Annotated in this window: 51 protein-coding genes and 3 tRNA genes (1 of these 54 cut by a window edge); 34 read left to right on the forward strand and 20 right to left on the reverse strand. The window is 67.6% G+C overall.

Annotation, left to right across the window (positions count from 1 at the left end; translation table 11 throughout):
- Positions 1–279 precede the first annotated feature (279 nt).
- Positions 280–1,083 carry a TIGR02391 family protein gene (locus J3S89_RS18495; protein ID WP_217929401.1) on the forward strand — a complete coding sequence of 268 codons (804 nt, stop codon included), beginning with the start codon at positions 280–282 and terminating at the stop codon, positions 1,081–1,083.
- A gap of 125 nt (positions 1,084–1,208) precedes the next feature.
- Here J3S89_RS18495 and J3S89_RS18500 read toward each other — a convergent pair.
- Positions 1,209–1,300 (reverse strand) — tRNA-Ser (locus tag J3S89_RS18500).
- A 469-nt stretch (positions 1,301–1,769) separates the two neighbouring features.
- On the opposite strand from J3S89_RS18500, the gene J3S89_RS18505 reads away from it, so the two are divergent.
- The gene (locus J3S89_RS18505) at positions 1,770–2,399 is read left to right on the forward strand and encodes a CAP domain-containing protein (protein ID WP_217929403.1); all 630 of its coding nucleotides are present in this window, start codon (positions 1,770–1,772) and stop codon (positions 2,397–2,399) included.
- A 105-nt stretch (positions 2,400–2,504) separates the two neighbouring features.
- Here the strand turns inward: J3S89_RS18505 and J3S89_RS18510 are convergent, their stop codons facing one another.
- Positions 2,505–4,109: a DEAD/DEAH box helicase gene (locus J3S89_RS18510; protein ID WP_217929404.1), complete on the reverse strand. Its 1,605-nt coding sequence runs from the start codon at positions 4,107–4,109 to the stop codon at positions 2,505–2,507.
- 370 nt (positions 4,110–4,479) lie between these two features.
- On the opposite strand from J3S89_RS18510, the gene J3S89_RS18515 reads away from it, so the two are divergent.
- Together J3S89_RS18515 and J3S89_RS18520 are read left to right on the forward strand one after the other, a co-directional pair.
- Positions 4,480–5,604 (forward strand): pyridoxal phosphate-dependent aminotransferase, encoded by a 1,125-nt coding sequence (locus J3S89_RS18515; protein WP_217929406.1) that lies wholly within the window; start codon positions 4,480–4,482, stop codon positions 5,602–5,604.
- Between the two features lie 624 nt (positions 5,605–6,228).
- The gene (locus J3S89_RS18520; protein WP_217929408.1) at positions 6,229–7,677 is read left to right on the forward strand and encodes an MDR family MFS transporter; all 1,449 of its coding nucleotides are present in this window, start codon (positions 6,229–6,231) and stop codon (positions 7,675–7,677) included.
- A gap of 10 nt (positions 7,678–7,687) precedes the next feature.
- Here J3S89_RS18520 and J3S89_RS18525 read toward each other — a convergent pair whose 3' ends face one another.
- Positions 7,688–8,323 carry a hypothetical protein gene (locus J3S89_RS18525; RefSeq protein ID WP_217929409.1) on the reverse strand — a complete coding sequence of 212 codons (636 nt, stop codon included), beginning with the start codon at positions 8,321–8,323 and terminating at the stop codon, positions 7,688–7,690.
- A 196-nt stretch (positions 8,324–8,519) separates the two neighbouring features.
- Between J3S89_RS18525 and J3S89_RS18530 the strand changes: the two genes are divergently transcribed.
- The 10 genes from J3S89_RS18530 (at position 8,520) to J3S89_RS18575 (ending at position 21,125) form a co-directional block, all read left to right on the forward strand.
- Positions 8,520–9,482 (forward strand): hypothetical protein, encoded by a 963-nt coding sequence (locus J3S89_RS18530; protein ID WP_217929410.1) that lies wholly within the window; start codon positions 8,520–8,522, stop codon positions 9,480–9,482.
- Between the two features lie 24 nt (positions 9,483–9,506).
- A complete protein-coding gene (locus tag J3S89_RS18535) occupies positions 9,507–11,954 on the forward strand; it encodes a sensor histidine kinase (RefSeq protein ID WP_230488904.1) in 2,448 nt (815 codons plus the stop codon).
- Complete coding sequence (locus tag J3S89_RS18540) at positions 11,936–13,714, forward strand: ATP-binding response regulator (RefSeq protein ID WP_217929411.1); 1,779 nt, start codon at positions 11,936–11,938, stop codon at positions 13,712–13,714. Before J3S89_RS18535 ends, J3S89_RS18540 begins: the two co-directional genes overlap by 19 nt.
- Positions 13,711–14,436 carry a response regulator gene (locus J3S89_RS18545; RefSeq protein ID WP_420801287.1) on the forward strand — a complete coding sequence of 242 codons (726 nt, stop codon included), beginning with the start codon at positions 13,711–13,713 and terminating at the stop codon, positions 14,434–14,436. Before J3S89_RS18540 ends, J3S89_RS18545 begins: the two co-directional genes overlap by 4 nt.
- Positions 14,437–14,717: 281 nt before the next feature.
- Positions 14,718–15,140: a nucleoside-diphosphate kinase gene (gene ndk, locus J3S89_RS18550; RefSeq protein WP_217929412.1), complete on the forward strand. Its 423-nt coding sequence runs from the start codon at positions 14,718–14,720 to the stop codon at positions 15,138–15,140.
- A 141-nt stretch (positions 15,141–15,281) separates the two neighbouring features.
- Complete coding sequence (locus J3S89_RS18555; protein WP_217929413.1) at positions 15,282–15,551, forward strand: hypothetical protein; 270 nt, start codon at positions 15,282–15,284, stop codon at positions 15,549–15,551.
- A 471-nt stretch (positions 15,552–16,022) separates the two neighbouring features.
- Complete coding sequence (locus J3S89_RS23425) at positions 16,023–17,600, forward strand: lipoyl protein ligase domain-containing protein (RefSeq protein WP_217929414.1); 1,578 nt, start codon at positions 16,023–16,025, stop codon at positions 17,598–17,600.
- Positions 17,601–17,767: 167 nt separating this feature from the next.
- Positions 17,768–19,090: a proline--tRNA ligase gene (gene proS, locus J3S89_RS18565; protein WP_217929415.1), complete on the forward strand. Its 1,323-nt coding sequence runs from the start codon at positions 17,768–17,770 to the stop codon at positions 19,088–19,090.
- 20 nt (positions 19,091–19,110) lie between these two features.
- Positions 19,111–20,397 (forward strand): lipoprotein-releasing ABC transporter permease subunit, encoded by a 1,287-nt coding sequence (locus J3S89_RS18570; RefSeq protein WP_230488903.1) that lies wholly within the window; start codon positions 19,111–19,113, stop codon positions 20,395–20,397.
- Positions 20,397–21,125 carry an ABC transporter ATP-binding protein gene (locus J3S89_RS18575; RefSeq protein WP_217929493.1) on the forward strand — a complete coding sequence of 243 codons (729 nt, stop codon included), beginning with the start codon at positions 20,397–20,399 and terminating at the stop codon, positions 21,123–21,125. The genes J3S89_RS18570 and J3S89_RS18575 overlap by 1 nt, the downstream gene beginning before the upstream one ends.
- A 15-nt stretch (positions 21,126–21,140) precedes the next feature.
- On the opposite strand, the gene J3S89_RS18580 is transcribed toward J3S89_RS18575, so the two are convergent.
- The gene (locus J3S89_RS18580; RefSeq protein WP_217929416.1) at positions 21,141–22,082 is read right to left on the reverse strand and encodes a bifunctional helix-turn-helix transcriptional regulator/GNAT family N-acetyltransferase; all 942 of its coding nucleotides are present in this window, start codon (positions 22,080–22,082) and stop codon (positions 21,141–21,143) included.
- A 65-nt stretch (positions 22,083–22,147) separates the two neighbouring features.
- The gene (locus J3S89_RS18585) at positions 22,148–22,606 is read right to left on the reverse strand and encodes a VOC family protein (RefSeq protein WP_217929418.1); all 459 of its coding nucleotides are present in this window, start codon (positions 22,604–22,606) and stop codon (positions 22,148–22,150) included.
- A gap of 36 nt (positions 22,607–22,642) precedes the next feature.
- On the opposite strand from J3S89_RS18585, the gene J3S89_RS18590 reads away from it, so the two are divergent.
- The 8 genes from J3S89_RS18590 (at position 22,643) to J3S89_RS18625 (ending at position 26,949) form a co-directional block, all read left to right on the forward strand.
- Positions 22,643–23,395: an SIR2 family NAD-dependent protein deacylase gene (locus J3S89_RS18590; protein ID WP_217929420.1), complete on the forward strand. Its 753-nt coding sequence runs from the start codon at positions 22,643–22,645 to the stop codon at positions 23,393–23,395.
- Positions 23,396–23,610: 215 nt separating this feature from the next.
- The gene (locus J3S89_RS18595) at positions 23,611–24,210 is read left to right on the forward strand and encodes a cold-shock protein (RefSeq protein WP_217929421.1); all 600 of its coding nucleotides are present in this window, start codon (positions 23,611–23,613) and stop codon (positions 24,208–24,210) included.
- 83 nt (positions 24,211–24,293) lie between these two features.
- Positions 24,294–24,812, forward strand: a complete 519-nt coding sequence (locus tag J3S89_RS18600) for a DUF192 domain-containing protein (protein ID WP_230488902.1) — start codon at positions 24,294–24,296, stop codon at positions 24,810–24,812.
- A gap of 97 nt (positions 24,813–24,909) precedes the next feature.
- Positions 24,910–24,986 (forward strand) — tRNA-Pro (locus J3S89_RS18605).
- A gap of 77 nt (positions 24,987–25,063) precedes the next feature.
- On the forward strand, positions 25,064–25,369 hold the full coding sequence (locus J3S89_RS18610; protein ID WP_217929422.1) for an ETC complex I subunit: 306 nt from the start codon (positions 25,064–25,066) through the stop codon (positions 25,367–25,369).
- 90 nt (positions 25,370–25,459) lie between these two features.
- Positions 25,460–25,535: transfer RNA gene (locus J3S89_RS18615), tRNA-Arg, on the forward strand.
- 759 nt (positions 25,536–26,294) lie between these two features.
- Positions 26,295–26,549 (forward strand): type II toxin-antitoxin system RelE family toxin, encoded by a 255-nt coding sequence (locus J3S89_RS18620; protein ID WP_217929495.1) that lies wholly within the window; start codon positions 26,295–26,297, stop codon positions 26,547–26,549.
- A 10-nt stretch (positions 26,550–26,559) separates the two neighbouring features.
- Positions 26,560–26,949, forward strand: coding sequence for a helix-turn-helix domain-containing protein (locus tag J3S89_RS18625; protein WP_217929423.1), 390 nt, complete (start codon positions 26,560–26,562; stop codon positions 26,947–26,949).
- Positions 26,950–27,043: 94 nt separating this feature from the next.
- Here the strand turns inward: J3S89_RS18625 and J3S89_RS18630 are convergent, their stop codons facing one another.
- Entirely contained in the window at positions 27,044–27,664 is a 621-nt protein-coding gene (locus J3S89_RS18630) for a recombinase family protein (RefSeq protein WP_217929424.1), read from the reverse strand.
- 638 nt (positions 27,665–28,302) lie between these two features.
- Between J3S89_RS18630 and J3S89_RS18635 the strand changes: the two genes are divergently transcribed.
- Complete coding sequence (locus J3S89_RS18635) at positions 28,303–29,346, forward strand: hypothetical protein (protein WP_217929425.1); 1,044 nt, start codon at positions 28,303–28,305, stop codon at positions 29,344–29,346.
- A 139-nt stretch (positions 29,347–29,485) separates the two neighbouring features.
- Here J3S89_RS18635 and J3S89_RS18640 read toward each other — a convergent pair whose 3' ends face one another.
- The 4 genes from J3S89_RS18640 to J3S89_RS18655 form a co-directional block, all read right to left on the reverse strand.
- Positions 29,486–31,867, reverse strand: a complete 2,382-nt coding sequence (locus J3S89_RS18640; protein WP_217929430.1) for a hypothetical protein — start codon at positions 31,865–31,867, stop codon at positions 29,486–29,488.
- Positions 31,868–31,885: 18 nt separating this feature from the next.
- Entirely contained in the window at positions 31,886–32,365 is a 480-nt protein-coding gene (locus tag J3S89_RS18645) for a helix-turn-helix transcriptional regulator (RefSeq protein ID WP_217929432.1), read from the reverse strand.
- 231 nt (positions 32,366–32,596) lie between these two features.
- Positions 32,597–32,986, reverse strand: a complete 390-nt coding sequence (locus J3S89_RS18650) for a hypothetical protein (RefSeq protein ID WP_217929433.1) — start codon at positions 32,984–32,986, stop codon at positions 32,597–32,599.
- The gene (locus J3S89_RS18655) at positions 32,983–33,297 is read right to left on the reverse strand and encodes a hypothetical protein (protein WP_217929434.1); all 315 of its coding nucleotides are present in this window, start codon (positions 33,295–33,297) and stop codon (positions 32,983–32,985) included. The genes J3S89_RS18650 and J3S89_RS18655 overlap by 4 nt, the downstream gene beginning before the upstream one ends.
- 86 nt (positions 33,298–33,383) lie before the next feature.
- Between J3S89_RS18655 and J3S89_RS18660 the strand changes: the two genes are divergently transcribed.
- Both J3S89_RS18660 and J3S89_RS18665 read left to right on the forward strand, forming a co-directional pair.
- Positions 33,384–33,617: a helix-turn-helix transcriptional regulator gene (locus J3S89_RS18660; RefSeq protein WP_230488900.1), complete on the forward strand. Its 234-nt coding sequence runs from the start codon at positions 33,384–33,386 to the stop codon at positions 33,615–33,617.
- Between the two features lie 23 nt (positions 33,618–33,640).
- Positions 33,641–34,183, forward strand: coding sequence for a hypothetical protein (locus J3S89_RS18665; protein WP_217929436.1), 543 nt, complete (start codon positions 33,641–33,643; stop codon positions 34,181–34,183).
- A 622-nt stretch (positions 34,184–34,805) separates the two neighbouring features.
- Here J3S89_RS18665 and J3S89_RS18670 read toward each other — a convergent pair.
- A complete protein-coding gene (locus J3S89_RS18670; RefSeq protein WP_217929444.1) occupies positions 34,806–36,098 on the reverse strand; it encodes a tyrosine-type recombinase/integrase in 1,293 nt (430 codons plus the stop codon).
- 578 nt (positions 36,099–36,676) lie between these two features.
- On the opposite strand from J3S89_RS18670, the gene J3S89_RS18675 reads away from it, so the two are divergent.
- Positions 36,677–37,918: an MFS transporter gene (locus J3S89_RS18675; protein WP_217929446.1), complete on the forward strand. Its 1,242-nt coding sequence runs from the start codon at positions 36,677–36,679 to the stop codon at positions 37,916–37,918.
- Between the two features lie 115 nt (positions 37,919–38,033).
- Here J3S89_RS18675 and pstB read toward each other — a convergent pair whose 3' ends face one another.
- From pstB to purM, 6 genes are all read right to left on the reverse strand, one after another.
- On the reverse strand, positions 38,034–38,849 hold the full coding sequence (pstB, locus tag J3S89_RS18680; protein WP_230488906.1) for a phosphate ABC transporter ATP-binding protein PstB: 816 nt from the start codon (positions 38,847–38,849) through the stop codon (positions 38,034–38,036).
- Between the two features lie 20 nt (positions 38,850–38,869).
- Complete coding sequence (gene pstA / locus J3S89_RS18685) at positions 38,870–39,709, reverse strand: phosphate ABC transporter permease PstA (protein WP_217929450.1); 840 nt, start codon at positions 39,707–39,709, stop codon at positions 38,870–38,872.
- Between the two features lie 4 nt (positions 39,710–39,713).
- Complete coding sequence (pstC, locus tag J3S89_RS18690; protein WP_230488899.1) at positions 39,714–40,703, reverse strand: phosphate ABC transporter permease subunit PstC; 990 nt, start codon at positions 40,701–40,703, stop codon at positions 39,714–39,716.
- Between the two features lie 72 nt (positions 40,704–40,775).
- The gene (gene pstS, locus J3S89_RS18695; RefSeq protein WP_420801286.1) at positions 40,776–41,834 is read right to left on the reverse strand and encodes a phosphate ABC transporter substrate-binding protein PstS; all 1,059 of its coding nucleotides are present in this window, start codon (positions 41,832–41,834) and stop codon (positions 40,776–40,778) included.
- 394 nt (positions 41,835–42,228) lie between these two features.
- A complete protein-coding gene (gene purN, locus J3S89_RS18700; RefSeq protein WP_338019765.1) occupies positions 42,229–42,900 on the reverse strand; it encodes a phosphoribosylglycinamide formyltransferase in 672 nt (223 codons plus the stop codon).
- Positions 42,897–44,003, reverse strand: a complete 1,107-nt coding sequence (gene purM, locus J3S89_RS18705) for a phosphoribosylformylglycinamidine cyclo-ligase (protein WP_217929451.1) — start codon at positions 44,001–44,003, stop codon at positions 42,897–42,899. Before purM ends, purN begins: the two co-directional genes overlap by 4 nt.
- Before the next feature lie 179 nt (positions 44,004–44,182).
- On the opposite strand from purM, the gene J3S89_RS18710 reads away from it, so the two are divergent.
- The 6 genes from J3S89_RS18710 (at position 44,183) to J3S89_RS18735 (ending at position 51,410) form a co-directional block, all read left to right on the forward strand.
- On the forward strand, positions 44,183–44,776 hold the full coding sequence (locus J3S89_RS18710; RefSeq protein ID WP_217929452.1) for a CDP-alcohol phosphatidyltransferase family protein: 594 nt from the start codon (positions 44,183–44,185) through the stop codon (positions 44,774–44,776).
- A complete protein-coding gene (locus J3S89_RS18715) occupies positions 44,773–45,864 on the forward strand; it encodes an AI-2E family transporter (protein WP_217929454.1) in 1,092 nt (363 codons plus the stop codon). The genes J3S89_RS18710 and J3S89_RS18715 overlap by 4 nt, the downstream gene beginning before the upstream one ends.
- On the forward strand, positions 45,857–46,570 hold the full coding sequence (locus J3S89_RS18720) for a P-loop NTPase family protein (protein WP_217929455.1): 714 nt from the start codon (positions 45,857–45,859) through the stop codon (positions 46,568–46,570). Before J3S89_RS18715 ends, J3S89_RS18720 begins: the two co-directional genes overlap by 8 nt.
- Positions 46,571–46,715: 145 nt before the next feature.
- Positions 46,716–48,833 (forward strand): RNA degradosome polyphosphate kinase, encoded by a 2,118-nt coding sequence (locus J3S89_RS18725; RefSeq protein WP_230488905.1) that lies wholly within the window; start codon positions 46,716–46,718, stop codon positions 48,831–48,833.
- Entirely contained in the window at positions 48,775–50,361 is a 1,587-nt protein-coding gene (locus J3S89_RS18730) for a Ppx/GppA family phosphatase (RefSeq protein WP_338019764.1), read from the forward strand. Before J3S89_RS18725 ends, J3S89_RS18730 begins: the two co-directional genes overlap by 59 nt.
- Positions 50,358–51,410, forward strand: coding sequence for a lysine-2,3-aminomutase-like protein (locus J3S89_RS18735; RefSeq protein WP_217929456.1), 1,053 nt, complete (start codon positions 50,358–50,360; stop codon positions 51,408–51,410). The genes J3S89_RS18730 and J3S89_RS18735 overlap by 4 nt, the downstream gene beginning before the upstream one ends.
- A 16-nt stretch (positions 51,411–51,426) precedes the next feature.
- On the opposite strand, the gene J3S89_RS18740 is transcribed toward J3S89_RS18735, so the two are convergent.
- Both J3S89_RS18740 and rnd read right to left on the reverse strand, forming a co-directional pair.
- Positions 51,427–52,515, reverse strand: a complete 1,089-nt coding sequence (locus J3S89_RS18740; RefSeq protein WP_217929457.1) for a YeeE/YedE family protein — start codon at positions 52,513–52,515, stop codon at positions 51,427–51,429.
- Between the two features lie 297 nt (positions 52,516–52,812).
- Entirely contained in the window at positions 52,813–53,994 is a 1,182-nt protein-coding gene (rnd, locus tag J3S89_RS18745; protein ID WP_217929463.1) for a ribonuclease D, read from the reverse strand.
- Positions 53,995–54,181: 187 nt separating this feature from the next.
- Here rnd and bfr point away from each other — a divergent pair, with 187 nt between their 5' ends.
- Positions 54,182–54,661 carry a bacterioferritin gene (gene bfr / locus J3S89_RS18750; RefSeq protein ID WP_217929465.1) on the forward strand — a complete coding sequence of 160 codons (480 nt, stop codon included), beginning with the start codon at positions 54,182–54,184 and terminating at the stop codon, positions 54,659–54,661.
- Between the two features lie 85 nt (positions 54,662–54,746).
- On the opposite strand, the gene J3S89_RS18755 is transcribed toward bfr, so the two are convergent.
- Positions 54,747–54,977: a (2Fe-2S)-binding protein gene (locus tag J3S89_RS18755; protein WP_217929471.1), complete on the reverse strand. Its 231-nt coding sequence runs from the start codon at positions 54,975–54,977 to the stop codon at positions 54,747–54,749.
- Positions 54,978–55,413: 436 nt separating this feature from the next.
- Between J3S89_RS18755 and aspS the strand changes: the two genes are divergently transcribed.
- Positions 55,414–56,539, forward strand: the 5' portion of a protein-coding gene (gene aspS, locus J3S89_RS18760) for an aspartate--tRNA ligase (protein WP_217929473.1). Its footprint extends 794 nt past the window's final position; the window shows 1,126 of its 1,920 coding nt (coding positions 1–1,126); the start codon lies at positions 55,414–55,416; the stop codon falls past the right edge of the window.

Consider the following 56,539-nt stretch of genomic DNA (forward strand, 5'->3'; position numbering starts at 1 on the left):
CATGCCGGCCTCGTGCTCCCTCAACACGCCGATGATCTGCTCTTCACTGAAACGGCTGCGCCGCATGGTCCTGCTCCTGGTGAAGGACCAAACTTATCCGTGGCCGGAATGACGGGGAGCACGTCACCTGTCTTGGCCGTGGCGGTGGATCGTATGCGCTCCGATCCACCGCCTTTTTTTCAATCAGGGATATTGAAGCCGTGCCGCATCTACTGGCGAAGTCGTCGCAGTTGGCTACATTGAAAAAGCAAAGCGATTCGTCAAAGGTTAGGCTACGCAATGGCAATGTTCACTCGGGAACAGATTCAAGCAATTGCGGACGCCCTTGGTGATACCGACGAAGGCTTGGCCGGCTCTGAAATTGGGGATTTACTGGCGTCCATTCGTGTGAATGACCCCTCTGCGACACTCGCCAAGCGTCATCGGCTCTTCAATGCCTTTGTTGAGCGGCAGAACAATGACCAAAACCGAACAGAGATTCTCGCATTCATACGTAAAGCGATGAAGCCAGAGCGTTTCTTACGCGATTCATACCGGTACGAACCACTTCGAACCCGACTTAATGGGGCGCTTAGTTTTGTTGGCTTGGCGGTCAAAGCAGATGGCAACTTAGAAACGGCGGAATCTGCATCAACTTTGACCGAGGCACAGCGCCGGGCCGATGAATTGCGTGCGGATCTTGTTACCCGCCGTGTACATCCAGATGTTTTACTGTTTTGTAAAGCAGAGCTAATCGCTGACGACTATTTTCACGCTGTTTTAGAGGCCGCCAAGAGTGCCGCGGATAAGCTAAGAGCGAGAACTGGCGTTGATAGAGACGGTAGCGAACTTGTCGACTTTGTTCTTCTCGGAAAGACGCCATTGTTGATCGTCAATCCATATAACACGACAACAGAGCAAAGTGAGCAGAAGGGGTTCGCAATGCTTATAAAGGGCGTGTTCAGTATGTTTAGGAACCCAACCGCTCACGAACCTCGAATTCATAGGACAGTCACACGTGATGAAGCCGAGGATTTTCTCACCATCGTTTCGCAAATTCACCGACGACTGGATGCAGCGGTGATGCCTCCAAGGACGCCATAGCCAATATAGAGATGCGCGTGGCGCACCTGACGCCCGCATGAGCCCATCAGCACCACCCGAATTCCGGCAGTAGACCGTTAGTAGATTTTCGGAAATATAAATTTCCTAATTAAATCAATGGGAAGTGGCGGAGACGGAGGGATTCGAACCCTCGGTACCCTTTTGGGGGTACGCTCATTTAGCAAACGAGTGCCTTCAGCCTCTCGGCCACGTCTCCGGCGCGCTCTCTATGCCCGAGGCGCGGGCCGATTTCAAGGCGTTCGCGTCGTCCGCCGGGGGATTGCCGGTTTCCCCGCCCGACAAACCCGCCGACGACCCGTCTCCGACACCCGCGACCGGCGCGAACGCCGCCTCACCACCGGCCGAGCGCCCGTCGCGGCAGAGGCGGGGAGGGCGCTCGGCGAATCGGCGCCCACGTCCAATTCGAAACTCCGGCCCTGGTCTCGCGTCTCGGCGCGCGGCTTGAGCGGAGCCCATCGCGAGCATGGCAGCGGGCGTTCCAGCCGCCCGATCTCGCGCTCGCCCGGAAAAAGTCGTCTTCCCGCGACAAAGCCTTGCATCGACACACCCGACGCCACGACGATGTCACCCGGCCGGCGCCGCGCTCCGCCCGAGCGACCGCCGCCGCAGCGCTGTTTTCGACACCACGACGCCGGCACCGACCGGCCGCACGCAAGGACGCCCCGATGTTCCCTTCGTCTCGCGAGACGGCGTCTTCGCCCTCGCGCCGCGCCGTTCTCGCTCTCATCCTTCCGGCGGCGCTCGCGGCCTGCGCGCGCGGGCCCATGCACCAGGAGATGATCGACGACGTCCGCTACGTCCCGGTCGATCCGGCGCTTGCCCTGCGCCTCATCAACGAATACCGCGCGCAGAACGGCGTCGCTCCGCTCGCCCTCGACGGCGAATTGACCCGGCTCGCCCGCGACTATGCCGGCAAACTCGCCGAGGCCGGGCGCATGTCGCACGAGCTGGAACCCTGGGGCGGCTTGGAAAAGCGCTTGAAGGCCGGCGGATATGCCTATGAGACCGCAGGTGAAAACCTCGGTCAGGGCTACCGCACGATCCAACAGACCATCCAGGGCTGGAAGAACTCGCCCGCCCATGATCGCGGCCTCAAGGACGCCGACATGACCCGCATGGGCATCGCCTCGGCGGAAAACCCCAGGAAGCCCGGCGACGTCTATTGGTGCCTGATCTTCGCCCGGCCGCGCCGCGAGCCCGCCGTGACGGTGGCTCCGGCCAATCGGTGGGGGCCGGAGCCGCCGGCGGCGGTGTGGCGGGTGCCGGTCAAGCTGCCGTTCCTCTCCGGACGCTGACGGCGCCGGCCGCTCCTCGTCCGACGTCGAAGGCATCGTTCGAAACGAAGACGGCCCCGGATCGCTCCGGGGCCGTCTTCGATTCGTGAAGGAAAAGGCGCTCGATCAGCCGTCGCGACGCGGACCGCGCCCACGACCCGGGCCTCCGGGACCGCGCGGACCACGGCCGGGGCCGCCTTCGCCTCGAGCCGGACCGCCCTGGACGGCGCGCGAACGCGGCGCCTCGGAGCCGCGGTCGAAGCGGGGATCCTCGCCGCGCGGGGCGTGATTGCGCGGCGCGGTCTCGTCGCGGACCGGACGTCCACCGACCCGCTCACCGTGACGGGTATCGCGCATCGGCTTGGCGGCCGCAGACGGGGCAGGGGCAGGGGCCTCGTCGCGGGCGCGGAACTCCTCGCGCGGACCGCGATTGCCGCGCGGGCCCTGGGCGCGCGGCTGGTTCTTCTCGCCATAGCCGTGCTTCTCGCCGCCACGACGTCCGTCGTTGGGACGGCCGGCGTGATGGCGCGGCTCGCGATCGCGGATGATGTCGTCGTTCGATTCCTTGGAGATCTTGGCGATCTCGTCGGCGCGGGTATGGATCGACTTCGGCACCGCGATCTGCGGGATCGTGCGGCGGGTCAGCCGTTCGATGGCCTTGAGATAGGCCTGCTCCTCGCGATTGCAGAACGAGACGGCCGAGCCGTCGGCGCCGGCGCGCGCGGTGCGGCCGATGCGGTGAACGTAGCTCTCCGGCACGTTCGGCAGCTCGAAATTGACGACGTGGGAGACGCCGTCGATGTCGATGCCGCGCGCCGCGATGTCGGTGGCGACGAGCACGCCGATCTGACCGTCACGGAAGGCGGCCAGCGCCCGCTCGCGCTGCGGCTGGCTCTTGTTGCCGTGGATCGCCGCCGAGACGATGCCGGCGCGGTCGAGGTTCTTCACGACGCGGTCGGCGCCGTGCTTGGTGCGGGTGAAGACGATCACGCGATCGAACTTCGGGTCGGCGAGAAGATGCTCGAGCAGGGCCTGCTTGAGCCGCGTCTCGCAATGCATGACGTGCTGGGTGACGCGGTCGGCGGTGGCGGCGACCGGCGCGACCGCGACCTTGATCGGGTCGGTCAGATAGCCGTCGGCGAGCGTCGCGATCGTCTTCGGCATGGTCGCCGAAAAGAACAGCGTGTGGCGCTTGGCCGGAACCAACTTGGCGATGCGCTTCAGCGCGTGGATGAAGCCGAGGTCGAGCATCTGGTCGGCCTCGTCGAGCACCAGCGCCTCGACCATGTCGAGCCGGCACGAGCCGCGATCGATCAGATCGAGCAGACGGCCGGGGGTGGCGACGAGGACGTCGACGCCACGGAACAGCGCGCGCTCCTGGCGGCCGATCGGCACGCCGCCGAAGACGACCTGGACGTTGAGTTGGAGGTCGCCCGAATAGGTGACGAAGCTCTCGGCGATCTGCGAGGCGAGCTCGCGGGTCGGCGCCAGCACCAGCGTCCGGCACGAATGCGGGGCGGGGCGCTTGCGGTCGGTGGTGAGGCGGTGGATCAGCGGCAGCGCGAAGGCGGCCGTCTTGCCGGTGCCGGTCTGGGCGATGCCGAGAAGATCGCGGCCCTGCATCAGATGCGGGATCGCCTGCGCCTGGATCGGCGTCGGCGTGGTGTAGCCCGCGCGGTCGAGCGCCTTCATGATCGGATCGGCGAGACCGAAGTCGGAGAATTGGGTCAAAGGGTATTCTTTCGTGTGCGAACGGAACCCTGCCGCACGCCCTCTGTGAAGAGGACGGGCCTGCGTCGGGATCGAATGACGATCCCCGCGTGAATGGGTCCTGTCGGGTGAGAAGCGATCGAACGGATCGAAGGGAACGCGGAATGCGCGAGCCGAAGAGAGCTATGGCTCCCGGTTCGGTTCTCGTGCGTGCGTTCGTCACGCGTCTTCGAAACCTCCGCCCGAAAAGCTCATCGGCCTTTCGCAGTGCGGCGTCGCAGGCCTCTCTATGAGCGATCTTCGTGTTCGGATCAAGGCATTTGCGCCGATCCTCTCGACAGACACCCGTCACGATCGATAGATGACGAAGACGTCTCGAGGATTTCCGCTCATGTCGCAGCCCACATCGATCGCTCCCCGCTTCACGCCGCTGATGGCTTCGCTCCCCTCGACGGTGCCCTTCGTCGGCGCCGAAACGATCGAGCGACGGCGCGGGCGGCTCTTCCGCGCGCGGATCGGCGCCAACGAGAGCGTGTTCGGGCCCTCGCCGAAGGCGATCGAGGCGATGGGGCGCGCCGCGAGCGATGCCTGGCTCTACGGCGATCCCGAGCTCCACGACATGAAGGCCGCGCTCGCCGCCCACCACGGCGTGCGGCCGGAGAACATCGTCGTCGGCGAGGGCATCGACGATCTGCTCGGCATGACGGTGCGCCTCTTCGTCGAAGAGGGCACCCCGGTCGTGACCTCGCTCGGCGGCTACCCGACCTTCGATTATCACGTCGCCGGTTTCGGCGGCCGCTTCGTTCGGGTGCCCTATGTGGACGACCGCGAGAACTTGCCCGGCCTGATCGAGGCGACCATCCGCGAGAACGCGCCACTGGTCTATGTCGCCAATCCGGACAACCCGATGGCCTCGTGGTGGGGCGCCGCCGACGTCGAGGCGGCGATCGCCCGCGTGCCGGAGGGGTCTCTCATGATCCTCGACGAGGCCTATGGCGAGTTCGCCCCCGCCGGCGTGCTGCCGACGGTCGACCCGAACGATCCGCGCTGCTTGCGCTTCCGCACCTTCTCCAAGGCGCATGGGCTCGCCGGCATCCGCGTCGCCTACGGCATCGGCGCGCCCGAGATCACCTCCGCCTTCGACAAGATCCGCAACCATTTCGGCGTCGGCATCGTCGCCCAGGCCGGGGCACTGGCGGCGCTCGCCGATCAGGAATGGCTCGCCGGCGTGGTGGAGAAGGTGAACCGCTCCAAGGCGCGCATGGCCGCGATCGCCGCCGACAACGGCCTCGTCGCACTGCCCTCGGCCACGAATTTCCTCACCATCGACTGCGGCCGCGACGTCGTCTTCGCCAAGGCGGTGCTCGACGGTCTGATCGAGCGCGATCTCTTCGTGCGCAAGCCCTGGCAGGCGCCGATGGATCGCTGCATCCGCGTCTCCGCCGGCGCCGACGCCGATCTCGACCTCTTCGCCGAGGCGCTGCCCGGCGCCCTCGCCGACGCCCGGCGCGGCTGAGGCACGGGGGAGGCGCCCGGAGGCGCCCTCTTCCTTCTCCCCTCGCGGGAGAAGGTGGCCCGCAGGGCCGGATGAGGGAGCGCGCGAAGCGCAAATACGGCGGAAGACGTCTCGTCGGAATTCCAGAGCCGCACTCTGTTCGAATGATGCAGAGCCGCCTCGCGGGAAGCAGGGGCGCGCGCCTCGCCGCGTCGTCGCCCGTGACCGTCGCGTCTCGTCCGATTGCCTCGCTCGCCGACTTGCGACGACTGACGAATTATGGCATTCATCAGCGATCACGAACCGGAGGCTCCGGTTCGGTGGGCGCTGGGACTGTGCTCTCGCTCTCGGCGTCGCACGGATGGGGGATCGGGCGCGCTCGATCCCCCGCTTCCCGTCCCGCCCGGGGCTCGCCCGTCGGCGCTTGGGGAGGATGGCGGCGCACGGCGCCGGAAACGCATGCCTTCCCCGCTCTCGCGTCCGTAGGAATACGATCTGGTCTGACGTAAGCTGACGTTTCGACGTCGTCCGGCCCCGATCCGGGCCGCGTCGCTCCCGCTCGCCGTCGTCTCCCCCTCCGCCCTCCCGCGCTCTCGCCGCCCGCTCGTCGCGGACGCCGGCGAGACCCTCGTCCGGATCGTATCGATGCAACCCAACGCCCTGCTCGCCGAGAGCGAACGTCTCGCCGTCGTCGTCGGTGCCCTGATGGTGCTGCTGCTGGCGGCGCTCGATCAGACCATCGTCTCGCCGGCGCTGCCGACCATCGGCGCGGCGCTCGGCGACGTCGATTGGCTGGCCTGGGTGGTTTCGGCCTATTTCCTCACCTCCACGGCGGTGACGCCGCTCTACGGCAAGCTCGCCGATCTCCAGGGGCGCCGCCCGACCCTCTACGGCGCGGTGGCGATCTTCACCCTCGGCTCGGTGATCTGCGCCCTCGCGCCGTCGATGCCGATCCTGATCCTCGGCCGCGCCGTCCAGGGGCTCGGCGGCGGCGGACTGGTCAGCCTGGTCCAGACCATCATCGGGGACGTGGTGCCGCCGCAGGAGCGGGCCAAATACATGGTCTACATCTCCACCGTCTGGGCGGTCGCCTCGATCGGCGGCCCGCTCGCCGGTGGCGTCTTCGCCGAGCACATGCACTGGTCGATGATCTTCTGGATCAACCTGCCGCTCGCCGCGATCGCCTTCGTGATGATCCACCGCTCGCTGCGCCGCATTCCCGACGTCACCCGTCCCGCCCGGCTCGACCTCGTCGGCGCGGTGTCGATCGTCGCCGCCACCATCGCCTTCATGCTGGCGCTGACCTGGGGCGGCAATCGCTTCGCCTGGGGCTCGGCCGAGATCCTCGGCCTCTTCGCGCTGTCGCTGGCGCTCGGGCTCTTCTTCGCCCGCCACATCGCCCGCACCGAGGAGGCGCTGGTCCCGCTCGAGATCCTGCGCAATCCGGTGATCTCGGTGGTGGTCTCGGCGCTGTTCTTCTCGATGGGCGCCTATGTCGGCCTCTCGGTCTACATGCCGCTGTGGTTCGAACTCGTCGCGGGCCTGCATCCCGCCTCGGCCGGTTTCGGCCTCCTGGCGCTGACCCTCGGCACCGTCACCGGCGCCAATCTCGCCGGCCGCGCCATGGCGCACATCGTCCACTACCGCCGCTTCGTCCTGGGCGGCTCGGGGCTGGCGATCGTCGCGACGGTCGTGCTGGCCGTCTTCGCCGCCGATCTCGGCTTCTGGGGCGTCGAGGCGGTCCTCGCCGTCGTCGGCCTCGGCACCGGCACGGTCTTCCCGATCGGGACCGTGGCGGTGCAGAACGCCGTGCTCCGCCGCGATCTCGGCACCGCCATGGGCACGCTCGCCTTCATGCGCTCGCTCGGCTCGGTCGTGTCGGTCACCGTGCTCGGCGCGGTTCTCGCGGCCGGCGGGATCGCCGGCGTCGGCGAGGGGATGAGCCACCCCGGCCATGTCGATCCGACCGCCGCGGGCGCCTTCCGTTGGCTGTTCCTGGCGGTCGTCGCCGGTCAGGTCGTCGGCTTCGTGCTGCTGTGCTTCCTCGAGGAGCGCCCCTTGCGCGGCCACGAGCCGACCGCGCCGGTGGAGTGATCCGGCCGACTCATGTCCGCCGCCGAAGCCGCGCGCCGAGCCGTAGGATCCAGGGGCGGACGGCCCCGATGCGCCGCCGCGCCCACACGAACACGGCCGAGCCGCGCGCCCGCTCGATCGCCGCGCGCAGTCCGGCGCGGATCGCGCGAAGCGCTCGTTCCGCTCGCCGCCACGCCTCGGTCGCCCTCAGCCGGCCGAGCGACCAGTCGTAGAGCCGCATCACCCGGACGTAGCCCCAGGCGAACCAGGGGATCGTCAGGAGCTTGTCGCGGGTGGCGTGAAACAGCCGTTCCACCAGCACGATCGACAGAATGTGCGCCACCGCGAGCGTGATCAGGCCGGGGGTGAAGCGGCCGGTCGCCATCAGCCACAGGCCGACGATCTTGAACGGCTCCAGCACCGCGAACGGCACCAGGAACAGCACCAGCGTCGGGTAGGGCGGCAGCCGCCTGAGAAAGACGGCGAAGCGCAGGAAGAGGCGTAGCCCCGAGGCCCAGGCGACGAGCGGCCGGAACGCCGCCAGAACGACGTCGTCGATCAGGAAGTAGATCGCCACCAGAACCAGGGCCGGCAGGCGCAGCGCCGCACGCAATCCGCGTCGCCAGAGCGTCGGTCGGGGCGGGGGCAGGGGTGCGGTGTCGCTCACGATCGCTCTCGTCGCTCGGCGGGGAAGTGGCATGGCATGTGGTCATTCCGCGCCGCGCGTCAAGCCGGCTCGGGGCCGCGACGAGACGCGCTCCGCCATCCTCTTGCCGCGAGCGTGTACGACGGCTACCACCGAACCGAAGAACCGCCGCCCACATGGGGCCGGCGCCTTCTCATTTCTCGGGAGACGCAATCGCATGTTCCTCGACCGCTTCGGCGCCCGCGCCGCTCTCGCCGCCACGGCCCTTCTCGCGACGATCGGCCTCGCCCCGGCCGTCGCCGAGCCGATCGCGGTCGACGTCCACAACAAGTCCTACGTCACCAAATGCGCCGAGGAGGACAACGTCTATTACACGTTGACCTCGCCGAAGGTCGCCGCCTTCACCATCACCGCCGAGACCCCGGCCTATGTCGACACGATCGTGCGCGATCGTCACGCGCCCGACTTCTCCGGCTGCACCTTCGGCCATTCCGGCGGTGCCGACGGCGCCCACTACACGCCCCCGACCGCGGTTCTGTGGGAAGACGACGAATACGTCCTGAAGGGCGTCGTCTATCCCGACTTCTGGCGCCCGACGGTGGTCCCGGTGACCGTCGGCAAACTCACGCAGAACTTCCTCCACCTCGTCCAGCTGTGGCGCAAGACCCCGGCCGGCCCGGTCGAGTTCCTGGTCTTCTACCCGCAGGACGGCTATTGGCGCCTGAAGGCGCTGCCGCCCTTCCGCATGCGCGAGGTCGCCTACGGCTCGTCCTTCCTGTTCGGCCCGGTCGAGGAGAGCACCCGGCCCTTCGTCGCCTACAAGGCGGTCTCCTTCGACCCCGAGACGGTCACCTTCACCATCGACTTCGCCAAGGGCGGCAAGGCGACGGTGGCGCTGAAGACCATCGACGTCGGCAAAGCCGCCGTCGACGTCGCCTTCGACGGGGTCGATCTCTCGAAGCTGCCCTTCGCGGCCCTGCGCTCGATGTATGTCGCGCCCGGCAACGCCGACACCGCCGAGATCGTGGTCCGCCCGACCCCCGGCGCCGCCCCGACCTCCTCGGTGGTGGTCGATTGGAAGGACGGCAAGGCCGCCGACGTCGCCTTCACCCGGACCGTGCCGTCGACCCACAACACCTCCGCCCCCGACATCGGCTTCCGCGCCTTCCGCGATCGCTGAGGCGGCTGACCGGGAGAGGGCGGCATGAGCGAGCGCGAACCGGCCTGGAACGATGCGCCGCAGGCGGGCAGCGAGCGCCCGCCCGGCGTCTCGCGCCTCGACCTGCGCCGCCTGAAGGTCGCGGTCCGCGTCGGCCTCCCGGTGATCGCCTCCTCGCTCGGGGCTTTGGTGCTGATCGGGCTCCTGTGGGCGAGCGGCGGCGAATTGCGCTCGTCCTGGGCCGACATGCGCCGGGTCAACGATCGCCGCGATCAGCTGGTGGCGCTGGAACTGGCGACCTCGCGCCTCAATCGCGAGGTCAAGTCGTTCCTCGACAGCCCCGACGAGACCCGCCGCGCCGAAGTGGAGACGATGAAGTCGTCCTTCACCGGCGAGTTGTGGCGGGTGCGCGACGGCGCCGAACCCTCCGATTCGGAGGACGTGGAGGACTTCTCCTCGGCCGCGCGCCGCTACCTGATCGGCTTCGACGACCTGCGCGGTCTCGAGATCGACGTCGCCCTGCTCTACGACGGCGACTTCGCCGATCTGATCGCCGCGATCCGCCGCCGGCTCGACGCGCTCGATCTGGCGATCCGCCCCGGCGACGTCGAGCTGCGCCCGCTGGTCGCGCGCGCCTACGACCGCTTCGCCGCGCTGCAGATCCACCTCGGCGCCTATCGCCGTGACCGCAACGTCGACCAGATCGGCGAGGCGCGGCAGGCCCGCGACGACTTCGAGGCCGCCATCGTCGCCATCGGCCGCAGCCCCGCACCCGACAGCCGCGGCTACGCGGTCGAGATGTTCGCGCCCCATCTCGCCGCCCTCGACGAGCTCCTCCAACGACTGGTGGCGATCTCCTGGCGCAAGTCGTTGTGGCTCTCCGGCTACGTCGACGGCAATCGCGACACCATGACCGAGGCGCTGACCCGCCTGCTCGATCGCCAGCGCGGTCGCGAGAAGGCCGCGCTCGATCATTTCGAGGCCCTGCTGGTCGGCCTCACGTGGCGCCTCGTCGCCGTCGTCGCCCTGTCGCTGGCGTTCGCGCTCTGGGTCGTCGGCCGGGTCGCCCGTTCGATCTCCTGCCCACTCGCCGAGCAGACGGTCGCGCTGCGCGCCGTCGTCGGCGGGCTCCACGATCGTCCGGTGCCCTCGCTCGACGCGCCCGACGAGATCGGCGATGCCGCCCGCGCGCTCGAGGTCTTCCGGCGCGAGGTCGCCGACCGCCGCCGCCGCGAGGAGGATCACGACATTCAGGAACGGCGGTGGCTGTCGATCCTCGAGACCAGCCCGATCGCCATCGCCATCCTCTCCGCCGAGACCGGGCGGCTGATCTTCGCCAATCGGCGCTGGCGCGACCTGCTGCCGGCGGCGCGCGACGACGCCGTGGAGACCGGCAACGATCTCGCCGACCGCTTCGTCGACCCCGCCCAAGCCGGCACGCTGGCGGCCGCGGTCGCCCGTCGCGACGGAGTCACCGCCTGGGCGGCCGAACTGCGCCGCCCCGACGGCGCCTCCTGGTGGGCGCTGATCGAGATCCGCCCGATCGACTTCGCCGGCCGCCCCGCCCACATCCTGTGGCTCTACGACGACACCGAGGGCCGCCGCGCCGAAGAGGCGGTCGGCGAGGCGCGCGACCGCGCCGAGGCGGCGCTCGTCCGCCTCGCCCGCGCCCAGGACGAATTGGTCGAGGCGGAGAAGCTCGCCGCCATCGGCGGGCTGGTGGCCGGCGTCGCCCACGAGGTCAACAACCCCGTCGGCATCGGCCTGACCGTCGCCTCGACGCTGGACGCCCGCGCCCGCGCCTTCGCCGCCGAGGTCGCCGCCGGCGGTCTGCGCCGCTCGCGGCTCGACGACTTCGTCGCCGGCGTCGCCGACGCCTCCAAGCAACTGGTCGCCAATCTGACCCGCGCCGCCGATCTCGTGCTCGCCTTCAAACAGGTGGCGGTCGATCGGACCCACCCCGACCGGCGCGGTTTCGACCTCGCCGAGGCGACCGAACAGATCGTCGCGAGCCTGCGTCCGGGCCTCCGGGCGACGCCGCATCGGCTCGACGTCGCGGTGCCCGAGGGGCTGGCGATGGAGGGCTACCCCGGAGCGTGGGGGCAGATCCTCACCAATCTCTTCGTCAATGCTCTGACACATGCCTTTACGGAGGGTCGATCCGGTGGCATGACCATCGAGGCACGAGCCCTGGGAGAGGATCGTGTCGTGGTCACCTTCGCCGACGACGGCGTGGGGATGGACGCGGAGACGGCGCGACGCGCCTTCGAGCCGTTCTTCACCACGCGGCGCGGACGCGGGGGGAGTGGTCTGGGCCTGCACATCGTGCGGACGCTGGTGGTCAATCGGATGGGTGGGCGCATCCGAATCGTCACCGCGCCGGGCGAAGGTTGCCGCTTCGAGATGACGATGCCGCGCGTGGCACCGGACGATCCGGTCGCGCCGCGCGACGAGGGGGAGGGGTACGACGCCCGATGGTCGACGACGACCTGATCGTCTTCGCGGAGGAACCGAGCGAAGAGATCGAAAGCGAACGCCGCCGCTGGAAGATCGCCGTGATCGACGACGACGAGGCGGTTCACGACGGCACCCGTTTTGCTCTCGCCGACTATACGCTCAACGGGCAAGGGCTCGACATCGTCGCCGCGCGGTCGGCCGCCGAGGGCCGGGACCTTCTGCGCGCCCATCCGGACGTGGCGGTCATTCTGCTCGACGTCGTCATGGAGACCGAGACCGCCGGGCTCGATCTGGTCGAGTTCATCCGCAAGGATCTCGGCAACGAGCTGGTCCGCATCATCCTGCGCACGGGCCAGCCCGGTCAGGCGCCCGAGCGCCGCGTCATCGTCGAATACGACATCAACGACTACAAGGCGAAGACCGAACTCACCGCCGACAAGCTCTTCACGGCGCTGACGGCGGCGCTGCGCGCCCATGTCCAACTGGCGCGACTCGAGGAGAGCCGGCGCGGTCTCGAGATGATCATCGACGCCGCCACCGCTCTGTTCGACACCCGCTCGATGCGCCGTTTCGCCGAGGGCGTCCTGGTCCAGGTCGCCTCGCTGCTCGAGGTCGAATGCGCCGGCATGCTGGTGGTGCGCGACACCTCAGGCGCCGCCCGCGAGGAGGATCTGGCGGTGCTCGCCGGCTCCGGTGTCTATTCGACCGTGACCGACGCCGCCATCGCCCGCCGCGACCTCGACGAGGAGACCCGCCGTCTGATCGACGTCGCCTTCGCCGAGAAGCGCCACTGCTTCTTCGATCGCCGATCGGTCCTCTACATCCACACCGCCAGCGGTCGCGAGATCGCCGTCGTCCTCGACGTCGCCAAACATCTCTCCGCGACCGACCGTGCGCTGGTCGAGGTCTTCTGCGGCAAACTCTCCGTGGCCTTCGAAAACGTTCTTCTCTACGAGAAACTCCAAGGGCTGAACGTCGAACTGGAGCATCGCGTCGTCGAGCGCACCGAGGAGTTGACGGACGCGAATCGCCGTCTGTCGGATCAGCGGGAAATTCTGCGACGGGCGAATGCCTTCAAGATCGAACTGCTCGGCATGATCGCGCACGACCTGAAGAATCCCCTCGCCGCGATCCTCGGACGGGCCGAGATCATCTCCGAACTGATCCAGCGTGGAACGACCCCTGCGGTAACCCTCGAGGAACAACTGCGGAAGCTGGTCGCGCCCGCGAAGGTCATGACCCGCATGATCGGCGACCTCGTCGGTCAGGCCACCGCCGACGCGCTCGACATCACCATCCGCCCGACCGTGCTCGATTTCGCCGCCCTGGTGCACGACGTCCTCGACCACATGAAGCCGATCGCCGAGCGCAAGGATCAGACCGTCACCTTTACCGCCGACGAGACGGTTCCGGCCTGGGCCGACCCGGACCGCATGCGCGAGGCGGTCGAGAACGTCGTCTCCAACGCCCTGAAATACGGTCCCCCGGGCGGCGCGGTCGGCGTCTCGGTGCGCGCGCTCGGCGAGCGGGCCGTCCTCGAGGTGAGCGATCAGGGGCCGGGCCTGGCGCCTGAGGATTTCGACCGGCTGTTCGGCAAGTTCCAGCGCCTCTCGGCGCAGCCGACCGGCGGCGAGCATTCGACCGGCCTCGGCCTGTCGATCGCCAAGCAGATCGTCGAGATGCACGACGGCCACATCGGCGCCCTCAACGCCGATCCCGGCCCCGGCACGGTCTTCCAGATCGTCCTGCTCGCGGAAGCGCCGACCGGCTCGGCCGACGAGGGAGGCCGCGCATGATGGAAGGCACCCGTATCGCCGTCGTCGACGACGACCTCCACACCCGCGAGACCGTCGCGGACTATCTCGAACTCCATGCCTTCGAGGTGCTGCGGCTCGACGGCGCCGTCGCGCTGCGCGCCTCGCTGACGCGCGCGACGCCGGATCTCGTCGTGCTCGATCTGCACATGCCCGGCGAGGACGGCCTGTCGCTGATCCGCTTCCTGAAGGAGCATCACCCCCACGTCCCCGTGATCATGCTGACCTCGACGGCGAGCGCCATCGACCGCGTCGTCGGCCTGGAACTCGGTGCCGACGACTATCTCGCCAAGCCGGCCGAACTGCGCGAACTCGTCGCCCGCATTCGCTCGGTGCTGCGCCGCGCCCGGCTCTCCGCCTCGATCGCCCCGGCGCCGGTGCCGGTCGTGCGCACGGTCCGCTTCGGCCGCCGCCTGCTCGATCTCGAGACGCGGCGCCTGAAGGACGAGGAGACCGGCGAGGAGGGCCTGCTCCAGACCTCCGAATTCGCGCTCCTCAAGGCCTTCGTCGATCATCCCGGCCGGATTCTGTCGCGCGAGCAGCTGCTCGACCTCGCCAATGCCCGTGATCCCGAGGCCTACGACCGCGCCATCGACGTGCGCATCGCCCGCATCCGCAAGAAGATCGAGGTCAATCCGAGCGAGCCGACCTTCATCCGCACGGTGCGCGGCGCCGGCTACGTCTACGAACCCGAGCGCGGCTGATACCATCGGGCGTCGAAGAGGACCGATGGTATTCCCGACGCGAATTTCTCATGCCTCCGATGCACATGAGAAATTCGCGTTTCTTCAGAGGCCGGGTGCGCCGGCACCTCCGGCCTTTGGTATGAAGTGCCCGCGACCTCCGGTCGCCCGGGCTGGCGAGGGGCGCGGCCGACTTTCGTCGCCGTTCGCCTTGGCGAGCGCCGTCCATGGTGCTAGAAGCCGCCGCAACGGCCGGTTCTTCGGCCGCTCCGTTCCGTATTCCGACGAGAGGAAGCCCCGAGATGGCGATCGAACGCACCTTTTCGATGATCAAGCCCGACGCGACCAAGCGCAACCTCACCGGCCAGATCGTGGCCCGCTTCGAGGCCGCCGGTCTGCGCGTGGTCGCCTCGAAGCGCATGTGGTTGTCGCTGCGTCAGGCCGAGGCCTTCTACGCCGTCCACAAGGAGCGTCCCTTCTTCGGCGAGCTCTGCGAGTTCATGTCCTCCGGCCCGATCGTCGCGCAGGTTCTGGAAGGCGAGGGCGCCATCCTCAAGAACCGCGAAGTGATGGGCGCCACCAACCCGGCCAACGCCGCCGAGGGCACCATCCGCAAGGACTTCGCCCTGTCGATCGGCGAGAACTCGGTGCACGGCTCCGACGCTCCCGAGACCGCGGCCGAGGAGATCGCCTTCTTCTTCTCCGGTCTCGAGATCGTCGGCTGAGCCGACACCTTCACGACGGCATGATTTCGCCCGGCGGTCTCACGACCGCCGGGCTTTTCGTATCCGTTCAATCGGGTGGTATTTTCAATCGATATGATCGGAAGAAGAACTGTCTCGTGGTGTGAAACCGGGAGGCGTGTCATGCCCGGACGGTCCATGTCCGTCTGGAAATCGGGACCCGTGATCGCCGCCGAAGGCGGCGTGGCTCGGCTCGCCACCATCCCGTTCGCCCGCGACGGCGCCGGCTGGATCGGGCCGGACGGTGGGTGCAGTTCCGCCGGCGCCTGCGCCGAACGCGCGGCGACCTTCATCGCCCTGGTGAAGGCGAGGGGATACCAGGAATATTCCTTCTGGCACTGGGGCGGCGCCCCGTTGGCGCTCTGGGAGGTTCTGAACACCACCGCGCCGTGACGGCGGCGGAGGCGCGCGCCCGGTTCGGCCATAAAAAAAGCAAGGCTCCTCGGAGCCTTGCTTCTTTTGCAGTTTCGCGCGGACCTCTTGTTTCCGTCCCCACCCCCGATGGCGGGTGACGGTCGGCTGCTCCGGCGGTTGCGACCGCATCGGGCGCCCGAGGTCTTCCTCCCGAGACTCAGACCGCGATTGGTAGTGGGGCTTCGAGCACGCCGTTCCGGTCTTTGCTCGCCCTCTTTTGATGCAACGAAACATAGTCGAGCTAAATCGGTTTGTCACCTTTCGAGGCAGGGGCTGCCCATTTCGTGATCTTTCGGCATAATTGTTACATTTCAATCGGTTGTCGCAACAATTGAAGACATGGAATAGTATCTAATACGAATGGCTTAGGGGGCACCCCCGAAAGGACCGGATGGACGGCGGGGCCATCCTCCGCGAAGCTCGATCGCCGAATGCGCGAGGGACGAAGCGATGACCGAGCGACACCAGACGACGCCCGCGACGGCGCCGGGCGAGCCGGGAAAGGCGGGCGATCCCGTGGCCGTCGACCTCGCCGCCGTCTTCGCCTGGAGCCGGGCCGTCGTGCTCGACGGCGGGCCGATCGCGGCGCTGTTTCGCCCCCGGCCGGTGGTGGCGGTGGGGCGGGATCAGGCGATCGCCCGCGAAGTCCGTCTCTCCTGGTGCCGGGAGCGGGCCATCCCGATTCTGCGTCGTCCGACCGGCGGTGGCGCGCTCTGGATCGATCCCGGCCAATGGGCGCTCATCCTCGTCATGCCTGCCGAGAGGCTCGGCCCCGATCCCGCCGCCCGCCTCGCCGAGGGCGGGGCGGTCCTCGCCGCAGCACTCGCCCGGCTCGGTGTCGAGGCCCGATTCGTCGCGCCGAACGATCTCCAGGTGTCGGGCGGCGCCAAGATCGCCTCGGTCTTCCTCGCCGAGGAGGAGGGGCGGGCGATCCTCTTCGCCACGCTGCTCGAGACCTTCGACGTCACCGCCGCGCTCTCCGCCCTGCTGGTGCCGACCGAGAAGCTGACCGTGACCGGCCTCGAACATGCCCGCGAACGGGTCGCGACGCTGACGGAACGGCTGTCGCCGCCGCCCGCCGCCGATGCCGTCGCCGGTGCCCTCAGTGCCGCCGTCGCGGCCCGATGGCCCGAGGCGAGATGGGCGGATCCCTCGCGCTTCGCGCCGCCCGTCGGCTCCGCCCCGACCGACCCCGATCCTTGGGAGGCAGTGCTTTCGACCGGCCTCGAGGTCGCCGATCGCACCGCCCGCGCCACTCTGCGCCTGCGCCTCGAGACCGCCGCCTCCGGCCGGGTCGCGACCGCGCGTTTCGCCACCGACGCCGCCTTCGTGCCTGCCGACCTCGCCGCACGGGTCCAAGAGGTGCTCAGGGGGCAGGCGATGACGGATCTGCCTGTCGCGATGGCCCGGGCGCTGCGTCCCGACGACGTCTTCGTCGGCTTCGGCGCGGTCGATCTGGTGCGTCTCGCCGCCCGCGCGAGCGAGAAGGCGCGCCTCGCCGGGACGATCGGCCTCGATGCCGCGGCCGCCTCCGGCGTGATGCTCGCCGGCCCCGGCGGCGACGCGCTGGAAGCCCTCGAGGGCGCGAGTGTGATGCTGGTGCCCTATTGCGCCAAGCCCGCATGGTGCGCCCTGCGCCCGACCCCGGACTGCATCGACTGCGGCCATTGCGCCGTCGGCGACGCCTATCGGATGGCGCGCGAACGCGGTCTCGAGGTGACGACCATCCTCGATTTCGAGCATCTCGCGCAGACGCTCGCCGAGATGCGGGCGCGCGGCGTCACTTCCTATCTCGGCATGTGCTGCTCGGATTTCTTCCTCAAACGTCACGCCGCCTTCCGTGAGGCCGGCATGGACGCGGTGCTGATGGATATCGTCGGAGCCACCTGTTACGAGCTGAAGGAGGAGCATCTCGCCTATGCCGGCGCCTTCAAGGCGGAGGCCGCGCTCGATCTCGACACGCTCGAGAAGGTGATGACGCTGGTGCCGGGTCCCGGTCGCGGACCCGCCGGCGAACCGGAGGCCTGAGGGGAAGACCTGCCCCGCCGCCGGAGCGAACCAGTCTCGCCCTTGTCTTTTTCCCCCGCCTCGTCCACCAAGTGCGCTACGAGATCTTCATTTCGCCGGGATTCTCGGGCGAGGTCGATCGACGACCCCGCGACCGATTCCCGCGCCTTCCACGAGGCCCTCTCCCCATGCGTCTTTCGCGTTACTTCCTGCCGATCCTCAAGGAGACCCCCGCCGAGGCGGAAATCGTCTCCCACCGTCTGATGCTGCGCGCCGGCATGATCCGCCAGCAGGCCGCCGGCATCTACACCTGGCTGCCGCTGGGCCTGCGGGTGCTCGACAAGATCGGCAAGATCGTCCGCGAGGAGCAGAATCGCGCCGGCGCCATCGAGATCCTGATGCCGACCGTCCAGCAGGCGGCGCTGTGGAAGGAGAGCGGGCGCTACGAGGACTACGGCCAGGAGATGCTGCGCATCACCGACCGCCTCGATCGCGAGATGCTCTACGGGCCGACGGCGGAGGAGGTCGTCACCGACGTCTTCCGCTCCTACGTCCGCTCCTACAAGGATCTGCCGCTCAACCTCTACAACATCCAGTGGAAGTTCCGCGACGAGCGGCGTCCGCGCTTCGGCGTGATGCGTGGTCGCGAGTTCCTGATGAAGGACGCCTATTCCTTCGATCTCGACTACGAGCGCGCCACCGAGGCCTATCGCCGCATGTTCGTCGCCTACCTGCGCACCTACGCGCGGATGGGCCTGACGGCGATCCCGATGAAGGCCGATTCGGGCCCGATCGGCGGCGACATGACCCACGAGTTCATCGTTCTCGCCTCCACCGGCGAGAGCCAGGTCTTCTGCCACAAGGACCTGCTCGATCTGCCGATCCCCGGCGCCGACACCGACTTCCAGGGTGACCTGAAGCCGATCATCGATCAGTGGACGAGCCTCTACGCCGCCACCGAGGAGATGCACGACGAGGCCGCCTTCGCCGCCGTCCCCGCCGACAAGCAGGTGACCGCGCGCGGCATCGAGGTCGGCCACATCTTCTATTTCGGCACGAAATATTCCGAGCCGATGGGCGCCAAGGTCGCCGGCCCCGACGGCGTCGAGCGTCCGGTGCACATGGGCTCCTACGGCGTCGGCGTATCGCGCCTCGCCGCCGCCGTGATCGAGGCGAGCCACGACGACGCCGGCATCGTCTGGCCGGAGGCGATCGCCCCCTTCCAGGTCGGACTGATCAACATGAAGCCGGGCGACGCCGCCTGCGACGCGACCTGCGCCGAACTCTACGCGACGCTCGGCAAGGCCGGGGTCGAGGTGCTCTACGACGACACCGACACCCGCGCCGGCGCCAAATTCGCCACCATGGACCTGATCGGCCTGCCCTGGCAGCTGATCTGCGGCCCGAAGTCGCTGGCCGAGGGCAAGGTCGAGCTGAAGCGCCGCGCCACCGGCGAGCGTGAGGTTCTGTCGATCGCCGACGCGCTCGTGCGCCTCGGCGTCACGGCGTGAACAAGGGACGGACGCGCGGCATGGCCAAGGGCAGCGAACTCGACGAACCCACCGGCACGGCGCCCTTCGCCGCGTTCGAATGGATGATCGCCTGGCGCTATCTGCGCTCGCGCCGGCGCGAGGCCTTCATCTCGGTCATCGCCGCCTTCTCCTTCCTGGGCATCATGCTGGGGGTCGCGACGCTGATCACCGTCATGGCGGTGATGAACGGCTTCCGCACCGAGTTGGTGGGCAAGTTCCTCGGCCTCAACGGCCACATGCTGGTGCAGGCGACCGCCTCCCAGTTCACCGACTACGAGGAGGTGACGAAGCGCCTCTCGGCGGTGAAGGGCGTGAAGTTCGCCTTCCCCTTCATCGAGGGGCAGGCGCTCGGTTCCGGCCCGGCCGGCGCCGTCGGCACGCTGGTGCGCGGCATCGAGCGCAACGACCTCGAGAAGATGACGCTGGTCTCCGGCAACATCAAACTCGGCAATCTCGACGATTTCGGCGCCGGCAAGGGCATCGCCATCGGCACCCGCCTCGCCCAGAACCTCGGCGTCGGCCTCGGCGACACCGTCACCATCGTCACCCCGCGCGGCAACGTCACCCCGATGGGCGTGACCCCGCGCGTCAAGGCCTTCCCTGTGGTGGCGATCTTCTCGGTCGGTCAGTCGGAGTTCGACGCGAGCTTCGTCTTCATGCCGTTCGAGGTGGCGCAGGGCTATTTCAACCTCGACGGCCGCGCCAGCGCCATCGAGATCTTCACCGACGATCCCGACAAGGTCGGCGAGATGCGCCGCCCGATCGAGGAGGCCGCCCAGCGCTCGGTCTACGTCACCGACTGGCGCCACCGCAACGTCACGTTCTTCGCGTCGCTCGAGATGGAGCGCAACGTGATGTTCATCATCCTGACCCTGATCGTCATCGTCGCGGCGCTGAACATCGTCTCCGGCATGACCATGCTGGTGAAGGACAAGTCGCGCGACGTGGCGATTCTCAGGACCATGGGCGCGACGCGCGGCACGATCCTGCGCATCTTCTTCATCACCGGCGCCACCATCGGCACGGTCGGCACCTTCGCCGGCTTCCTGCTCGGCCTCTTCCTGTGCGGCCACATCGAGGAGGTCCGCACCGGCCTGTCGTGGCTGCTCGGCACCGAACTCTATCCGCCCGACGTCTACTTCCTCGCCAAGATGAAGGCCGACATCCGCGTCGGCGAGACGGTGTCGGTGGTGGTGATGGCGCTCGGCCTGTCGCTGCTCGCCACCATCTTCCCGGCCCGCAAGGCGGCGCGTCTCGATCCGGTCGAAGCTCTGAGGTACGAATGATGACGGCGATCGATCTCGACGACACCCGGGCCGCCGCCGCGCTGGTCGAGGAGCCGGTCCTGCGCCTCTCGCGGGTCGAGCGGCGCTATTCGGAAGGCGATCGCTTCCTGGAGGTGCTGAAGGCCGCCGATCTGGAGATCCGCGCCGGCGAGACGGTGGCGCTGGTCGCCCCCTCCGGCGCCGGCAAGTCGACGCTCCTCCATCTCGCCGGTCTCCTCGAGGCGCCGGACGGCGGCGAGGTCTATCTCGGCGGCGTCGCCACCGGCGCGCTCTCCGACGCCGAGCGCACGCGCATGCGCCGGCTCGAGATCGGCTTCGTCTACCAGTTCCATCACCTTCTGCCCGAGTTCACCGCGCTCGAGAACGTGATGCTGCCGCAGATGATCCGCGGCCTCGGCCGCAAGGAGGCGATCAAGCGCGCCGAGCAGCTGCTCGCCTACATGCGGCTCGAGGAGCGCATGCAGCATCTGCCCTCGGAAATGTCGGGCGGCGAGCAGCAGCGTGTGGCGATCGCCCGGGCGGTGGCCAACGTGCCGCGCCTGATCCTCGCCGACGAGCCGACCGGCAACCTCGATCCCAAGACCGCCCACTACGTCTTCGACGCGCTCCAGGCGTTGGTGCGCTCGTCCGGGCTCGCGGCCCTGATCGCCACCCACAACATGGAGCTCGCCGACCGCATGGATCGGCGCATCACGCTGATCGACGGCAAGATCGTCGAATCCGCGTGAATGGGGGAGGGCGCCTCACAACGCCCGCTCCCAGGTCTCGCCCACCATCGGTGGGCCGAACATCGTGTGCGGCTCGCTTTCGATCCGGTGGAACCCGCGCCGCTCATAGAGGCGGCGCGCCTCCACCAACACCGCGTTGGTCCACAGCCGCATCGTGCGATAGCCGCGATCCCGCGCGAAACCGAGCGCCGCGTCGACCAGCCGCGCGCCGATCCCCCGGCCACGCATCTCCGTCTCCACGTGCAGCACGCGCAGCTTCGCCGTGGTCGGGTCGGCCCGGGTGACCAGCACCGAGCCGACCATGCGCCCCTCGACCTCGGCGATGAAGGACGCGTCGGAGGCGGGATCGAACCGGCGCAGAAAATCGGAGGCGATCTCGGCGAGCAGCGCCTCGAACCGTTCGTCGAACCGATGCTCGACCGCGTACCACCGGCTCTGCCGCGCCACCATCTCGGCGAGGTCGCCGACCCGGTGCGGTCGCAACACGACCTCCATCGCCACGTCCGGCGTCGCCAGCAGGCGGTGGACGTCGGCCATGGCGCCGGTCAGCCGGCCGAGCGCCTCGCCGTCGAGGCCGACGAGGCTCGCCGCCACCCGCGCCTTCTGCTCCGCCTCGATCGGCGCGAACCACGCCCGGCCGGCCTCGGTCATCGATACGGCGAGACGGCGGGCGTCCCCCTCGGCGGTCGCCCTAGCGACCCACCCCTCGGCGACGAAGCGCTTCATGATCCGGCTCATCCGGCCCGGATCGATGCCGAGATCACGCGCGAGCTCCGCCGCCGTGAGCGGCGAGCGCCGCGACAGCTCCCACAGGATCCGAATTTCGCCGAGCGAATGCTCGCTCGCCAGAAAGTCACCGTCGAGCAGGTCGAGCCGGCGGGTGTAGAAGCGATTGAACCGCCGCACCCGCTCGACCGAGGCATCGAGCAGCGAGGAGAAATGGGGATCGTCCGACATGGGGCCTCCTATTCATTGACAATGTCAATGGATAGGTTGACCAAGTCAATCGATAGAGTCGCTTCTCACCACACGCCGGTGTTCGGCATCGACGCCCACGGCTCCGCCGGAGCCTTGGGCTCGCCCTTCTGCAGCAGCTCGACCGAGACCAGATCGGGTGAGCGCACGAAGGCCATGTGACCGTCGCGCGGCGGCCGGTTGATCGTGACTCCGCCCGCCATCAATCGGTCACAGGCGGCGTAGATGTCGTCGACTTCGAAGGCGAGATGGCCGAAGTTGCGGGCGCTGCCGTAGTCCTCCGGATCCCAGTTCCAGGTCAGCTCGATGGTCGGGGATTCGCGCCGGGCGAGGGCCTTGTCGGTCGCCACCGATTGCGCGTCGCCGGGCGCGGCCAGGAAGATCAGGCTGAAACGCCCCTTGGAATAATCGTCGCGGCGCACCACCTCGAGACCGAGCAGATCGCAGAAGAAGGCGAGACTGGCATCGAGATCGCGGACGCGAATCATGGTGTGGAGAAAGCGCATGAACGGACCCTTCCGTCGTGTTGAGGAGAGCGGGCGATGAAGACCGTCGAGGAGCCGCTCGAGGGCGCCGCCGTGCTGGCCGAGAGGGTGGCCCGGGCCGAGACCGTGGTGATCTTCACCGGCGCCGGGATCTCGACCGAGTCCGGGATCCCCGATTTTCGCGGGCCGAACGGTCTGTGGACCAAGATCAAGCCCATCTATTACGACGAGTTCGTGTCGTCGGAAACCGCCCGGCGCGAGGACTGGAAGCGTCGCTTCGCCTTTCGCGACCAGGTCGCCGCCGTCGAGCCCAACGTCGCCCACCGGGCGATCGCCCGCCTGATCGCCTCCGGCAAGGCCAACGCCGTCATCACCCAGAACATCGACGGCCTGCACGGCCGCGCCGGCGTGCCCGCGGATCGGCTGATCGAGTTGCACGGCAACGCCACCTACGCCACCTGCCTCTCCTGCGACGCGCGGGTCGAGCTCGACGAGGCCGAGGCGATCATCGCGGCGACCGGGCGGACGCCGCGCTGCGCCTGTGGCGGCCTGATCAAGGCGGCGGTGATCTCCTTCGGTCAGGCGATGCCGAGCCGCGAGATGCAGCGCGCCGAGGAGGCGATCCAGCAGGCGGACCTCTTCGTCGCCGTCGGATCCTCGCTGACGGTCCAGCCGGCGGCGACGCTGCCGATGATCGCCAAATACGAGGGCGCCGAACTGATCATCGTCAACGCCGAGTCGACCCCCCTCGACGGCCTCGCCGATCGGGTCCTGCGCGGCTCGATCGGCACCGTCTTCTCGCGGCTCTGAGCCCGAGATCCCCGGGGAAAGCGTTCACGAACGGTAAAAGCCGGTGGTCGCAGAGTGGCGCGATGGTATCCTTTTGCGAGGCTGGAAACAGCGACGCGATTCGAACGGGGTCGGGCCACCGTTCGTATGGCGTGAGGTCCGTAGGGTGGTGATTCAGTGTGCTCGTGTGTGCGGTTCGGCCCGAGGCGATGGGCGCGGACGAAGGAGTGAGGCCGATGGGAGCCAAGACCGATATCGACGCCCGTCTCGATCACGAGGGTCATCTCGATCACGACGTGAGAGAGGAAGCGGCGGTCGACGTCATCGAGGTGGTCGGTACCATCAAGTGGTTCGACATCGCCAAGGGCTACGGCTTCATCGTCCCCGAGACCGCCGGTCTCCCCGACATCCTGCTGCACGTCACCTGCCTGCGCCGTGACGGCTACCAGACCGCCTACGAGGGCTCGCGGGTCGTCTGCGAGGTGCTCGACCGGCCGCGCGGCCTCCAGGCCCTGCGCATCGTCCACATGGACGAATCGACCGCCGTCCACCCGTCGCAGCTCGCCCCCTCGCGCACCCACGTCCAGGTCGTGCCGACCTCTGGCCTCGAACGCGCGACGGTGAAGTGGTTCAACCGCGTCAAGGGCTTCGGCTTCGTGACGCGAGGCGAGGGCACCGAGGACATCTTCGTCCACATGGAGACCCTGCGCCGCTACGGCCTCGCCGAGCTGCGTCCCGGCCAGACCGTGTGGGTCCGCTTCGGCGACGGCCCCAAGGGCCTGATGGCGGCCGAGATCCGTCCCGACGGCCTCTCGCACGTTCCCGCGTCCCATTGAGGAGGCCGTCGCTCGACGCGTCCCCGATCGGCGGATGCTCGCGCGACTTGCGCGCCTTCCTCGCGTCAGACGGATTTCGCCTCGTGGCCGCCGCGCTTTCTTCCCATCTCTCGCTCCGCCGCCGCGCCCTTCGGCTCGTCGTCGCGCTCTTTCTCGCGGTCGCGGGCGTCGTTCTCGTCGATCCGCCGCTGCCGGCCCGGGCCGAGGCGCCGGTGGCGGCGAGCGACCGGGTCGAGGTCGTCGGCGCCAAGGGCACCACGGTCTTCACGGTCGAACTCGCCGACACCGACGCGAGCCGCGCCGAGGGGCTGATGTTCCGCAAGGAGATGGCGGCCGATCACGGCATGCTCTTCGATTTCCGCCGCGAGCAGCCGGTGTGGTTCTGGATGAAGAACACTTATCTGCCGCTCGACATGATCTTCGCCCGCGCCGACGGCGTGATCGTCTCGATCGCGCGGGACGCGGTGCCTCTGTCGGAAGAGACCATCGGTTCCGGCGGTTCGGTCCGCTTCGTGCTCGAGGTCAATGCCGGCACGGCCGAACGGCTCGGGTTGAAGCCCGGCGATCGCTTGGTGCATCCACGGATTCGCGCCACGCGGTGAGCCCAGGCGAGCCTCGGCGCTTGCCGGTTTCGCCGGGGCCGTGTATTGCGGACGCGAGAGCGAGCGGGACGTCGCGAGACGGCCCGAGGGTACGGCACGGGGTATAGCGCAGCCTGGTAGCGCGGAAGTTTTGGGTACTTCAGGTCGCAGGTTCGAATCCTGCTGCCCCGACCAACCGGGCAAGGGCGCCGATCGCATCGTTCGGGGGGTCCGCCACCCGGCACGAGACAGGAACGAGGAGAGTAGACGACATGGTGGCGCGCATCTCTCGGCCGGCCAAGACGGCCATGCAGTCCGGTCAGGCCAAGTCCAAGCGGTGGCTGCTCGAGTTCGAGCCCGAGGCGGCGCGCTCGGCCGATCCGCTGATGGGATGGACCTCGTCGTCCGACATGAAGAGCCAGATCCGTCTGTTCTTCGCCACCAAGGAAGACGCGATCGCCTACGCCGAGCGCAAGGGCCTCGAGTATCGGGTGGTGGAGCCCAAGGAGCGGGCGCCGAAGACGTTGTCCTACTCCGACAACTTCAAGTTCGGCCGCATCGGCACCTGGACGCACTGAGCGTTCACGATCGCCACGCTTCGCCCGGCCGCCGACGGCGGCGCGGGCTCGCACGCCTTCGGCGGCGAGGAGAGGGGTGGCCGGTCATGCGGCCCCGTAGCTCAGGGGATAGAGCGACAGCCTTCTAAGCTGTTGGTCGCAGGTTCGAATCCTGCCGGGGTCGCCAGTCAACTTATTGATTTTGTTGAATTTTGTCATTCCACCGTCGGCCGTGCGGCGTAGTGACGGCGCGCCGTGTCACCACTGTGTCACCAACCCGGGCAAATTCACTCGTCGGTGAGCGTGTCCGGCGCTTCGTCGAGAAGACCGTTGCCGGACCGAAGGCCATCTGGTTTGGCCTCCCCACCTCGAAGGACCCCTTTCCCGTAGCAATCCATTCCGCAACACGAGGTCCATGGGCGTCTGCCCCCTCGATCCTGAGTATCCTTTTCTCTGTAATAGAAATTGGGCCGTCCAAGCCGTCCAACGCCGTCCATCATCAATTTTTTCAATGAGTTCTGGCCAAGGCCAAGAGCGGCATTGCCGTCCGCCCGCCGTCCATCGCCGTCCGGCTTCGCACGACGGCCGCCGCTTGGGGCAGCTTTCGGCCGGTCCTCGTGCGCGCGAGACGCCCGTGGGTTGTCCTCGCGACGGCGTCCGTCAACCTCGTCAACCACGGCCCCTTCGAGTCAACCCCGTCAACCCCGATTTGGCCTATTGGAACTGGTGAGGGTTGACGCTGCGTACTCACCGCGCGTTCGTTTGACGGGGGAAGGACCCAAGCCCCCCCCTCCACCATGACAGGCCCGGAGACCCTGCCTCGCTCGGCGTGGGCGGCCGATCGGCTCCATTGGTCGAGCGTGGCCGTGGTGTCACTCGGCAGATCGCGGGGCAGGGGGAGGGAATGCAGATCGCATTTCGTTTCGCATTATGCTATGCAAAGCACATGAAGCGGATCACATACAGCAAAGACGCATTGCGAACCCTACGACGGATGCCGGCGAACGTCGCCGCGACGATCCGCGCCAAGGTCGAGCAATACGCCTCCGACCCGGCCACACTGACGAACAACGTCAAGGCGCTGAAGGGTGAACCTGGTCTGTTCCGCCTGAGAGTGGGTGACTGGCGCGTGCTCTTCACCGAAGACGGCGAAGTGCTCGCCATCATCCGCATTGCCCCTCGCGGCGCTGCTTACGAATGAGGACCGCCAGATGAACGCTCAGATCATCGTCACGCCGACCGGCGAACGCCTCGCGATCCTGCCCGAGGCGGATTACCTCGCCCTCGTCGAGGCCTCCGACGACGCCAGCGACCGCGAGGCGGTGCGCCGCTTCCGGGCCGCCCTGGCGAGCGGAGAAGAGGAGGCGATACCGTCCGAGATGGTCGATCGCATCCTTGCCGGGGAGTCGCCCGTCCGCGTCTGGCGCGAACACCGGGGGCTCACGGCGCAGGCCCTCGCCGAGGCGGCGGGGCTCGCTTCGTCCTATGTCTCGCAGATCGAGACCGGAAAGCGCGACGGCACCGTCGACACGCTGGTGAAGCTCGCGGATGCCCTCGGCGTGCTGGTCGACGACTTGATCCCAGCCCCGACGGCGGCGTGACGCCGCCCAGGCCTCGCCTCGAGACGCAAAACCCCGCCCGAGCGATTGCCGAGGCGGGCTTTCTCGTCTTGGGGGAGGGCCGAGACGGCGCCGATCAGGCCGCCTTTTCGTCGAGCCGCTTGGCGATCTTCGCCACCGTCGCCCGGCTGCACCCCGTCGCCGCCTGGATGGTCGACCACGAGGCGCCAGAGCGCAGCATGGCGGCGATGCCGTCGTTTCTGGCGACGTTCTCGGCGCGGCCCTTGTACTTCCCCTCGGCCTTGGCCTTCGCTTGTCCTTGGGCCTGCCGGCGGCGGCGGTCGTCGTAATCCTTGCGGGCGACGGCGGCGAGGACATCGAGCATCATCCCGTTGACGGCGGCGAACATGCGGGCGGTGAACTCGTCGGCCGGCGCGGCGAGCATCCACGACGTGGGAAGGTCGAGAGCGACGACGCGGACCTGCCGCGCGTCGAGTTCCGAGCGCAGGCGCTGCCAGTCGGCCGCCGTGAGGCGGGAGAGGCGGTCCACCTGTTCGATCAAGAGCACGTCGCCGGGCCGACAGTCCCCGAGGAGGCGGAACAGCTCCGGTCGGGCGAGCTTGGCGCCGCTCTCGTTCTCCACATAGGTCGCAGCGATCGTGAGCCCATGTTCGGCGGCGAAGGCTTCGACCTGTTCCCGGGCGCGGGTGGCGTCCTGTTCGTCGGTCGAGGCGCGGAGGTAGGAGCGGGCGAGCATCGGAAACCATCCATCGGTTCACTTAGGATGGTTTTATCCTATCAGTTCATTTTGAATGGTCAATAGGGTATTTTTGAACCGGGCTTTCCGTGGTTTCGTTGAGGTATACCCTTGAGAGACCGGGCGGCGCCGCGCCGAAGGGATGATGTGTTTTCGATTGAGAATCGATACAACGCGAACTAGTGTGCCGAGTATTCAATCTGATTGCGTGTGGATTGCAGTATGAATGCTGTGGAACAAAGTCCGAGTGTTTTCGCTGAAGATCTTCCTGACGGATGCCCACCGGCTGATGCGTACCGGCCATCGTCGACGATCCGGGTCATCCGCATGGTGGCGGGAGCGCCTGTTCCGAGTGACGCCTTTCTCTCACACTCAATGCTTGGGCTTACTCGCCCGAAATCGGTGTCGGAATGCGATTGGTCAAGCTGTTCTGTGCACTTAGAAAGAGAAAATTCTGGCTCCGTTAATCAAGTAAAGCAAATGCAGAAGTTGCCAAAGATAAGAGGGAAAAAGCACGCGGCTATCTTGGAGATTGACGGCCAGACCGGTTATCTTCTAAACAACGCCGGGGCTCATTGCCACTTCTGGATGTTTGGCACTTTTGACCCATTTGCAGCCATTGTGAAAGTTGTAGCGCCATGAAGAAGCTCAAAAAAAAGAGAGGGCATCTTCCGAAATTCATCGAGACTCTAGTCTATGTTGACGAGCCGCAGGTTGTCCTGCTGTCTTTCGATGAAGAACTTTTCGTGATCGGAGTGGCGATTGAATTCGAGGGCTTCAATTATCCTTTTTATGGAGTGGGTTTGAAGGTTTTGGATCTTAAGCCATATTTCGATTGCAAAGTAGATTTACGGTATATTTTTGATAGGGCTGCGAAGTCGCGTCGATATGTCTTTGATATCGGACCGTATCGTCATGGCGATATTGTTCAGTTGTTCTCTGCGCCAACAGAGATCGTTGAGTCAGATGAATACTATCCAGAACACGGTTTCTTTGCACGTGATCATCACTCTAAATTTGCGTTGAACGAGCGTGTAGTCGGTGAAAAGCACACATTTCACATCGATGGGAGTTGGGCGGCGTCTGATTTTTCGAAGTTCTATGGTCGTCTCTCCGATCTGTACGCATTCTATGCAAGTCTTATTTCAATAGATCAGGCGGGCGACGATCAACGGATTTCTGCAATCGCAAAGCTAAAAGGCTTTGTCACATCTAAATTTTGGCAGGGTGGCGGCAGCTATGTCGGCTTTTTTTCGGACCTTGCAGATGCAGTTTGGGTGAATAGTCCGCTCCGCGTTTCCCGGATTCAATATGCATCACCAGGAGTAATCGAAGTTGAAGGTCAGGGCCGGGCTATTGATGAAATCGTTTCTGCCTCTGATAATTTTTCTGAAAATGGTGCCGAGATAAGAAGAGTGCATGCGGTTCTCAATAAATTGTATTCAAATGAGCGGCTAAAGGCGGCGCCGGCGAATTCGAATTTCTCCAGCGATGCAATGAAAGACCTAGCAAAGAAGTATAGCGACTCACTTCTGCGAGAGATGGGGGTGGGGCACGAAGACGCGATCTTCGAAGCCTGCGGTCGCAATATTGTCGTCTATGGAAAAGTCACGATGGCTCTTTTTCGCCGCGTGAAGGCGTTGGAAGAATTTGAAGCTCAGGGGCGCGCCAGATTGTCGTGAGTGCGGGGCGGTTGAGGCTCATCTCCCAAAGGTTCTTCGACGTCAAGGCACTCACGGCCCCGCGTCGGTCGTCGATAGGTTCGCGAAGGGGGAATGTTGCGCGCTCACTAGACACGCGCGGTCGGACGCTTCGTGATCACTACGGGATGTCGCCCCCCGTCCGCCCGACCGACCCCGGCCCCGTCAGATTGATCGCCTTCATCGTCGCATCCTTCGCCATCGACACCACGCGGGCGACGAGGTCGGGGCTCGGCTCGATCTTGATCGCGACTTCCGCATGCCCGTTGAGCGCCTCGGTGATCTTCTCTGCCGCGCGGTCGAGCGAGTCGTTGACCTGACCGACGGGGCCGACCGCCGCGACGCCCTCGAGGTGCGTCGGCGTCGCCGAGGAGCCCCAGAGCGGAGACGGGGCGCCGAAGTGAAACCCCCGATCGGGATAGGCCTCCCAGGCGGCCGCACCCTCCGCACCGAAAGCCGGACGAGCGGCGCCGTGGAAGCCGTGATCGGGATATTCCTCCGCGAGCCTGCCGTCGCGCCGGGCGCGGCGGGCGTTCGCCCGCTCGCGCGACGCATTGAGCTTGTCGTTCGCGCGGCGGTTCTCCTCGTAGCGGCGACGCCATCCTTCCCCGGGCGCGCCGTAGGGGTGCATCCGTCCGCGATCGTCTGCCGCCTCGTACCCGGCGACGATGCCTTCGGCGACCAGCGAGGCGACTGCCGTCGGCCCGGCGGCGCGCCGCACGAGGCGCGCAAGCCCCAACGCCTTCGTCCCTATGCGGGCGAGCCAGCCGAGGCCGGCACCGGCCGCGACTTCCGTGGCGACCGGCGCCGTCGCCGCTCGCACCGACGTGCCACCGAAGCCGATGCGCGTGAGAACCTTCCGGGTGAGCCACACGCTCCCGGCCGCCAGGCCACCGAGCCCCGCCAACAGACCAGTGCCGGCGGCGGCGGGGTGTTCCTTCGCCGTCTGCGAGAGCGAGCCGAGTGCGCCCGCCAGCCCGTTCAACGCCGCCGTCGCCGCCGGCATGAGCGGTGACGACGCGTTGGCGAGAAGGTTCTGCAGTTGGGCCGAGAACGCCGAGAGCGCCTGCCCCGGATCGCGCGCGAGATACTCGTCCGCCGCGTCGAGCCCTTGTGCCTTGCCGAGGTTCTTCCGATCCTTCTCGATGCGCTGTTGCTGTGTGGCCAGGATCGAAACGAGCTGTTGGGCGAGCGAATTGCCGAAGATCGCGGCGATATGATCGCCGATCGCGTTCGGGTCGGTGATGCCTTTCTTGGCCATGGCCGGCAAGAGAACCTGATTGACCCAACGGTAAGGGTCGGCGCGCGCCAGGTCGGCACCGACGACACCACCGACGCCGACACGCATCGGCTGGCCCTTCTTGTCCCGTTCGATCTTCCCCTGATCGAGCAGGCCGAGGCCTTCGAGCTCGATGAGCGAGGACTTTTTCAGACGCCGGCCGACGATCGCCTGATAGAAGTTTTGCCCGGCGACGCCGGTCGACGAGCCGCCGAGTTCGGCGGCGAGTGTCGGGGCGACCGAAAGCATGTAGTCTTCGGACAGGCCGCGCGTCGAACCGCGCCCGTACTTGAACATCTGGTAATAGGCCGATGGCCTCACCTGCTCGCCGAAGACGTTCATCGCCTTCGCCATGCCGTCCATGTATTTCATGAATTCGGCGCGGTCCTGTGCCACGCCTTTGATTTCCATGCCCTTCACGAGCGTCTCGAATTCCTCCGAGACGTCCGCGCCCGGGTGCTTGGCCTGTGCCAGGACACGAAGCTTGGTCAGCGGGTCCATGACGGCGAGCGCGTCTTCGAGATCGCCCGTCGCCGCGCGGGCGTTGCGCATCATCCGCATGAGGGCGGACTGGGGCACCGTTCGGTACTTCCGCGAGAGGTCGAGCGCCGTGGCTTCGACCTCGGCCGCCTCGTGCTCGTTCAGACCGGCCGCCGTGGCGTCGACGCGCTGGCGTTCGAGCTCGGCGCCCGCCTCGGCCGCACGGGTTGCGGCGCCCTCGGCGACCCTGTCGCCGACGCCGACCTCGATCAGATTTCCGTAGCGGTCGCGATATGGCGGCGTGCCCGCAGCGCCCGACGGCCGCCGTCGCGGGTGAGGCGCCGGGGCCGGAAGCAACGTCGGGCGTGCCGAAGCACCCGCGCGCGACATGGCGGAGTTGGCCGACTTCTGGGCTCGCGCGTATCGCAAGAGAGCGACCTCGGCGGTGGTCGCCGATCGCGCGACCCGATCGAACGACCCGGCCGCCGTGCCGGCCGCCGAGGCCGAGCGCCCTACCGAAGAGAGCCCTTTGTCGAGCGCGGCGAACGACTTGGTGGCGTTGACGGTTCCGGCCGTCACCTTCGCCATCGAACGTTCGAGCTTGTCGAATGCGGTGGTCTTCAGGTTGGCGCCGGCAGCCACCTTGACCAGGGCGGCGAACTTCTTGGCGATCGCATCGACCTTGGCGGACGCACGATCCTCGATGTCGATGACGGCGTTGGCTTCGAGCAGCGGGGTAGACATGGATTCGGCCTCTCGGTGTCAGGGGCGGGGGCGCGCGGCCGGCGATTTGTGCTTGATGACGCCGGCATCGACGCCGGCCGCGATCCAACGAAGGAGGTCGGACGGCGTCAGGTTGTCCCATTCGAGAGGGCGGAACCAACCGAGCCTGAAGACGAGGAGCGAACGGGCGTCCGCAACGCCTCTTCCCGACAGTCCATAAAAAAACCGAGGAGCGCTTCCTTCACGCGAATGGCGTCGACGAGAGGGAGGTTCTTCAGAAGGGCGGGCATGTCGGGTTGCCGCAGCGATGAAGCCGTCGAGGTCGGAGAGGCGATACCGCACCGACCGGAACAACTTGACGAAGCGGGGGCCTCCACCGCGAAGGCGCTTGTCCTGGAGAGTTCGAACACTGACGGCGAGGTACTCGGCCGCTTCCTTTTCCGTCATGAGACGATCGCCGCTCGGCGGCGAGACGGCGGCAATGGAGGTCACCGGGCTCTGCGTTGGGGTGGTCTGCATCTTCGTGTTCTCCGCTTGGATTGCGTGAACACGAGAAAGGCGCCGAACACCGGGGCGGTGTCGAGGAACAAACCCGGAGAAACTCGCCGGAAGTCATGGTATAAGCCATTGTCTAAAAACCGACTTTTGTTTCTCCGGGAAGGGGTTCCTATTGCTTGCCGGACCGCTGATCAGACACCGCCCGCGTTCGGCTCCGTGGCGACGCTGGCGCGGTTGACAGGGGCAACGCCCTCATGCGGCAACGTCGCGCGAAGCCGTCTCGGGCAGCTCAGTGCGCCGAAATTCACAAAGTCGATCTTCGAGCCGGACCTTCAGATCATTCGGAGCGGCGCTCATGAGCACTTCCGCCGCACTGGCGTGGTCGGCGGCGGCTGTGACCACCGCCGCGAGAGCGTATCGGTCGCGAGGGTCGAAGTCCCCGGTCGCACCGGGAATGTAATCCATGAGCAGATAGGCTGCCCGCGCCAGGGCCGAAGCGGCCTGCACGTGCGCTTCGAGCGAATCGAAAGCATGTTCGCGGGCGGGGCTGTGAAGAAGATCCGTATCGAAAGATCGGTTGCTCATGATCGAAGTTCCTTCGTTCGAGTTCAGGCGATTGTGAAATTCGGAGTCGCTCGTCATGCCCGCGCCCTCCCGATCGGCGCCGACAGCAATCCGTTGAGGCGTCGGGGCTCGTCGAGCACCAGAGCGTGAAGCGCATCGGCTTCGGCCGCGACGATCTCCAAGAGTTCGACGAGGCCGGTCACCCCGTCCTCACTGACGACGATGTCACGCGTCAGCGCCCGAAGGCCGTGAGCAGCGAGAACGGCGGCGGAGGAAAGCCGCGCGACATTGATCGTGATGCGTTCGAGTTCGAGCTTGTCGAGCCGAGGGGCGGCGGCGGTGTCATCGGGCAAGCCGGGATCGGCTGCCGGAACGGTGTCGTTCGGCATAGGTTGCTCCTCGCGAGCGGTTTGTGATATTTACACAAGTGCGAATATCACAAGGATTGATAGCTGTGAACCCTGCACAAGTCCGAATGGCGCGCGCCGCCTTAAACTGGACGCTGGCGGATCTCGCGCGCGCTGCCGGCGTTCACCGCAACACGATCTCCAACTTCGAAACCGGGCGATACGGTGGAAGCGAAGAGGCCGTCGCGGCGATCCGCAAGGCGCTCGAAGACGCGGGCGTGATCTTCGTTCCCGAGAACGGCGCCGGACCCGGTGTCCGCCTCGCCAAGCGGTCCACCGACGCGAGCGCCCCGGAGGCGTGACGATCCCGCGGAGGCGATCCGCCATGGCCCGGAAAAAGTCGTCGTCGCCTTCGTCCGACGTCGAGAAGCCGCCGAAGACCGGGCGAACGCGCCCGTTGCCGGCGGGGGTCGCTTCCGGCTTTCGTCGCCTGTCGAGCTTTCCAAAGGCCGCACTGGTCTCGACGCTAGCCCCACTTCTCGATCCGGGGGAAGTTGCGTCCGTGCGGCATGGCGCGCAAGCCTTGGGACAGGTCGAGCCCACCAGCCGCCCCATCACCACGGACGTTCCACGTGTCAGTGCCAGAGCGGCCGAGGCGCTCAGGCGCCTCGATGAGACGGCGCGAGTTCTTCCGATCGACCGGCAGCGGATGAGTAGACTTGACGACGAGCCAGCCTCCATTCGCTTCATGCTCGGGCTCGACGTCGAAGATCCGAGCGGCCGCTGGCGCGCGGTGGTTTCGCGCGCCTTTGCCCGCGCCGATGCCGTCGCCCGGTGCCTCGCCGAAGGGATCGAGGACGACGCGGCGCTCGTCGATTGGGCGATCGGCGGGGGAAAAAGCCTCCTGCGAAGTGAAGGCCGCCCATAGCTATCCACGCCCAGATCGGCCGACGTAGAAGGTCCATGGGTGAGCGTAGGCCTCCTCTCGCGTAGCCGGCATTTCCGCGCGGCATCCGGCGTCGATTTCGAGGTCGGTGAAGGGAAACGATGGATAGTGCGACAGCCACCCCCTTGACGCGCCCGTTGCTCGGATGGCGCCCGTGACTTCCCCCGCCGCCCGAAGGACGGCGTCGGTCGTCGCTCCGGCGCGAAGGCCTGTGAGATCGAGCGCATCTCGGATCAAAGCGTGCCACGGCGAGGCTTGTCTTCGCTCCGTACCGACCCTGTTGGGGGTGCCTTGATCGCCACCGCTGAAGGCCGGGGCCTCTCCCGTCGTCATCGCGTAGACCGTCGCCAATGCAAGCACGAAGTGATTGCGGGCTGTGATGGGCGTTCGCCCTCCTCTCTTTGTTTCGGCCGCACACCCTCTCGCGGCGGCGGCTCGTGCCGCGAGCATCTCTAGCGCCGCGCTGAGTTGGTCGCGCATCTCGTCGTGATCCTCGGGCGACGCAAAATACCGTCGCCGCCAAGCGCGGTCGAAACGGTCCTTCACCGGGCCCCGAAGCCAAGCCTCCCGGTGATCCTGCCAGTCCCGCCACGACGGCTCGATCTTATCGAGAGCCTTCTCGGTTCGCTTCGTCGAGCGCCACCACCTCCGCCCGGCGCCCTTCGAGCGCCGCCGTCAGCGCATCCCCCACCGCTTGGGTGAGCGCGCGAAGCGGTTCGTCGTCGCGGTTGACGTACCGGCTCGTCATGGCGACGCCCTTGTGCCGCAGCACGTCGCGGATCTGGAAGGCGTTGGCGCCGGTGCGCGCCGCCCAAGTGCCGACCGTGTGGCGGAGGTCGTGAAGCCGCACGTCGTCTAGGGCGGCGGCGGCGCGAATACGCCACCAGGCGTTTTCGACGACATAGATCGACACCGGCCGTGCCGGGTCCGAGGCCCGGGGGAACACCCAGGGCGAGCCTTCGACACGCGGACGGCGGGCGAGGAGGTCCATCGCGCCGGTGGGGACGACGTGCGCGCGCCGGCCACGGCCCTTCTGATGGGGAAGGGCGATGGTCTCTCGCTCGAAGTCGACGTGCGCCCATTCGAGTTCGGTGATCTCGGAGAGCCGCGCACCGGTCAGGAGGAGGAGCCGCACGACCGCGATGGCGATCGGATCGACCAGCGTTCGCCGGTTCTCCGGCTTGGCGAGATGCTTCGCCGTCGCGGTGGTCTCGTCGACGTCCCAGGCAAGCCCGGTCGTCTCGGCCTCGATCAGGACCCGGCCGAGCCGCGCGACCTCTTCCGCCACGAGGAAGCGATCCCGCGCGTTCTCCGGGTACTTCTTCACCCGCGAGCAGGGGTTTCGCCCCTCCGGTCGCATGCCCCAATCCTCGGCGAGGTTGAGGGCCTTGGACAGGATGCCCACGACATGGTTCGCCTGTCGCGGCGTCTTGCGTAGGGCGAAATGAAGCCGCTTCGCGTCCTCGGCGGTGAAGCCCTCGACCTTCAGCGCGGCGAACGCGGGCCGAAGGTGCTTCTCGATCAGCCGCCGGTGTTCGGTGGAGGTGCTGGGGGACAAATGCGCCGCCGCGTGTTCCTCGAGGTAGCGGTCGAAGAGCTCGCCCATCGAGGCGCCGGCCCGCCGCTCGCGGCGATCGCCGAGCGGGTCACCGCCCTTGTCGACGGCGACGAGGATTTCCCGCGCCTTGGTGCGCGCCTGGTCGGGGGTCAACACGCCGTGTCGGCCGATCGTCGGCCGCCGATCCCGCCCTTCGACCGTCCGGTAGCGCACGACGTAGGACTTCACCCCGGAAGGCAGCACGAGGAGGCCGAAGCCGGGCAACTCGTCGTCCCACGCGATCCACCGCGCGGCGCGGGGTTCGGCGGCATCGACGAAGCGCTTCGTGATCTTCGGCATCGGTTCACCCGAGTTGGACGGCGGCCAGGCACGAATTGGACGGCGTCAAATCACTCGCCGTCCACGGTAAGTGATTGAATTCGAAGGCCTTGGACGGCGCTGGACGTCTGGACGGCCCGTCGCGCCCTATACTGGGCCTCTTACACGTCGTTCCTCATCCCCTGAAAAATCATTCCAAGGGGTTTTCGACCCTTCCGAGGTCCGTTTCCGTGTCACCAATAGGTCACCAAGCGGGAGAGAAATCAACCGTACCCAACAGTATGAGGTGCGCCATCAAGCCATTGATGATACGTACTCAATCGTAAGTGCCGGTTGTCCGTGTCACCAGTCCGTAATGCCGAAAACGAGGCTTCTAAGCTGTTGGTCGCAGGTTCGAATCCTGCCGGGGTCGCCACACCATTCACCGATCGGCGCCGACCTCCGGCGGAATCTGGACGACAGCACGGCGGTCGCCGCGCGTCTCCTCGTCGAAGATCCGAAGCATCGCGTGAGCCCGGTGTCCGCCGCCGGCATCGCCGATGCGCCTCCGCGCGTCGCCACCGGGCCCCGCGCGAGCGACCCCAGGAAGGCGAATCCCGATGTCCGTTGCCCCCGTCGATCTCTCCGCCGCCCAGGCGCGGCGCGCGACGCTCTTCGCGTTGACCGTGGTCTTTCTCGACTGCGTCGGCTTCGGCCTCATCCTGCCGGTTCTGCCGCCGCTGATCGAGGAGGTCGGCGGCATCGGGCTCGACGACGCGGCCCGTGTCGGCGGCTGGATGTTCGCCCTCTTCAGCCTCGCCCAATTCGTCTGCGCGCCCGTCGTCGGCGCGCTCTCCGATCGGATCGGCCGCCGGCCGCTGCTGCTCCTCGCCATCGCCGGCCTCGCCGTCGACTACGTGATCCAGGCGCTGGCCCCCTCGCTCGGCTGGCTCTATTTCGGCCGCCTCGTCGCCGGCGTCTGCGGCTCGTCCTACGTCGTCGCCAACGCCTGCCTCGCCGACGTCAGCAAGCCCAGCGAACGCGCCCGCGCCTTCGGCCTGATGGCGGCGGTGTTCGGTCTCGGCTTCGTCATCGGTCCGGCGATCGGCGGCCTGCTCGGCACCTTCGGAACGCGCGTGCCGTTCTGGTGCGCCGCCGCGCTCGCCGCCGCCAACCTCCTCTTCGGCCTGATCGCCCTGCCGGAGACGCTGAAGGGCGAGCACCGCCGGACCTTCCGCTGGCGCGAGGCCAATCCGTTCGGCGCCTTCGCGGTCTTCCGCGCCTTCCCGGGCGTGCTGCCGCTCGCCGGAGTGCTCGCGCTCTATTTCTTCGGAACCTCGGTCTATGTCGCGATCTGGTCGTTCTGGGGCATCGCCAAATTCGGCTGGTCGACCGCCATGGTCGGCGTGACCCTGGCGATCTCCGGCATGACCATGGCGCTGCTGCAGGGGCTCCTGACCGGCCCGGCGGTCGCGCGCTACGGCGAACGCGCCCTGACCGGCCTCGGCCTCGTCGTCGGCGCGCTCGCCTGTCTCGGCTATGGACTGGCCCCGACCACCGCCTTCGTCCTGCCGATCCTGGTGATCCACGCCGTCGAGGGCTTCGTCCACCCGATGCTCGGCGCCACCATGTCGCGCGCGGTGCCGGAGACCGTGCAGGGCGGGCTCCAGGGCGGCATCGCCGCGGTGATGAACCTCGCCATGCTCGCCGGCACGATCTTCTTCACGCAGATCTTCGGCTGGTTCCTGGTGCCGACCATGCCCTTGGCCGGACCCGACGTCGCCTTCTTCACCGCCGCCGCGCTGGTCGGTGTGGCGGCGGTATGGTTCCTCGCGCTGCCCCGCCGCCCCGCCGCGTCGTGAGAGGAAGGGCGAGCGGGTTCCGGCCGCGCCATGAAACGGAAGACCCCGCGCCTCCTCGAGGGAGAGCGCGGGGTCGAAGCGCGTCCGGACGGGCCCCGGTGGGGGGGCCGCCCGATCAGCCGAAGCGGCCGGTGATGTAGTCCTGGGTCCGGCTGTCCTGCGGGGCGGTGAAGATCTTGTTGGTCTCGTTGAACTCGACCAGATTGCCCAGGAGGAAGAAGGCGGTCATGTCCGAGCAGCGCGCCGCCTGCTGCATGTTGTGGGTCACGATGACGATCGTGAACTCGCTCTTCAGCTCGTCGATCAGCTCTTCGATGCGCGCCGTGGAGATCGGATCGAGCGCCGAGGTCGGCTCGTCGAGGAGCACCACTTCCGGCTTCACCGCGATGGTGCGGGCGATGCACAGACGCTGCTGCTGACCGCCGGACAGACCGTTGGCCGGCGAGTGGAGGCGATCCTTGACCTCGTCCCAGATCGCCGCCTTGGACAGCGACCATTCGATCCGCTCGTCCATCTCGCCCTTGGAGATGGTCTCGTTGAGCTTGATGCCGAAGGCGATGTTGTCGCGGATCGACATCGGGAACGGTGTCGGCTTCTGGAACACCATGCCGACCCGATTGCGCAGACGCGCCGCCGGCAGGTTGGGGGACAGAATGTCCTCGCCGTCGAGCCGGACGGAGCCGGTGGCGCGCTGGCCCGGATAGAGGTCGTACATCCGGTTGAGCACGCGCAGCAGCGTCGACTTGCCGCAACCCGACGGGCCGATCATGGCGGTCACCCGGTTCTCCGGGACTTTCATGTCGATCCCGTGCAGCGCGCGGTTTTCGCCGTAGAAGAACTCGAGGTTCTCGATCAGGAGCTTGGTCTCGGCCTCGCCGCGGGCGCCGAAGGCACCCGCTTCCGCGCGGCGTTGACGCAAGGATTCGGACATTTCGGTGAGTTCGATGTTCATCACGAAGCCTTTCCGCGCGGCGCCAGGACGACACGAGACAGAATGTTGAGGAAGAGCACGCCGACGGTGATGAGGAACGCACCGGCCCAGGCGAGCGCCACCCATTCGTCGAAGGGACTTCCCGCATATTGATAGATCGTCACCGGCAGGCTCGCCATGGGCTTCGACATGTCGAACGACCAGGAGAGATTGCCGAGCGAGGTGAAGAGGAGCGGCGCCGTCTCACCGGCGGCACGGGCCACCGCGAGCAGGATGCCGGTGACGATGCCGGCGCGCGCCGCCCGCCACAGGACCGAGGTCACCACCTGAGCCCGGGTCGCGCCGAGCGCGAAGGCCGCCTCGCGCAGGGAACCGGGAACTAGTCGCAGCATGTCCTCGGTGGCACGCACCACCACCGGCAGGATCAGGACGGCGAGCGCGATCGAACCGGCGAAGCCGGAGAAGGCGCCGGTCGACTTGACCAGCAGTTCGTAGACGAACAGGCCGATCAGAATCGACGGGGCCGAGAGCAGCACGTCGTTGATGAAGCGCACAGCGTCGGCGAACCGGCCGCGACCGAGCTCGGAGAGATAGGTGCCGGCGAAGAGGCCGACCGGCGTGGCGATCACCAGACCGACCAGCACCTGGATCAGCGATCCGACGATGGCGTTGGCGAGACCGCCGCCGCGGCCCGGTGACTCGGTCGGCATGGTGAAGACCGAGAAGGAGAGGGCGGTGAGCCCGCGATAGAAGACCGTCCAGAGGATCCAGGCGAGCAGCACGATCGCGAGAACCGCGAGCGAGGTGGCCACGACCTTGATGAACCGATCGGTCAGAAGGCGTCGTTCGAGCCGGGTCATCGGATCAGTCTCCCATTCTCGGGCGGACGAGGAACCGCGCCAGGGCCAGCACCAGGAAGGAGATGATGAACAGCGCCAAGCCCAGTTCCAACAGCGCGTGGAGCTTCATCGAGCCGGGACCGGCCTCGGGAAACTCGTTGGCGATGGTCGAGGCGATCGAGGCGCCGGGGGCGTAGAGCGTCGACTTGATGCGGTTTGCGTTGCCGATCACGAAGGTGACCGCCATGGTCTCGCCGAGCGCGCGTCCGAGCCCGAGCATCACGGCGCCGACGATCGCCGTGCGGCCGTAGGGCACCGTCACCGCGCGAAACACTTCCGACGTGGTGGCGCCGACGCCATAGGCGGCTTCCTTCAGCACCGGCGGCACCGAGACGAAGATCTCGACGAACATCGCCGTGATGAAGGGCATGATCATCAGCGCCAGGATCAGGCCGGCGGTGAGGATGCCGGTGCCGGCGGGGGCGCCGCTGAAGAGCTCGCCGATCAGCGGGATCGGCCCGAAGATCGTGGTGAGGAAGGGCTGCACCCAGCCCGACATCAGCGGCACGACGATGAAGAAGCCCCACATGCCGTAGATGATCGAGGGAACCGCCGCCAGGAGCTGCACCGCCGTGCCGATCGGCCGGCGCAGCGACTGCGGCGCGACCTCGGTCAGGAACAGGGCGATACCGAGCGAGGCGGGAAAGGCGAGGATCATCGCGATCACCGAGGTGATCAGCGTGCCGTAGAGCATCACCCCCGCGCCGTATTCCTCCGTCACCGGATTCCATTCGGTGGAGAAGAAGAAGCCGAGCCCGAACGTCTCCAGCGCGGGCAAGCCGCCCTTGAAGAGCATGACGATGATGGCGCCGAGAATGATCAGGACGAGCGTGGCCGCGCCGACGAGCCCATAGTGAAAGAGCTTGTCCTTCACCTGCTTGCTGGTCTGCGAGGCACCTTGGTGGAGGGACGTCGTGACGCCGGGCGGAGCCGAGTTCGGACTGATGGCGGTCAAGGGCTTGTCTCGCGTGAAATCGGGAGGAACCCCTCCGCGGATCACCGCGGAGGGGCCGTCACGTCGAAGATATCACTTCTTCCAGATCGGGGCGCCGGAGGCGTCCTTGATCTCGCTCGCCCAGGCCGCGCGGACGCGGTCCTTCACGGCCGCCGGCAGAGCGATGTAGTGCAGCTTTTCGGCCGCCTCGTCGCCCTTGGCGTAGGCCCAGTCGAAGAACTTCATGACTTCGAGCGAGTTCGCCGGCTCCTTCGGGTCCTTCGGCAGAAGGATGAAGGTGGCGGAGACGATCGGCCAGGCGGTCTCGCCGGCGGTGTCGATCATCGAGGCGTCGAAGTTCTTGACGGAGGCCCAGTCGGCGGACGCCGCGGCGGCCTGGAACGCCGGAACGGTCGGCTTGACGAACTTGCCGGCCTTGTTCTGGAGCTGGGTGGTGGTCAGCGAATTGGCCGAGGCATAGACGTACTCGACGTAGCCGACCGCGCCCTTGGCGTTCTTGACCGAACCGGCGACGCCGTCGTTGCCCTTGGCGCCGTTGCCGGCTTCCCACTTGACGGAGGTGGCCGCGCCGACCTTGCCCTTCCAATCGGCCGAGACCGACGAGAGATAGGTGGTGAAGACGTAGGTCGTGCCCGAGCCGTCCGAACGATAGACCGGCAGGATGGCGAGGTCGGGGAGCGTCACGCCCGGGTTCATCTTGGCGATGACCGGATCGTTCCACTTGGTGATCTTGCCGAGATACATGTCGGCGACGACCGGACCGGACAGCTTCAACTCGTCGGCCTTGACGCCGTCGAGGTTGACGATGACGACCACCGAGCCGACCACGGTCGGGAACTGGAGGAGGTTGCCCTTCTCGAGCTTGGCCGGATCCATCGGGGCGTCGGAGGCGCCGAAGTCGACGGTGCGGTTGAGGATCTGGGTCTGACCACCGCCCGAACCGATCGCCTGATAGTTCAGGGCGCTGCCGGTGGCGGCCTTGTAGTCGGATCCCCAGGCGCCGTACACGGGAGCCGGGAACGTGGCGCCGGCGCCGGTGAAGTCACCGGCCAGAACGGGAGCCGTGAAGCAGCCGAGCAGGGCGACCGCGGCGAGCGACGCGCGCATCGAAGCAGCAGCGGTGTTGGTCATGTCAAAATCTCCTTGTTCGACGGGTCACCCCGAAGCCAGGGGACCATGCATCGTGATCCATGACAGTTTCATGTCACATGGCGACGGAGATTCCCCGGGCCCCTCCGACGACCTCGCCGTCGCGTTTCGACGAGGAAGGCGGTCGTGGATATGTCTAGAAATAAGGATGAATTCGAATTCGCACAGTTGCCGGGGTCGATCGGCAAGGTCTGCGCTTCATGAATCGCCGCGAATGCGCGCCGCCCGCAAGCTTGTTCTGTCGATCTCTGGGAGGTCTCGGAAGGGGGCATCGCGTCCGACGTGCCGCGATCCTCGCCGAAACTCGCGCAGACCCCGTTCCGCCGCGACGGGGAGGGGGCGCGGCGACGTCGATTCGTGACGAAGACGCGGTCGTTCAGCGCGGCGAGATCAGGGCCTCGGCCGGGGGCGAGGGCAGGCGGGTCTCGACCCGCTCCCGGCCTTCGGCGTCCTGGACGACGCGCGCCGCGCCGCTCGCCACGCGCGCGAGCGCCAGCGGATAGATGCGGTGTTCCTGGACGAGCACGCGCGCGGCCAGTGTGTCGGGCGTGTCGTCGTCGAGGACCGGCACGGCCGCCTGGACGATGATCGGCCCGACGTCCATCTCGGGACGCACGAAATGAACGGTGCAGCCGGCGATCTTGACGCCGTCGGCGAGCGCCCGCTCATGAGTGTGCAGCCCCTTGTAGGAGGGCAGCAGCGCCGGATGGATGTTGATCAGCCGATCGTGCCAGCGCTCGATGAACCAGGGCGTGAGAAGCCGCATGAAGCCGGCGAGAACCACCAGTTCGACGCCGTGCGCCTCGAGCCGCTCGACGACCGCCCGCTCGAACGCTTCGCGCCCGTCATAGGCCTTGTGATCGACCACCAGCGTCGCGATGCCGGCGGCTTCCGCCTTGGCGAGTCCGCCGGCGTCGGCGCGGTTCGAGATCACGCAGACGATCTCGGCGGGATAGGCGGGATCACGCGCCGCCGCGATCAGCGCCGCCATGTTGGATCCGCCACCGGAGATCAGAATGCCGACGCGGCGGCGGCCGAGCGTGGTCACTGGCCGCGCCAGGTCAGATCGAGCTTGCCGCGGGTGTCGACCCAGGCGCGCTTGCCGTGCTCGTCGGCGTCGCGGCCGGTGCCGTCCTGGAGCCAGCCGAGCGTCACGCAGGTCTCGCCCTGGGCGCGGAACGCTTCGGAAATGTCGTGCGCCTTGTCGGCCTCCACCACCAGCACCATGCCGATGCCGCAGTTGAAGGTGCGCAGCATCTCGGCCTCGGAGATGCCGCCCACATGCGCCAGCCACTTGAAGACCGACGGCACCGCGCAGGCGTAGAGATCGATCTCGGCGACGCAGAGGTCGGGCAGCACGCGCGGCATGTTCTCGATGAAGCCGCCGCCGGTGATGTGGGCCATCGCCTTGATGCCACCGAGCGAGCGCATCACCTCGAGGATCGGCTTGACGTAGATCCGCGTCGGCTCGAGCAGCGCGCGCGCGACCGAGGTCCCCGGCTGGAACGGCGCCTCGTCGTTCCAGTCGAGCCCGGCCTGCTTCACCAGCCGGCGAACCAGCGAATAGCCGTTGGAATGGACGCCCGACGAGCCGAGGCCGAGCAGCACGTCGCCCGGGCCGGTGGTCTTCGACGGCAGGATCGCGTCGCGCTCGACCGCGCCGACCGCGAAACCGGCGAGATCGTAGTCGTCGGTCTTGTACATGTCGGGCATCTCGGCGGTCTCGCCGCCGATCAGCGCGCAGCCGGCCATCTGGCAGCCCTTGCCGATCGAGGCGATGACCCGCTCGGCGACGTCGAGGTCGAGCTTGCCGGTCGCGAAATAGTCGAGGAAGAACAGCGGCTCGGCGCCCTGGACGACGAGATCGTTGACGCTCATCGCCACGAGATCGATGCCGATCGTGTCGTGGATGCCGGTCTCGATCGAAATCTTGAGCTTGGTGCCGACGCCGTCGTTGGCCGCGACCAGAACCGGATCCTGGTAGCCGCAGGCCTTGAGGTCGAACAGTCCGCCGAAGCCGCCGATGGCGGTGTCGGCGCCGATCCGCCGGGTCGCCTTGGCGATCGGCGCGATGCGGCGGACCAGCGCGTTGCCGGCCTCGATGTCGACGCCCGACTGCGCGTAGGTCCAGCTGTTCTTGGCCTCGGACATGGTGGCATGCTCCCCCGTGAGATCTCATCGGTGGGGATGGACGATCGGTGCCGGTTTTGCAAGTCCGTATCACGGCGAAGCCCGGGTTCCCCCGCAATTCGGACCATTACGAGGACCACTTGGAGGAATGCTCCGGCGGGACCACATTGTGAGGGAAGAACGAGAGCGCGGGAACCGCCATGGCCTCCAACATCACCATTCCCAACCTGATCACCGTGGTGCGCCTGATCCTGGTGCCGGTGGCGATCGACGCGCTCCTCGCCGAGCGCTACGACGTGGCCTTCTGGGTGTTCCTGATCGCCGGCGTCTCCGACGGCATCGACGGTTGGATCGCCCGCCGGTTCGATCAGCGCTCCGAACTCGGCGCCTATCTCGACCCGATCGCCGACAAGGCCCTGCTGGTCTCGATCTTCGTCACTCTGGGTCTCGTCGGCGTCCTGCCGGTCTGGCTGGTGATCCTGGTGGTCTCGCGCGACATTCTGATCGTCGGCGGCGTCGTTCTGTCGTGGATGCTCGGCAGCGCCGTGCCGATCCGGCCGCTCCTCGTCTCCAAGGCCAACACCACCGTCCAGATCGCCTTCGCCGCCCTGGTGCTCTCCGCCGGGGCCTTCGGCTGGGATCCCGGCCGGCTGTGGTTTGCGGGCGAGATGCTGGTCGCGGCATTGACGGCGATTTCCGGGGCTGCCTATGTCTTCGACTGGTTGCGGGTGATGTCGTCGGCGCCGGGGGATCCCGGTCGCGCCGGCGGGTCGGTTGAGGGGACGGACGAGTGACGCTCGAACGCCAACTGCGCTTCTGGCTCGGCGCCGTCGCCCTGCTGGTCGGATTTCTCTGGCTCTTCTCCGGCGTGCTGCTGCCCTTCGTGGTCGGCATCGCGCTCGCCTATCTGCTCGACCCCGCCGCCGACCGCCTCGAGCGGCTCGGCCTGCCGCGCACCGCCGCCGCGCTCACCATCATCCTCGGCATCGTCGTGATGTTCCTGATGGCGCTGATCCTGGTGGCGCCGCTGCTCGGCGAACAGTTCTCCACCTTCGTGGAGGAACTGCCCAACTTGATCACCCGCCTGCGCGCGCTCGCCGCCCCCTGGATCGACGGCCCCCTCGGCCGTCTGATGGGCGAGAACGCCGCCGCCCTCGAGGCCAATCTCGGACAGGCGATCACCCAGGGCGCCGGCTGGGTCGCGCAATTGCTGCAACCGATCCTGTCGAGCGGCAAGACGATCCTGTCGGTCCTGTCGGTGATCGTCATCGCCCCCGTGGTCGCCGCCTACATGCTGATCGACTGGGATCGCATGATCGACCGCATCGACGACTGGCTGCCGCGCCGCCATCGCCCGGTTCTGCGCCGCCTCGCCTCCGAGATGAACGACGCCGTCTCCGGCTTCGTGCGCGGGCAGGTCGCCGTCAGTATCACCATGGGTCTCTTCTACGGCCTCGGCCTCGCCCTGGTCGGCCTGCGATTCGGCCTCCTCATCGGTCTGATGGCCGGCGTGCTCGGCGTCATACCCTATCTCGGCTTCGGCTCGGGCCTGATCGCCGGCCTGATCGTCGCCCTGGTGCAGTTCTGGCCCGATTGGCACGGCATCGCCCTGGTGCTCGCGGTCTTCGCGGTGGGGCAGGGGCTCGAGGGCTGGATCCTGACGCCGAACTGGGTCGGCCGCTCGGTCGGGCTCCATCCGGTCTGGCTCCTGTTCTCGCTCTTCGCCTTCGGCTCCCTCTTCGGCTTCGTCGGCATGCTGGTGGCGGTGCCGGCCGCCGCCTCGATCGGCGTCCTCGCCCGCTACGCGTTGGAGCAATATCTGGCGAGCCCGCTGCACGACGACGGCTTCGACGCCGACGAGACCGGCCGGCCCGATGTCTGAGACGCGCCAGTTGCCGCTCGATCTGCCGGTCGTCGAACGGCGCGGTCGCGAGGACTGGATCGTCTCCGACGCCAACCGCGCCGCGACCGAACTGGTCGATCGCTGGCCCGATTGGCCGAGCGACGTCGTGCTGGTGGTCGGCCCCGTCGGCTCCGGCAAGAGCCATCTCGCCCAGCTCCTCGCCGAACGAGCCGGCGCCGCCGTGGTCGCCGCCGCCGATCTCGCCCGCCTCGATCCGCTCGCCCTCGCCGCGCGCCCGGCCGTCGTCGTCGAGGATGCGGACGGGACGGTCGACGAGACCGCGCTCTTCCACCTCCTCAACGCCACCCGTCAGGCCGGATCGAGCCTGATGATCACCACGCCCCGGCCGCTCGCCGACTGGGGGCTGGCGCTGCCTGATCTCGTCTCGCGCCTGCGGGCTGCGACGCCGGTCGCGCTCGCCGAGCCCGACGACGCGCTGCTCGAGGCGCTGATCGCCAAGCTCTTCGCCGATCGCCAGACCGTGGTCGATCCCGCCGTCGTCGCCTATCTCGCGCGGCGGATGGAGCGGTCCTTCGCCGTCGCCCGCGAACTGGTCGCCGCCCTCGACCGCGAGGCGCTGGCGGTGAAGGCGCCGGTCGGCCGCGCCGTCGCCGCCCGCGTGCTCGCCCGAGGCTTCGGCCGCGATCCGCACGACGACCAACTCGACGAAGACCCGGAAGAGTGAGACGTTCCGTCATCAAACGCGCACACTGGCCGGTGCACGATGGCCGCTCGCACGACGCGAATCACACCCCGAGGGAGGACCCGCAGCCGTGAACGTCAGGACCGCCGATCCGCAGACCGTCGATCACTCCGATGCGACGACGAGCATGCAGCGCTACGTCAATCGTGAGCTCTCCTGGCTCGGCTTCAATCGGCGCGTTCTCGAGGAGAGCGCCAACGTCGATCATCCGCTGCTGGAGCGACTGCGCTTCCTGTCGATCTCCGCCGCGAACCTCGACGAATTCTTCATGGTGCGCGTCTCCGGCCTCGTCGAGCAGCACCGCGCCGGCCTCGCGACCCGCTCCGACGACGGCCTCACCCCGTCCGAGCAGCTGACGGTCATCGGCGAGGCGGTGTCCTCGCTGACCGGCGAGCAGCAGCGCCTGTGGCGCGAGCTCCATGGCGAGTTGGCGGCCGTCGGCGTCGTGCTGATCGACGGCGACGGGCTCACGGCGGAGGAGCGCGACTGGCTGCGCGGCCACTTCCTCGGCCACATCTTCCCGGTCCTGACCCCGCTCGCCTGCGACCCGGCCCATCCCTTCCCGTTCATTCCCAATCTCGGCTTCTCGCTGGTGCTCGATCTCGCCCGCGTCGGCGGCGGCGAGGGGATGACGGCGCTGATCCGCATGCCCTCGACGCTCGAGCGCTTCATCGAGCTGCCCAATCTCGACGGCAACGCCGGAGTGAAGCGCTTCATCGCGCTCGAGACGGTGATCTGCCTGCACATCGCCGGCCTCTTCCCCGGCTACGACGTCCGCGCCAAGGGCGCCTTCCGCGTCATCCGCGACTCGGACATCGAGATCGAGGAGGAGGCGGAGGATCTGGTCCTCGTCTTCGAGACCATGTTGAAGCGCCGCCGTCGCGGCGTCGTCATCCGCCTCGAGATCGAGAGCGCCACGCCGGAGCGCCTGCGCGGCTTCGTCGCCGAGAGCCTCGGCGTCGAGCCCGACGGCATCCATCTGGTCGACGGCCTCCTCGCCCTCAACGAACTGTCGCAACTCGTCGGCGTCGATCGGCCGGAGTTGAAGTTCCGCCCCTACGAGCCGCGTTTCCCCGAGCGGATCCGCGAATTCGGCGGCGACTGTTTCGCCGCCATCAAGTCGAAGGACTTCGTCGTCCATCACCCCTACGAGAGCTTCGACGTCGTCGTGCAGTATCTGATGCAGGCGGCGCGCGATCCCGACGTGGTGGCGATCAAGCAGACGCTCTACCGCACCTCCAAGAACAGCCCGATCGTCAAGGCGCTGTCGGAAGCGGCGGAAGCCGGCAAGTCGGTGACGGCGGTCGTCGAGCTGAAGGCGCGCTTCGACGAGGAGGCCAACATCCGCTGGGCGCGCGACCTCGAGAAGGCCGGCGTCCAGGTGGTGTTCGGCTTCATGGAGCTGAAGACGCACGGCAAATTATCGATGGTGGTGCGCCGCGAGCAGGGCCAGCTCGCCACCTATTGCCACATCGGCACGGGCAACTATCACCCGATCACCGCGCGCATCTACACCGACCTCAGCTATTTCACCGCCGATCCGGCGATCGGCCGCGACGTCGCCCGCATCTTCAACTTCGTCACCGGCTACGCCCAGCCGCAGGCGCTCGAGAAGCTGGCGATCAGCCCGCTGACGCTCCGCTCGCGCATCGTCGAGCACATCGACGCCGAGATCGCTCACGCCCGGGCCGGCCGTCCCGCCCAGATCTGGATCAAGCTCAATTCGCTGGTCGACAGCCGCATCATCGACAAGCTCTACGAGGCCGGCCGCGCCGGGGTGAAGGTCGACATCGTCGCTCGCGGCATCTGCTGCCTGAGGCCCGGCGTGCCCGGGCTTTCCGACAACATCACCGTCAAATCGATCGTCGGGCGCTTCCTCGAGCATTCCCGCATCTTCTGCTTCGGCAACGGCCATGGACTTCCCTCGGCCGAGGCGATCGTCTACATCGGGTCTGCGGACATGATGCCGAGGAATCTGGATCGCCGCGTCGAGGTGCTCTGTCCGATCACCAACGCGACGGTGCACCAGCAGATTCTCGATCAGATCATGATCGCCAACCTGCGGGACAACCAACAGAGCTGGCGCCTGTTGCCCGACGGGGGGCACGAACGCATCCGGCCGGCGGAGGGCGAGGAGCCCTTCAACGTCCACAAATACTTCATGACCAACCCATCGTTGTCGGGCCGTGGCAAATCCTCCAAGACCGATCAGCCGCGAAGCATCGTTCGTCTGCCCCGAACCTGAGGGTTGGCGCGGACTGGTCTCGCGTTGCGACGCCCCGGGCCGCCTCCAGGGCCTGGGGCCGATCGCCGTCGTCGACATCGGCTCCAACTCGGTGCGTCTCGTCGTCTACGAACGGCTGACGCGCGCGCCGACGGTGCTGTTCAACGAGAAGGTCCTCGCCGGTCTCGGCAAGGGCCTGTCGAAGACCGGCCGTCTCGCCGAGACCTCGCTCGCCCAGGCGCTCGCGGCGGTGCGCCGCTTCAAGCACGTCGCCGACCAGTGCGGCGCCGCGAGCCTGCACGTGCTGGCGACCGCCGCCGCCCGCGAAGCGGAGAACGGGCCGCCCTTCGTCGAGGAACTCGAGCGCATCTGCGGCGTCCGCGTCCAGGTTCTGAGCGGTGCCGACGAGGCGCGTCTCGCCGCCCTCGGCATCGTCGCCGGCATCCATGACGCCGACGGCATCGCCGGCGACCTCGGCGGCGGCTCGCTCGAACTGGTCGACATTCGCGGCGAGACCTTCGGCGAGGGCCTGACCTATCCGCTCGGCGGCATCCGCCTGCAGGAGGCCTCGGAAGGCTCGATTCGCAAGGCCGAGCGCATCGCCCAGCAGGTGCTCGAGAAGACCCCGATCCTGCCGGCATTGGCCGGGCGCAGCTTCTACGCGGTGGGCGGCACCTGGCGCTCGCTCGCCAAACTGCACATGCATCAGACCGACTATCCGCTGCGGGTGATGCACAATTATTCGATCCCCGCCGACGTCGCCCTCGATCTCTGCCGCGAGGTCGGGCGCGGCGCGGTCGAGCTTCTGCCGCGCATCGAATCGGTCTCCAAGCAACGCCGCGAGCTGCTGCCCTTCGGCGCCGTGGTGCTCGCCCAGGTGATCCGGGCCGGACGGCCGAAGGACGTCGTCCTCTCCGCGCTCGGCTTGCGCGAGGGCCATCTCTACGAGTTGCTCTCGCCCGAGGAGCGGCTGCGCGATCCGCTCCAGGCGGCGTCCGAGGAACTCGCCTACCTGCGCTCGCGCTCGCCGGCCCACAACGAGGAGACCGGCGCCTGGACCGGCGCCGTCTTCGCCGCCCTCGGCCTCGACGAGACGGCCGAGGAGACGCGCCTGCGCCGTGCCGCCTGCCATCTCGCCGACATCGGCTGGCGCGCTCATCCCGACTATCGCGGCACCCAGAGCCTCGCGATCATCTCCAACGCCGCCTTCATCGGCGTCGATCATCCCGGCCGCGCCTTCCTGGCGCTCGCCAACTTCTACCGCCACATGGGCCTGATCGACGACGCGGTCAGCCCGCGCCTGATCCAACTGGCGCCGCCGCGCCTGTTGCAGCGCGCCAAGGCGCTGGGGGCCTCGTTCCGCGTCGCCTTCATCCTGTCGGCGGCGATGCCGGGCATCCTGCCCGACGTCGCGGTCGGCCGTCGCGGCAATCGTCTGGTGATGGATCTGCCGCCCCATCTCGCCGATCTCGACGGCGAGGTGCTGCAACGCCGCTTCCGCCAATTGGCGAAGCTCGTCGGCCTCGACACCGAGATCCGGCACGTATGAGCGCGCGGGACCTGCGCACCGTCGACGATCTCGTCGCCGCCGGCCTCGTCGCACCCGAGGCGGCGCCGGGCCTCGCCCGCGTCGTCGACCGTTTCGCCCTGACCGTCACCGCCGACATGGCGGCGCTGATCGATCCCGCCGACCCGGCCGACCCGATCGCCGCGCAGTTCGTGCCCTCGCCCGAGGAACTGGTGACGCGGCCCGACGAGACCCCCGATCCGATCGGCGACGATCCGCACGAGGTCGCCCCCGGCGTCACCCATCGCTATCCCGATCGGGTGCTGCTGAAGCCGACCCATCTCTGCCGGATCTATTGCCGCTTCTGCTTCCGTCGCGACCGCGTCGGCGACGGCGAGGCCAATCTCTCCGAGGCCGATCTCGACGCCGCCATGGCCTATGTCGCGGCTCACCCGGACGTCTTCGAGGTGATCCTGACCGGCGGCGACCCGCTGGTCCTCTCCGATCGCCGCCTCGGCCTGATTCTCGATCGGCTGGAGGCGATCCCCCACGTCGAGGTGGTGCGGATCCACTCGCGCGTCCCCGTGGTCGACCCCGAACGGGTGAGCGCCGCGACCGCCGCCCTGCTGCGCCGCCGCTTCGCCACCTGGATGGTGATCCACGTCGACCATCCCCGCGAACTGACAGAGAGGGCGGCGGCGGCGATCGGCCGACTGGTCGATGCCGGCGTCCCCGTCCTGTCGCAGACGACGCTGCTCGCCGGCGTCAATGCCGACGCCGAGACCCTCGAGGCGCTGTTCCGCCGTCTCGTGACGCTCCGGGTGAAGCCCTATTACCTGCACCATCTCGACCGCGCCGAGGGCACCGCCCGCTACCGCACCACGGTCGAGGAAGGGCGCGGACTGATGCGGCGTTTGCGCGGACGCCTCACCGGCATCGCCCAGCCGACCTATGTGTTGGATATCCCCGGCGGCGCCGGCAAGGTGCCGATCGGCCCGGATCCGCTGACGGAGGTCGGGGAGGGGGAGGGCGGCACCCGCCGCTGGTCGGTCGAGGACCCGAACGGCACGCGCCACGATTGGGAAGGGTGACCGGGCATACGCCCGATCACAGCCGTTCGAGCATCTTCAGACCGAGCAGGCCGCCGGCGACCAGCGCGGCGAAGGCGATGAACGAGCCCGCCGCCAGCGTCGCCGCCCCGGTGATCGCCTGCCCGACGGTACAGCCGAGCGCCAAGACGCCGCCGATCCCCATCAGCACCGCGCCGAAGAGATTGCGGACCGTGTCCTGAGCATCGAAGAAGGTGGCGAGCTTCAGCCGCCCCGTCGCGGCCCCGACCAGGAACGCGCCGATCATCGTCCCGAACAGGCTGGCGACGCCGAAATTCGGCCAGCCCAGCGCCGTGTAGCGCTGGATCCACTCGAGCCCGTCGCCCGAGGGCCGCACGAAGCTGAGCGAGATCGGCGCCTGCGCCGACGCCGCCATCTCGTCATAGGCGAGGCTCGTCAGCGCCCAGCCGACGACGACACAGAGGCCGATGCCGAGACCGCCGAGAAGATGCGGCGGCGAGGCGCGGAAGTCGCGGTTGCCGAGGGTGACGGCGGCGAGGGCGGCGACGAGGACGAGGGTGACGATCATCTCCGCCGTGCCCGCCGGAAGGCCACCCGCCCGCCCGAGGAACGCGCCGAGACTCTGGCTCGGAAGGCCCGAGGCGGCGAGATCGACCGCCGTCGCGCTCGTCAGCGCCGCTCGCGCCGGCCCGAGCAGGCCGCCGATCGCCGCATAGGCCGAGACCCCGATCACCATCACGACCACCAGCGACCTGAGATCGCCGGTGCCGGCGCGCACCAGATTGCGGCTGGCGCAGCCCCCGGCGAAGACCATGCCGAAGCCGAACAGGAGCCCGCCCAGGATCGCCCCGAACCAGTCGAAGGTGGTGGTGAGATACATCGCCTTGGAGACGTCGAGCCCGATCGCGAGCCGCAGCACCTGGGTACCGGCGATCGCCGTGCCGCAGGCGAGAAGCCACGCGCGAAACCGGCGCGAGTCGCCGAAATTCAACATGTCGGAAAGCGAACCCATCGTGCAGAAATTGGTGCGCTGGACGATCGCGCCGAAGATCATCCCGATGATCAACCCGCCGATCGTCAGAGCCCCGGCCGCATTCTCCGCGAGATACGCCTGCAACGTCTCCATGATCCCACCCCCTCGGTCGCTCTCCCCGCGAGCCGGCTCCCGAGACGATCGCCCCGAGCGTGGGGGCGTGTCCTTCTTGTCGAGACCGGGCTTCGCCACCGAGGCGCGTCGTTCAGTGACGGTTCGGCGGCGTGATTATCCGTGGCGGTCAAATCGATTCAATCGGGGGAAAACCCCCGCTGAACAGGGGGAGAATCCCTGTGACGATCGGTCTCGGGGGGAGGGGACTCGCGAGAGGGGAAGACGCGCCGGGGAGGCGCGTCCGTCCGAGAGCGGGGTCGGCGCGGGGGAGGGACGTCAGACCTTCTTGGCGCCCTTGCGCTCGACCGGCTCGCATTCGACCGCGACGACCTTGCGTCCGTCGAAGGAGAGCGCGAGGCGGCCGTGCTTCAGCTCGAGCGCACGCTCGCCGAAGAGTTCGCGGCGCCAGCCCTTCATCACCGGCACGTCGGCCGCGTCGTCGGCGGCGATCGCGTCGAGTTCGTCGACGGTGGCGACCACCTTGGAGGCGACGCCGTTCTTCTCGCAGACGAGCTTCAGGAGCACCTTCATCAGGTCGACGGCCGCCCCGGCCCCGTCCGGCATCGGCCGGCCCTTGGGCACCGGCGGCAGGTCGGCCTTGGGGATCTCCAGCGCCCGCTTGACGCAGGCCAGGATCTCCTCGCCGGCGCGGCTGCGCTCGAAGCCCTTGGAGAGCGAGCGCAGATTGGAGAGGGCGGCGGCGTCGCGCGGCTGATCGGCGGCGATCTCGAAGATCGCCTCGTCCTTCAGAACCCGCGAGCGCGGCACGTCGCGCGACCGCGCCTCGCGCTCGCGCCAGGCCGCCAGCTCCTTCAGGATCGCCAACTCGATCGGCTTGCGGATGCGCAGCTTGAGCCGCTCCCAGGCGTTCTCGGGCTTCAGGTCGTAGGTCTCGGTGGAGGTCAGGACCTCCATCTCTTCCGCCACCCAGTGAGCGCGATCCTGCTCTTCCAGGCGCTTCTTCAGGTGATGGTAGACGTCGCGCAGATGGGTGACGTCGGACAGCGCGTAATCGAATTGCTTCGGGGTCAGCGGACGCCGGGTCCAGTCGGTGAAGCGCGACGACTTGTCGATGTGGTGGCCGGAAATGCGGTTCACCAACTGATCGTAGGAGATCGAGTCGCCGAAGCCGCAGACCATCGCCGCGACCTGGGTGTCGAACACCGGATGCGGCACGAAGCCGCCGAGATTGAAGACGATCTCGATGTCCTGCCGGCCCGAGTGGAACACTTTGACCACGGCCTCGTTGCGCATGAGGTCGAGGAACGGCCCCATGTCGAGCCCCGGCGCCAGCGCGTCGACGACGACGGCGGTGTCGGGGCCGGCGAGCTGGGCGACGCACAGCTTCGGCCAAAAGGTGGTTTCGCGCAGAAACTCCGTATCGACCGCCACATAGGGGTGAGCGGCGAGACGGGCACAGGCGGCGGCGAGATCTTCGGTGGTGCTGATGAGCTGCATGGACCCGGTCTATAGCGCGGTTGCGCGTCCTTGTCGCCTGGGGAAGGCCCGGACCCGGCGCCGTCCGCGAACAGCCCCCGGTCGCTTGCAAAGAGACCGCAATCGGCTATTCGTTGGCAAGAGCGAAATTCACGCGCGGTCGGCGTCGTCGACCGGGCCCCTGGGGATCGATCGCGGAGACGAGATCATGAAGGGCGACGCCAAGGTCATCGACTATTTCAACCGGGGTCTGCGCAGCGAGCTGACCGCCATCAATCAATATTGGCTCCACTACCGAATCCTCGACAATTGGGGCCTGAAGGGGATGGCCGCGATCTGGCGCAAGGAATCGATCGAGGAGATGGAACACGCCGCCGCCTTCACGGCGCGGATCCTCTTCCTCGAGGGCTTCCCCAACATGCAGGTGCTCGACCCCTTGCGCATCGGCGAGACCGTCGAGGAGATCCTCCAGGCCGACCTCGCCGCCGAACTCGGCGCCCGCGCCCTCTATCAGGAGGCCGCGGCCTATTGCGAGGAGGTCAAGGACTACGTCTCGCGCGATCTCTTCGTGAAGGTCATGACCGCCGAGGAGGATCACATCGATTTCCTCGAGACCGAACTCGACCTGATCGGCCGGATCGGCGTCCAGCTCTACACCCAGACCAAAATCGGCGGCGGCGCCTCCTGATCGAGGCGCGGGACGGCCGGCGAAGGATGAGAAGGCCCCGGAAGCGGGGCCTTCGTCGTATCCGGGCCTACGTTTCGAGGCGCCGTCACTCGGCGGCGATCAGGGAGACGTCGTCGACCAGGACCGGGCAGGAGTCCCGACCGTCGGCGCGGACGGAGCGCAGGACGTCGCGAATGGTGCGCGCGCAGCGCCCGCAGTTCGGCCGACAGCCGAGGCACCCGAACACCTCGGAGACTCGGATCGGCACGGCGCCGTCGTCGTTCACCGCGCGGCGGACCGCCCCCTCGCTCAAGACGTTGCAAGAACAGACGATCACCCGGCTTCCCTCCGCCCTCACGGCCGCCCCGTTCCACGGCGCCCGCGTCGGGTTCCCGACAGGGCCGCCGCCGCGCGCGACTCACGAGCAAGTCTCGGGCCGCTCGTCGCCGGCACGTTTCCGTCACCTCTCACCATATGAGGTATTGCGACGCATTCGCAAGATGGGACCGACACGTAGGGGCACGGAATCGCGCGAGGGCAGGGGGCGTGATCGCGTCGAGGGGCGCGACGGGTGCCGGCGAGGGGCGGCCGAGGCGGTTCCTCACGCGGGATGCGCCCGCCGGGGGCCGGCGAAGCTTGACAAGGTCCGGCGCGCATGCGCTCTTGCGGCCGACTTTCGACCCCTGCCGAGGCCGATCGCGCGAAGGGATTCGCCGGTCTCCGGTCCGCTCGAGGCGGGGTCGATCACCGTAGAGACATTCGAGATCCGCGCCATGCACCGCTACCGCTCCCACACCTGCGCCCAACTCACCTCGGCCGACGCCGGCGACACCGCGCGCCTTTCCGGTTGGGTCCATCGTGTGCGCGATCACGGCGGCCTGCTGTTCATCGATCTGCGCGATCACTACGGCATGACCCAGGTGGTCTGCGACCCGGACAGCCCCGCCTTCAAGGTGGCCGAGACCGTGCGCGGCGAGTGGGTGATCCGCATCGACGGCACCGTCAAGAAGCGCACCCCCGAGACCATCAACCCGAACCTGCCGACCGGCGAGATCGAGGTCTTCGCCCGCGAGATCGAGGTGCTCTCCACCGCCAAGGAACTGCCGCTGCCGGTCTTCGGCGAGCCGGACTATCCCGAGGATACGCGCCTCAAGTACCGCTTCCTGGATCTGCGCCGCGAGACGCTGCACAAGAACATCATGACGCGCACGCGGATCGTCTCGACCCTGCGCAACAAGATGAACGAGATCGGCTTCAACGAGTTCACCACGCCGATCCTGACCGCCTCGAGCCCGGAAGGCGCGCGCGACTTCCTGGTGCCGAGCCGCATCCATCCCGGCAAGTTCTTCGCCCTGCCGCAGGCGCCGCAGCAGTACAAGCAGCTCCTGATGGTCGCCGGCTTCGACCGCTATTTCCAGCTCGCGCCCTGCTTCCGCGACGAGGATCCGCGCGCCGACCGTCTGCCGGGCGAATTCTATCAGCTCGACCTCGAGATGAGCTTCGTCACCCAGGACGACCTCTTCGCCACGATGGAGCCGGTCATCCTCGACACGTTCGAGAAGTTCGCCGGCGACAAGACCGTCCGCCGCGAGGTGCCGCGCATTCCCTATGACGTCGCCATGCGCAAATACGGCACCGACAAGCCGGATCTGCGCAACCCGATCGTCATGGAGGCCGTCACCGAGCATTTCGCCGGCTCCGGCTTCAAGGTCTTCGCTCGCATGATCGATGGCGATCCAAAGGCGGAGGTTTGGGCAATTCCCGCTCGTACGGGTGGCTCTCGCGCCTTCTGTGACCGCATGAATGGATGGGCGCAGTCCGAGGGCCAACCAGGTCTTGCATACATTTTTTGGCGCGAAGTAAAGCTGCCTGGGCTCGATTTCTTTGGGTATGTAGAAG

The organism is Pinisolibacter aquiterrae, from assembly GCF_019160155.1.
GTDB classification, from domain to species: Bacteria; Pseudomonadota; Alphaproteobacteria; order Rhizobiales; family Ancalomicrobiaceae; genus Pinisolibacter; species Pinisolibacter aquiterrae.

Bases quoted from the DNA above. Each gene is read 5' to 3' on its own strand.
- J3S89_RS18735 (WP_217929456.1), top strand. From the start codon at position 50,358: ATGAGCGCGCGGGACCTGCGCACCGTCGACGATCTCGTCGCCGCCGGC.
- J3S89_RS18635 (WP_217929425.1), top strand. From the start codon at position 28,303: ATGAAGAAGCTCAAAAAAAAGAGAGGGCATCTTCCGAAATTCATCGAG.
- J3S89_RS18625 (WP_217929423.1), top strand. From the start codon at position 26,560: ATGAACGCTCAGATCATCGTCACGCCGACCGGCGAACGCCTCGCGATC.
- J3S89_RS18505 (WP_217929403.1), top strand. From the start codon at position 1,770: ATGTTCCCTTCGTCTCGCGAGACGGCGTCTTCGCCCTCGCGCCGCGCC.
- J3S89_RS18655 (WP_217929434.1), bottom strand. From the start codon at position 33,297: ATGCCGAACGACACCGTTCCGGCAGCCGATCCCGGCTTGCCCGATGAC.
- J3S89_RS18535 (WP_230488904.1), top strand. From the start codon at position 9,507: ATGAGCGAGCGCGAACCGGCCTGGAACGATGCGCCGCAGGCGGGCAGC.
- pstS (WP_420801286.1), bottom strand. From the start codon at position 41,834: ATGACCAACACCGCTGCTGCTTCGATGCGCGCGTCGCTCGCCGCGGTC.
- J3S89_RS18710 (WP_217929452.1), top strand. From the start codon at position 44,183: ATGGCCTCCAACATCACCATTCCCAACCTGATCACCGTGGTGCGCCTG.
- J3S89_RS18530 (WP_217929410.1), top strand. From the start codon at position 8,520: ATGTTCCTCGACCGCTTCGGCGCCCGCGCCGCTCTCGCCGCCACGGCC.
- J3S89_RS18515 (WP_217929406.1), top strand. From the start codon at position 4,480: ATGTCGCAGCCCACATCGATCGCTCCCCGCTTCACGCCGCTGATGGCT.
- J3S89_RS18660 (WP_230488900.1), top strand. From the start codon at position 33,384: ATGGCGCGCGCCGCCTTAAACTGGACGCTGGCGGATCTCGCGCGCGCT.
- pstB (WP_230488906.1), bottom strand. From the start codon at position 38,849: ATGTCCGAATCCTTGCGTCAACGCCGCGCGGAAGCGGGTGCCTTCGGC.
- J3S89_RS18720 (WP_217929455.1), top strand. From the start codon at position 45,857: ATGTCTGAGACGCGCCAGTTGCCGCTCGATCTGCCGGTCGTCGAACGG.
- J3S89_RS18610 (WP_217929422.1), top strand. From the start codon at position 25,064: ATGGTGGCGCGCATCTCTCGGCCGGCCAAGACGGCCATGCAGTCCGGT.
- rnd (WP_217929463.1), bottom strand. From the start codon at position 53,994: ATGCAGCTCATCAGCACCACCGAAGATCTCGCCGCCGCCTGTGCCCGT.
- J3S89_RS18640 (WP_217929430.1), bottom strand. From the start codon at position 31,867: ATGTCTACCCCGCTGCTCGAAGCCAACGCCGTCATCGACATCGAGGAT.
- J3S89_RS18675 (WP_217929446.1), top strand. From the start codon at position 36,677: ATGTCCGTTGCCCCCGTCGATCTCTCCGCCGCCCAGGCGCGGCGCGCG.
- J3S89_RS18540 (WP_217929411.1), top strand. From the start codon at position 11,936: ATGGTCGACGACGACCTGATCGTCTTCGCGGAGGAACCGAGCGAAGAG.
- J3S89_RS18595 (WP_217929421.1), top strand. From the start codon at position 23,611: ATGGGAGCCAAGACCGATATCGACGCCCGTCTCGATCACGAGGGTCAT.
- J3S89_RS18575 (WP_217929493.1), top strand. From the start codon at position 20,397: ATGACGGCGATCGATCTCGACGACACCCGGGCCGCCGCCGCGCTGGTC.
- ndk (WP_217929412.1), top strand. From the start codon at position 14,718: ATGGCGATCGAACGCACCTTTTCGATGATCAAGCCCGACGCGACCAAG.
- J3S89_RS18555 (WP_217929413.1), top strand. From the start codon at position 15,282: ATGCCCGGACGGTCCATGTCCGTCTGGAAATCGGGACCCGTGATCGCC.
- J3S89_RS18590 (WP_217929420.1), top strand. From the start codon at position 22,643: ATGAAGACCGTCGAGGAGCCGCTCGAGGGCGCCGCCGTGCTGGCCGAG.
- J3S89_RS18570 (WP_230488903.1), top strand. From the start codon at position 19,111: ATGGCCAAGGGCAGCGAACTCGACGAACCCACCGGCACGGCGCCCTTC.
- J3S89_RS18670 (WP_217929444.1), bottom strand. From the start codon at position 36,098: ATGCCGAAGATCACGAAGCGCTTCGTCGATGCCGCCGAACCCCGCGCC.
- J3S89_RS18545 (WP_420801287.1), top strand. From the start codon at position 13,711: ATGATGGAAGGCACCCGTATCGCCGTCGTCGACGACGACCTCCACACC.
- J3S89_RS18665 (WP_217929436.1), top strand. From the start codon at position 33,641: ATGGCCCGGAAAAAGTCGTCGTCGCCTTCGTCCGACGTCGAGAAGCCG.
- J3S89_RS18585 (WP_217929418.1), bottom strand. From the start codon at position 22,606: ATGCGCTTTCTCCACACCATGATTCGCGTCCGCGATCTCGATGCCAGT.
- J3S89_RS18630 (WP_217929424.1), bottom strand. From the start codon at position 27,664: ATGCTCGCCCGCTCCTACCTCCGCGCCTCGACCGACGAACAGGACGCC.
- J3S89_RS18580 (WP_217929416.1), bottom strand. From the start codon at position 22,082: ATGTCGGACGATCCCCATTTCTCCTCGCTGCTCGATGCCTCGGTCGAG.
- purM (WP_217929451.1), bottom strand. From the start codon at position 44,003: ATGTCCGAGGCCAAGAACAGCTGGACCTACGCGCAGTCGGGCGTCGAC.
- J3S89_RS18520 (WP_217929408.1), top strand. From the start codon at position 6,229: ATGCAACCCAACGCCCTGCTCGCCGAGAGCGAACGTCTCGCCGTCGTC.
- J3S89_RS18650 (WP_217929433.1), bottom strand. From the start codon at position 32,986: ATGACGAGCGACTCCGAATTTCACAATCGCCTGAACTCGAACGAAGGA.
- J3S89_RS18645 (WP_217929432.1), bottom strand. From the start codon at position 32,365: ATGCAGACCACCCCAACGCAGAGCCCGGTGACCTCCATTGCCGCCGTC.
- proS (WP_217929415.1), top strand. From the start codon at position 17,768: ATGCGTCTTTCGCGTTACTTCCTGCCGATCCTCAAGGAGACCCCCGCC.
- bfr (WP_217929465.1), top strand. From the start codon at position 54,182: ATGAAGGGCGACGCCAAGGTCATCGACTATTTCAACCGGGGTCTGCGC.
- J3S89_RS18725 (WP_230488905.1), top strand. From the start codon at position 46,716: ATGCAGCGCTACGTCAATCGTGAGCTCTCCTGGCTCGGCTTCAATCGG.
- pstA (WP_217929450.1), bottom strand. From the start codon at position 39,709: ATGACCCGGCTCGAACGACGCCTTCTGACCGATCGGTTCATCAAGGTC.
- J3S89_RS18740 (WP_217929457.1), bottom strand. From the start codon at position 52,515: ATGGAGACGTTGCAGGCGTATCTCGCGGAGAATGCGGCCGGGGCTCTG.
- J3S89_RS18620 (WP_217929495.1), top strand. From the start codon at position 26,295: ATGAAGCGGATCACATACAGCAAAGACGCATTGCGAACCCTACGACGG.
- J3S89_RS23425 (WP_217929414.1), top strand. From the start codon at position 16,023: ATGACCGAGCGACACCAGACGACGCCCGCGACGGCGCCGGGCGAGCCG.
- J3S89_RS18495 (WP_217929401.1), top strand. From the start codon at position 280: ATGGCAATGTTCACTCGGGAACAGATTCAAGCAATTGCGGACGCCCTT.